The sequence below is a fragment of the Sphingomonas sp. CFBP 13714 genome, from assembly GCF_014842205.1.
Classification (GTDB): domain Bacteria; phylum Pseudomonadota; class Alphaproteobacteria; order Sphingomonadales; family Sphingomonadaceae; genus Sphingomonas; species Sphingomonas aerolata.
On sequence record NZ_JACYVG010000003.1, the window covers coordinates 230687 to 287560 of the forward strand.

The 56874-nt window shown below is 67.6% G+C and carries 53 protein-coding genes and 1 riboswitch (2 of these 54 only partly in view); of the genes, 28 read left to right on the forward strand and 25 right to left on the reverse strand.

From position 1 onward, the window contains the following. Together IFT54_RS08900 and IFT54_RS08905 are read right to left on the reverse strand one after the other, a co-directional pair. A protein-coding gene (locus IFT54_RS08900) for a hypothetical protein (RefSeq protein WP_192070359.1) crosses the window boundary here: on the reverse strand, positions 1-135 show its start. The gene continues 729 nt to the left of window position 1, outside the view; the window shows 135 of its 864 coding nt (coding positions 1-135); it begins with the start codon at positions 133-135; its stop codon lies off the left edge, out of view. A gap of 11 nt (positions 136-146) precedes the next feature. Next, on the reverse strand, positions 147-1343 hold the full coding sequence (locus IFT54_RS08905) for a TIGR04063 family PEP-CTERM/XrtA system glycosyltransferase (protein ID WP_192070360.1): 1197 nt from the start codon (positions 1341-1343) through the stop codon (positions 147-149). A 48-nt stretch (positions 1344-1391) separates the two neighbouring features. On the opposite strand from IFT54_RS08905, the gene IFT54_RS08910 reads away from it, so the two are divergent. The 3 genes from IFT54_RS08910 to IFT54_RS08920 are packed head-to-tail and all read left to right on the forward strand — an operon-like array spanning position 1392 to position 4040. Further along, positions 1392-1616, forward strand: coding sequence for a hypothetical protein (locus IFT54_RS08910; RefSeq protein ID WP_192070570.1), 225 nt, complete (start codon positions 1392-1394; stop codon positions 1614-1616). Beyond that, positions 1609-2952 carry a putative O-glycosylation ligase, exosortase A system-associated gene (locus IFT54_RS08915; RefSeq protein WP_192070361.1) on the forward strand — a complete coding sequence of 448 codons (1344 nt, stop codon included), beginning with the start codon at positions 1609-1611 and terminating at the stop codon, positions 2950-2952. The genes IFT54_RS08910 and IFT54_RS08915 overlap by 8 nt, the downstream gene beginning before the upstream one ends. Next, the gene (locus tag IFT54_RS08920) at positions 2949-4040 is read left to right on the forward strand and encodes an acyltransferase family protein (RefSeq protein ID WP_192070362.1); all 1092 of its coding nucleotides are present in this window, start codon (positions 2949-2951) and stop codon (positions 4038-4040) included. The genes IFT54_RS08915 and IFT54_RS08920 overlap by 4 nt, the downstream gene beginning before the upstream one ends. Positions 4041-4076: 36 nt before the next feature. Here the strand turns inward: IFT54_RS08920 and IFT54_RS08925 are convergent, their stop codons facing one another. Beyond that, on the reverse strand, positions 4077-4640 hold the full coding sequence (locus IFT54_RS08925; RefSeq protein ID WP_107933286.1) for a type 1 glutamine amidotransferase domain-containing protein: 564 nt from the start codon (positions 4638-4640) through the stop codon (positions 4077-4079). Between the two features lie 86 nt (positions 4641-4726). On the opposite strand from IFT54_RS08925, the gene IFT54_RS08930 reads away from it, so the two are divergent. Together IFT54_RS08930 and IFT54_RS08935 are read left to right on the forward strand one after the other, a co-directional pair. After that, the gene (locus IFT54_RS08930; RefSeq protein WP_244648748.1) at positions 4727-5758 is read left to right on the forward strand and encodes a DNA topoisomerase IB; all 1032 of its coding nucleotides are present in this window, start codon (positions 4727-4729) and stop codon (positions 5756-5758) included. 11 nt (positions 5759-5769) lie between these two features. Beyond that, complete coding sequence (locus IFT54_RS08935; RefSeq protein WP_192070363.1) at positions 5770-6945, forward strand: mechanosensitive ion channel family protein; 1176 nt, start codon at positions 5770-5772, stop codon at positions 6943-6945. Between the two features lie 320 nt (positions 6946-7265). On the opposite strand, the gene putA is transcribed toward IFT54_RS08935, so the two are convergent. Then, positions 7266-10316 (reverse strand): bifunctional proline dehydrogenase/L-glutamate gamma-semialdehyde dehydrogenase PutA, encoded by a 3051-nt coding sequence (putA, locus tag IFT54_RS08940; RefSeq protein WP_244648806.1) that lies wholly within the window; start codon positions 10314-10316, stop codon positions 7266-7268. Between the two features lie 133 nt (positions 10317-10449). Here putA and IFT54_RS08945 point away from each other — a divergent pair, with 133 nt between their 5' ends. From IFT54_RS08945 to IFT54_RS08955, 3 genes are all read left to right on the forward strand, one after another. After that, positions 10450-10908, forward strand: coding sequence for a MaoC family dehydratase (locus IFT54_RS08945; protein ID WP_342354795.1), 459 nt, complete (start codon positions 10450-10452; stop codon positions 10906-10908). Between the two features lie 53 nt (positions 10909-10961). Further along, a complete protein-coding gene (locus IFT54_RS08950; RefSeq protein WP_192070365.1) occupies positions 10962-12140 on the forward strand; it encodes an acetyl-CoA C-acyltransferase in 1179 nt (392 codons plus the stop codon). A 78-nt stretch (positions 12141-12218) separates the two neighbouring features. Continuing rightward, complete coding sequence (locus tag IFT54_RS08955) at positions 12219-12701, forward strand: pyridoxamine 5'-phosphate oxidase family protein (RefSeq protein WP_031394543.1); 483 nt, start codon at positions 12219-12221, stop codon at positions 12699-12701. Between the two features lie 69 nt (positions 12702-12770). On the opposite strand, the gene IFT54_RS08960 is transcribed toward IFT54_RS08955, so the two are convergent. Continuing rightward, positions 12771-14003: a polyhydroxyalkanoate depolymerase gene (locus IFT54_RS08960; RefSeq protein ID WP_192070366.1), complete on the reverse strand. Its 1233-nt coding sequence runs from the start codon at positions 14001-14003 to the stop codon at positions 12771-12773. Positions 14004-14188: 185 nt separating this feature from the next. On the opposite strand from IFT54_RS08960, the gene IFT54_RS08965 reads away from it, so the two are divergent. Beyond that, complete coding sequence (locus tag IFT54_RS08965; RefSeq protein ID WP_192070367.1) at positions 14189-15964, forward strand: ABC transporter transmembrane domain-containing protein; 1776 nt, start codon at positions 14189-14191, stop codon at positions 15962-15964. On the opposite strand, the gene IFT54_RS08970 is transcribed toward IFT54_RS08965, so the two are convergent. Then, positions 15961-16311: a TfoX/Sxy family protein gene (locus tag IFT54_RS08970; RefSeq protein WP_192070368.1), complete on the reverse strand. Its 351-nt coding sequence runs from the start codon at positions 16309-16311 to the stop codon at positions 15961-15963. The two genes, IFT54_RS08965 and IFT54_RS08970, sit on opposite strands and share 4 nt — an antisense overlap. 101 nt (positions 16312-16412) lie before the next feature. Between IFT54_RS08970 and IFT54_RS08975 the strand changes: the two genes are divergently transcribed. The 3 genes from IFT54_RS08975 (at position 16413) to trhO (ending at position 19387) form a co-directional block, all read left to right on the forward strand. Continuing rightward, entirely contained in the window at positions 16413-17570 is a 1158-nt protein-coding gene (locus IFT54_RS08975) for a saccharopine dehydrogenase family protein (RefSeq protein ID WP_192070369.1), read from the forward strand. 78 nt (positions 17571-17648) lie between these two features. Next, entirely contained in the window at positions 17649-18320 is a 672-nt protein-coding gene (locus IFT54_RS08980; protein ID WP_037529556.1) for a PAS domain-containing protein, read from the forward strand. A 38-nt stretch (positions 18321-18358) separates the two neighbouring features. After that, positions 18359-19387, forward strand: coding sequence for an oxygen-dependent tRNA uridine(34) hydroxylase TrhO (gene trhO / locus IFT54_RS08985; protein WP_192070370.1), 1029 nt, complete (start codon positions 18359-18361; stop codon positions 19385-19387). A gap of 112 nt (positions 19388-19499) precedes the next feature. On the opposite strand, the gene IFT54_RS08990 is transcribed toward trhO, so the two are convergent. The 4 genes from IFT54_RS08990 to IFT54_RS09005 are packed head-to-tail and all read right to left on the reverse strand — an operon-like array spanning position 19500 to position 22430. Beyond that, on the reverse strand, positions 19500-20039 hold the full coding sequence (locus tag IFT54_RS08990; RefSeq protein ID WP_192070371.1) for an ankyrin repeat domain-containing protein: 540 nt from the start codon (positions 20037-20039) through the stop codon (positions 19500-19502). Next, positions 20032-21219 (reverse strand): glutathionylspermidine synthase family protein, encoded by a 1188-nt coding sequence (locus IFT54_RS08995; RefSeq protein WP_192070372.1) that lies wholly within the window; start codon positions 21217-21219, stop codon positions 20032-20034. Before IFT54_RS08995 ends, IFT54_RS08990 begins: the two co-directional genes overlap by 8 nt. Continuing rightward, entirely contained in the window at positions 21219-21968 is a 750-nt protein-coding gene (locus tag IFT54_RS09000; protein ID WP_031440688.1) for a PspA/IM30 family protein, read from the reverse strand. The genes IFT54_RS08995 and IFT54_RS09000 overlap by 1 nt, the downstream gene beginning before the upstream one ends. 27 nt (positions 21969-21995) lie before the next feature. Beyond that, positions 21996-22430, reverse strand: a complete 435-nt coding sequence (locus tag IFT54_RS09005) for a YjfI family protein (protein WP_031393897.1) — start codon at positions 22428-22430, stop codon at positions 21996-21998. A 125-nt stretch (positions 22431-22555) separates the two neighbouring features. Between IFT54_RS09005 and IFT54_RS09010 the strand changes: the two genes are divergently transcribed. The 3 genes from IFT54_RS09010 to IFT54_RS09020 are packed head-to-tail and all read left to right on the forward strand — an operon-like array spanning position 22556 to position 24226. Next, positions 22556-23197, forward strand: coding sequence for a DUF2491 family protein (locus IFT54_RS09010; protein ID WP_031440687.1), 642 nt, complete (start codon positions 22556-22558; stop codon positions 23195-23197). A 31-nt stretch (positions 23198-23228) separates the two neighbouring features. Continuing rightward, on the forward strand, positions 23229-23642 hold the full coding sequence (locus tag IFT54_RS09015; protein ID WP_031440686.1) for a DUF350 domain-containing protein: 414 nt from the start codon (positions 23229-23231) through the stop codon (positions 23640-23642). A gap of 11 nt (positions 23643-23653) precedes the next feature. Further along, positions 23654-24226 (forward strand): DUF1190 domain-containing protein, encoded by a 573-nt coding sequence (locus IFT54_RS09020; RefSeq protein ID WP_037529576.1) that lies wholly within the window; start codon positions 23654-23656, stop codon positions 24224-24226. A 36-nt stretch (positions 24227-24262) separates the two neighbouring features. Here IFT54_RS09020 and IFT54_RS09025 read toward each other — a convergent pair whose 3' ends face one another. Both IFT54_RS09025 and IFT54_RS09030 read right to left on the reverse strand, forming a co-directional pair. Beyond that, positions 24263-25756: an MFS transporter gene (locus tag IFT54_RS09025; RefSeq protein ID WP_192070374.1), complete on the reverse strand. Its 1494-nt coding sequence runs from the start codon at positions 25754-25756 to the stop codon at positions 24263-24265. Then, positions 25753-26790, reverse strand: coding sequence for a LacI family DNA-binding transcriptional regulator (locus tag IFT54_RS09030; protein WP_056407841.1), 1038 nt, complete (start codon positions 26788-26790; stop codon positions 25753-25755). Before IFT54_RS09030 ends, IFT54_RS09025 begins: the two co-directional genes overlap by 4 nt. A 236-nt stretch (positions 26791-27026) precedes the next feature. On the opposite strand from IFT54_RS09030, the gene IFT54_RS09035 reads away from it, so the two are divergent. The 4 genes from IFT54_RS09035 to IFT54_RS09050 all read left to right on the forward strand — a co-directional run bounded on the left by IFT54_RS09035 (position 27027) and on the right by IFT54_RS09050 (position 35549). Next, the gene (locus tag IFT54_RS09035) at positions 27027-29897 is read left to right on the forward strand and encodes a TonB-dependent receptor (RefSeq protein WP_192070375.1); all 2871 of its coding nucleotides are present in this window, start codon (positions 27027-27029) and stop codon (positions 29895-29897) included. A 98-nt stretch (positions 29898-29995) separates the two neighbouring features. After that, entirely contained in the window at positions 29996-31834 is a 1839-nt protein-coding gene (locus tag IFT54_RS09040) for an alpha-amylase family glycosyl hydrolase (RefSeq protein WP_192070376.1), read from the forward strand. After that, complete coding sequence (locus tag IFT54_RS09045; protein ID WP_192070377.1) at positions 31834-33450, forward strand: alpha-glucosidase; 1617 nt, start codon at positions 31834-31836, stop codon at positions 33448-33450. Before IFT54_RS09040 ends, IFT54_RS09045 begins: the two co-directional genes overlap by 1 nt. Then, on the forward strand, positions 33447-35549 hold the full coding sequence (locus IFT54_RS09050; RefSeq protein ID WP_192070378.1) for a glycoside hydrolase family 97 protein: 2103 nt from the start codon (positions 33447-33449) through the stop codon (positions 35547-35549). The genes IFT54_RS09045 and IFT54_RS09050 overlap by 4 nt, the downstream gene beginning before the upstream one ends. Positions 35550-35597: 48 nt before the next feature. Here the strand turns inward: IFT54_RS09050 and IFT54_RS09055 are convergent, their stop codons facing one another. Continuing rightward, the gene (locus tag IFT54_RS09055) at positions 35598-36224 is read right to left on the reverse strand and encodes a glutathione S-transferase family protein (protein ID WP_192070379.1); all 627 of its coding nucleotides are present in this window, start codon (positions 36222-36224) and stop codon (positions 35598-35600) included. Positions 36225-36330: 106 nt separating this feature from the next. Here IFT54_RS09055 and IFT54_RS09060 point away from each other — a divergent pair, with 106 nt between their 5' ends. After that, on the forward strand, positions 36331-37788 hold the full coding sequence (locus IFT54_RS09060; RefSeq protein WP_192070380.1) for a dihydrolipoyl dehydrogenase: 1458 nt from the start codon (positions 36331-36333) through the stop codon (positions 37786-37788). A 3-nt stretch (positions 37789-37791) separates the two neighbouring features. On the opposite strand, the gene IFT54_RS09065 is transcribed toward IFT54_RS09060, so the two are convergent. Genes IFT54_RS09065 through IFT54_RS09075 form a run of 3 tightly spaced genes read right to left on the reverse strand, consistent with a single transcriptional unit; the run spans position 37792 to position 40133 of the window. Then, positions 37792-37992: a hypothetical protein gene (locus tag IFT54_RS09065; RefSeq protein WP_056407824.1), complete on the reverse strand. Its 201-nt coding sequence runs from the start codon at positions 37990-37992 to the stop codon at positions 37792-37794. Between the two features lie 57 nt (positions 37993-38049). Beyond that, positions 38050-38433, reverse strand: coding sequence for a MerR family transcriptional regulator (locus IFT54_RS09070; protein WP_031440676.1), 384 nt, complete (start codon positions 38431-38433; stop codon positions 38050-38052). Beyond that, complete coding sequence (locus IFT54_RS09075) at positions 38430-40133, reverse strand: long-chain-fatty-acid--CoA ligase (RefSeq protein ID WP_244648750.1); 1704 nt, start codon at positions 40131-40133, stop codon at positions 38430-38432. The genes IFT54_RS09070 and IFT54_RS09075 overlap by 4 nt, the downstream gene beginning before the upstream one ends. Positions 40134-40266: 133 nt before the next feature. On the opposite strand from IFT54_RS09075, the gene IFT54_RS09080 reads away from it, so the two are divergent. The 4 genes from IFT54_RS09080 (at position 40267) to IFT54_RS09095 (ending at position 45767) form a co-directional block, all read left to right on the forward strand. Beyond that, positions 40267-41403, forward strand: a complete 1137-nt coding sequence (locus IFT54_RS09080; RefSeq protein WP_031395136.1) for a thiolase family protein — start codon at positions 40267-40269, stop codon at positions 41401-41403. Continuing rightward, positions 41403-43721: a 3-hydroxyacyl-CoA dehydrogenase/enoyl-CoA hydratase family protein gene (locus IFT54_RS09085; protein WP_192070547.1), complete on the forward strand. Its 2319-nt coding sequence runs from the start codon at positions 41403-41405 to the stop codon at positions 43719-43721. Before IFT54_RS09080 ends, IFT54_RS09085 begins: the two co-directional genes overlap by 1 nt. 292 nt (positions 43722-44013) lie before the next feature. Continuing rightward, on the forward strand, positions 44014-44424 hold the full coding sequence (locus IFT54_RS09090; protein ID WP_031395134.1) for a DUF2147 domain-containing protein: 411 nt from the start codon (positions 44014-44016) through the stop codon (positions 44422-44424). 50 nt (positions 44425-44474) lie between these two features. Then, positions 44475-45767 (forward strand): OmpP1/FadL family transporter, encoded by a 1293-nt coding sequence (locus IFT54_RS09095; protein ID WP_192070381.1) that lies wholly within the window; start codon positions 44475-44477, stop codon positions 45765-45767. A gap of 36 nt (positions 45768-45803) precedes the next feature. On the opposite strand, the gene cobU is transcribed toward IFT54_RS09095, so the two are convergent. Beyond that, positions 45804-46355: a bifunctional adenosylcobinamide kinase/adenosylcobinamide-phosphate guanylyltransferase gene (gene cobU, locus IFT54_RS09100; RefSeq protein WP_192070382.1), complete on the reverse strand. Its 552-nt coding sequence runs from the start codon at positions 46353-46355 to the stop codon at positions 45804-45806. Positions 46356-46442: 87 nt separating this feature from the next. Between cobU and IFT54_RS09105 the strand changes: the two genes are divergently transcribed. The 3 genes from IFT54_RS09105 to IFT54_RS09115 are packed head-to-tail and all read left to right on the forward strand — an operon-like array spanning position 46443 to position 49826. Continuing rightward, complete coding sequence (locus tag IFT54_RS09105; RefSeq protein ID WP_192070548.1) at positions 46443-47417, forward strand: aminotransferase class I/II-fold pyridoxal phosphate-dependent enzyme; 975 nt, start codon at positions 46443-46445, stop codon at positions 47415-47417. After that, positions 47410-48348: an adenosylcobinamide-phosphate synthase CbiB gene (gene cbiB / locus IFT54_RS09110; RefSeq protein ID WP_192070383.1), complete on the forward strand. Its 939-nt coding sequence runs from the start codon at positions 47410-47412 to the stop codon at positions 48346-48348. The genes IFT54_RS09105 and cbiB overlap by 8 nt, the downstream gene beginning before the upstream one ends. Continuing rightward, a complete protein-coding gene (locus IFT54_RS09115) occupies positions 48348-49826 on the forward strand; it encodes a cobyric acid synthase (protein ID WP_197984625.1) in 1479 nt (492 codons plus the stop codon). The genes cbiB and IFT54_RS09115 overlap by 1 nt, the downstream gene beginning before the upstream one ends. Here the strand turns inward: IFT54_RS09115 and cobS are convergent. The 6 genes from cobS to IFT54_RS09145 form a co-directional block, all read right to left on the reverse strand. Next, positions 49794-50510, reverse strand: a complete 717-nt coding sequence (cobS, locus tag IFT54_RS09120) for an adenosylcobinamide-GDP ribazoletransferase (protein WP_192070385.1) — start codon at positions 50508-50510, stop codon at positions 49794-49796. The genes IFT54_RS09115 and cobS overlap by 33 nt on opposite strands. After that, the gene (locus tag IFT54_RS09125) at positions 50507-51085 is read right to left on the reverse strand and encodes a histidine phosphatase family protein (protein ID WP_192070386.1); all 579 of its coding nucleotides are present in this window, start codon (positions 51083-51085) and stop codon (positions 50507-50509) included. Before IFT54_RS09125 ends, cobS begins: the two co-directional genes overlap by 4 nt. Then, positions 51082-52095 (reverse strand): nicotinate-nucleotide--dimethylbenzimidazole phosphoribosyltransferase, encoded by a 1014-nt coding sequence (gene cobT / locus IFT54_RS09130; RefSeq protein ID WP_192070387.1) that lies wholly within the window; start codon positions 52093-52095, stop codon positions 51082-51084. The genes IFT54_RS09125 and cobT overlap by 4 nt, the downstream gene beginning before the upstream one ends. Then, a complete protein-coding gene (locus tag IFT54_RS09135; RefSeq protein WP_056407800.1) occupies positions 52092-52508 on the reverse strand; it encodes a DUF1636 domain-containing protein in 417 nt (138 codons plus the stop codon). Before IFT54_RS09135 ends, cobT begins: the two co-directional genes overlap by 4 nt. Positions 52509-52605: 97 nt before the next feature. Then, positions 52606-52792, reverse strand: a riboswitch (cobalamin riboswitch). Between the two features lie 21 nt (positions 52793-52813). Further along, a complete protein-coding gene (locus tag IFT54_RS09140; protein ID WP_107045877.1) occupies positions 52814-53599 on the reverse strand; it encodes an ABC transporter ATP-binding protein in 786 nt (261 codons plus the stop codon). Continuing rightward, positions 53593-54588, reverse strand: coding sequence for a FecCD family ABC transporter permease (locus IFT54_RS09145; protein WP_192070388.1), 996 nt, complete (start codon positions 54586-54588; stop codon positions 53593-53595). The genes IFT54_RS09140 and IFT54_RS09145 overlap by 7 nt, the downstream gene beginning before the upstream one ends. A gap of 67 nt (positions 54589-54655) precedes the next feature. Between IFT54_RS09145 and IFT54_RS09150 the strand changes: the two genes are divergently transcribed. Next, the gene (locus IFT54_RS09150; protein WP_446740665.1) at positions 54656-55504 is read left to right on the forward strand and encodes an ABC transporter substrate-binding protein; all 849 of its coding nucleotides are present in this window, start codon (positions 54656-54658) and stop codon (positions 55502-55504) included. On the opposite strand, the gene cobO is transcribed toward IFT54_RS09150, so the two are convergent. Both cobO and IFT54_RS09160 read right to left on the reverse strand, forming a co-directional pair. After that, entirely contained in the window at positions 55501-56100 is a 600-nt protein-coding gene (gene cobO, locus IFT54_RS09155; RefSeq protein WP_197977715.1) for a cob(I)yrinic acid a,c-diamide adenosyltransferase, read from the reverse strand. The two genes, IFT54_RS09150 and cobO, sit on opposite strands and share 4 nt — an antisense overlap. Then, a protein-coding gene (locus tag IFT54_RS09160; protein WP_192070389.1) for a TonB-dependent receptor plug domain-containing protein crosses the window boundary here: on the reverse strand, positions 56100-56874 show its end. Its footprint extends 1184 nt past the window's final position; only the last 775 of its 1959 coding nucleotides appear in the window; the start codon falls outside the window, past its right edge; the stop codon is at positions 56100-56102. The genes cobO and IFT54_RS09160 overlap by 1 nt, the downstream gene beginning before the upstream one ends.

Consider the following 56874-nt stretch of genomic DNA (forward strand, 5'->3'; position numbering starts at 1 on the left):
GCCGGTCCGCCAGACCAGCTCCTCGAGCATCGTCCCCGGCATCGCGACGAAGCCAAGGATCGCGGCGACCGCGACGAGCAATGCTGCGGCGACGGGAAGGTGGCGGATCGGGGACTGTCGATGGAATTCGGTCATGCCATGGTCCGTCATTCGGCCTGTATCAGCCGATGGTAAAGCGGTTCGTAACGCAAAATGTTTGACGACCAGTTACGGTCGCGCTCGACGAACGCCCGCGCGCGCTGGCGGCGCGACGGCCAGTCCGCGCGATCGTCGAACATCCCCGCCAGTGCCGCCGCGATCGCTGGCGGATCGTCGGGCGCGAACAGCGTGCCCGTATCCCCGTCACGAATCAACTCGCGGTGTCCGCCGACGTCCGACGCGGCCACCATCCGCCCCTGCGCCATCGCCTCGAGCGGCTTGAGCGGCGTCACCAGATCGGTCAGCCGCATCCGCTTGCGCGGATAGGCGAGGATGTCGATCAGCCCGTAATAGCGCTCGACCTCGGCATGCGGCACCCGGCCGACGAAATGGATCGCGTCCGCGACCGGCGAGGCCGCAGCCTGCGCCGCCAGCGCATCCGCCATCGGCCCGCCCCCGACCAGCAGCAGCCGCGCGTCCGGCCGTGCCGCGACCAGCGCGGGCATCGCCGCGATCAGGTCGTCCAGCCCTTCGTAGTCATAGAAGCTGCCGATGAAGCCGACCACGTCCTTGCCGTCGCACCCCAGCGTCGTCGCCAGCGCGTCGTCGCGCGGCGGCACCGCCCCGAACAGCGTCAGGTCGACGCCGTTGGGCGACACCATGATCTTGCCCCCGTCGATTCCCCGCGCGATCAGGTCGTCGCGCAGCCCCTCGCAGATCACCGCGACGCCGTCCGCACGGCCGACCGCCCAGGTCTCCAGCGCGCGCGTCGTGCGATAGGCGAGCGATCCCTCGGTCCCGGTGCCGTTGCCGACCGCGGCATCCTCCCAGAACGCCCGGATTTCGTAGACCAGCGGCAGTTTGCGCCGCCGCGCGACGATCAGCCCCGCCAGCGCATCGAGCACCGGCGAATGCGCGTGCAGGATATCGGGGCGAAAGGCATCGACCGCCGCCTCGATCCGCCGGGCAAAGGCGCGGATCCCGGCGATCTCGCCCAGCGGCCCCGACCGGCGCGTCGCCGGCGTCCGGTGGAAGGTCAGCCCGTCGACCGACTCCACCGCGGCGGCGGCCGGCCCATGACGCTGCCCGGTCACCGCCGCGACCGTCCAGCCGCGCGCCTCCTGCGCCTTGAGGATCGCCCGCGTGCGAAAGGTATAGCCGCTCTGCAGGGGCAGGCCGTGGTCGAGGATATGAAGAATGCGCATCGTGAGTAGCGTGTTGCCATGACAGCGCTTAACGGCGCGTCAACCGCCATGGCCTATGCCGCAGCGACGGACACAGGCGGCAACGGGACCGCGCAGACACGGAAAGGCCGGCCGATGATCGACAATTTCGCGCTGGGCCTGACGCACGGCCTGATGATGATCGCCGCGATCCTGCTCCTGCGCCGCCCCGATCTCGACTCTGAGCCGAAATCCGACGACGATCGCACGGGTACCGACACGCTCGACCGTGACGGACGCCGCCCGCGTGCGTGATCTCGCCTTCATCGCCTTTCTGGCTGCGATCTTCGCGCTCGGGTTCCGGCGTCCGTTCCTGCTCGTCCTCGCCTATGTCTATATCGACATCGTCTCGCCGCAGCGGCTGACCTATCTGCTGCTCAACACCGTCCCCATCTCGCTGATCGCGGTCGCGCTGGCGGTCGGCGGCTGGCTGATCGCGGACGACAAGCGCGACACGCGGGTCGCGCCGCGCCAGCTGCTGATCGTCGTGCTGCTGCTCTATTGCTGGGCGACCACGCTCGCCGCCGACTTCCCGATCGAGGCGAAGGACAAATGGGACTGGGTGTGGAAGGCGCTCGCCTTTGCCGCCTTCCTGCCGCTGACGCTGCGCACCCGGCTCCGGATCGAGGCGCTGCTGCTGTTCATGATTCTGTCGGCGGCCTCGATCATCATCGTCGGCGGGATCAAGACGATCGCCAGCGGCGGCGGCGGCTATGGCCAACTGAACCTGATGGTCGACAATAATTCGGGGCTTTACGAAGGCAGCACGATCAGCGCGGTCGCGGTCGCGATCATCCCGATCATTATCTGGTTCATGCGCTACGGGACGATCTTCAGACCCGACTGGCGCGTGCGCGGCTTCTGCGTCGCGCTCGTCTTCGCCTGCCTGCTGATCCCGGTCGGCACCTCGACGCGGACCGGCCTGCTCTGCATCGCGCTGCTCGCGGTCCTGTCGCTCCGCGTCGTCAAGCGCAAGGCCCTGTATCTGGCGGGGCTGGCCGCACTCGGGCTGATCGCGATCCCCTTCCTGCCATCGACCTTCACCGACCGCATGAACACGATCAAGACCTACCAGGCCGACGAATCCGCCTCGACCCGGATCGCGGTGTGGCAGTGGACGATCGACTATGCCAAATCGCATCCGTTCGGCGGCGGGTTCGAGGCCTATCGCGGCAACCGCATCCGCTACGACCTCGCCGGCACCGGTGCCGCGACGCCGGGCCGTGTCGAGGAAGACAAGGCGCGCGCCTATCACAGCGCCTATTTCGAAATGCTCGGCGAACAGGGCTATTTCGGGCTCGCGCTATGGCTGGTGCTCAACCTCGGCGGCCTCGTCCGGATGGAGATACTGCGCCAGCGCTACCGCGATCCGGAGGGGCGGTTCGCCTGGGCCGGCCCGCTCGCCGCCGCATTGCAGAGCGGTCATCTCGTCTATCTGCTCGGCGCGGCGTTCATCGCGATCGCGTTCCAGCCGTTCATCTACATGCTGATCGGCGCGCAGATCGGGCTCGACACCTATCTCGGGCGCAAGCGCCGTGACGCGAGCTTCCGCCCGATGCGCCGCCCTGCCTCCGGCCCCCTGCCGGCATGAGCGAACTGAGGGCGCTGACCGGCGCGCGCGGCGTCGCCGCCTGGTTCGTCGTGCTGTTCCATCTCCGCGCCGCGCTCGGCGTGTCCGACGGCGTGGAGCGCGTTCTCGCCAAGGGCTATCTCGCGGTCGACTTCTTTTTCCTGCTCTCGGGCTTCGTGATCTGGCTGAGCTATGCCGACCGGATCGCCGTGCAGCGCTGGCGCGCCATCCCCGGCTTCCTGCGCCGCCGGGTCGCGCGGATCTGGCCGCTCCATCTCGTCATGCTCGGCTTCGCGCTGCTGATCGTCGCCGCGCTCGCGCTGACCGGACGCCCCCCCGACCCGCGCTTCCCGCTCGACCGCTTGCCGGTGCATATCCTCCTGCTTCAGAACTGGCCGATGACGCGCGACTGGTTCGGCGTCACCGCGCTCGACTGGAATGATCCCGCCTGGTCGATCTCGAGCGAGATGTTCGCCTATCTCGTCTTCCCGCTGCTCCCGCTCGTCATCGACTGGCGCCGCGTCCCGACACTCGGCCTGATCGCGGCGATCGCCGTCGCGCTGGGCCTGCTCGCTTACGTGATGCGATCGAACGGCATGACGACGCTCGGCCAGGCGATCCCCTGGTTCGGCGTCCTGCGCTGCGTCACCGAATTCGCAGCAGGCACCGCGGTCGCGGCCCTGTGGCTGCGCCACCGCGAGCAGCCCCGGCGCGCGCTCGTCGCGGCCTTGTGCATCAGCAGCCTGGGTTTTGCGAGCGTCGCAACCGGCCTTCTGAACGAGATCGTCGCGATACCGGCCGCGCTCGCGGCGCTGCTGCTCGCGCTCGCGCTCACCTCCAACCGGCCCCGCAACCCGCTCGCCTCCTGGCCGCTGCACAATCTCGGCGAGATCAGCTTTTCGACCTATCTCAGCCATTCGCTGCTCTGGACCGCGTTCAAGATGGCGGTCGTCGCCAGCGCGGTCGCGGTCCCGCCGCTCCTGATCGGCGCGCTTCTCCTCGGGATCCTGCTGGCCTCCCTCGCGCTGTACCACGGCGTCGAGCGGCCCGCGCAGGCCTGGATCAACCGCTTTGGACACACAGCAAAAAGGGGCCAGCAAACGCGCTGACCCCCCCTGTATCTCGTCGCCTCTGGCCGTCGAGCGTCAGTCGACCGGCTCGTCCGCCAGTTCTTCCTCGAGCGCGGCGATGATCGCCTTGTTGAACGCGGGGATATCGTCGGGCTTGCGGCTGGTGATCAGATTGTCGTCGACCACGACCTCCTCGTCGACCACCTCCGCGCCGGCATTCTCCAGATCCGTGCGGATCGACGGAAAGCTCGTCAGCCGGCGCCCGTCGATCACGTCCGCCTCGGCCAGCAGCCAGGGCGCGTGGCAGATCGCGGCGACGATCTTGCCGTCCTCCATGAACTCGGTGATGATCTCGATCGCGCGCTCCTGAACGCGCATCGCGTCCGGGTTGGCCACGCCGCCGGGCAGCACCAGCGCGTCATAATCGTCGGTATCGACCTCATCGAGCGTCAGCTCGGGGGTGATCGTCTCCGCCTTGTTGATGTCGCCCTTCATGCCCTGGATCGGGTCGGTCTTGATCGACGCGAGCGTCACCTTCGCGCCCACCGCCTCGAGCGCCTTCTTGGGTTCGAACAGCTCGACGGTCTCGAAACCGTCGGTGGCGAGGATCAGAATGCGTGCCTGGGAAAGATCGGCCATGTCATGTCTCCAGTGAAATCCCGTGCCCCCTCAACCCCGCGCCGCGCGGGTCGTTCCGGAACGATGCGCCCGCCCGAACATTTCGAATGTCGGCCGGAAGGAACGACGCATTGCCCAGCAGACTCGTATATTCAGATGACAGCAAGCCCGGCATTTCCCGCCGCAAGATGCGCGCCGGCTGGGGCTATTGGGACGCATCGGGCACCCGCATCACCGACCGTGACGAGATCGACCGGCTCAACGCGGTCGGCCTGCCCCCCGCCTACAGCAACGCCTGGTTCTGCCCCAAGCCCAATGGTCACATCCAGGCGGTCGGCTGGGACGAGAAGGGTCGCAAGCAATATCGCTATCACGCCGGCTTCCGCGAGGCGCAGGACGCCGCGAAATATGAGCGTTGCGCCGATTTCGGCCTCGCCCTCCCAAAGCTGCGCAAGGCGGTCGAGGCCGATCTGCGCAAACGCTCGCTCAGCCGTGACCGCGCGGTAGCCGCGGTCCTCCGCCTGCTCGACGGCGGGCATATCCGCATCGGGAACGAGGCCTATGCCGCCGCGAACGAGAGCTTCGGCGCGACCACGCTCCGCAAGCGCCACGGCGCGGTGAAGGGCGCCACGCTCCGGCTCGAATATAAGGGCAAGTCGGGCAAGATGCGGACGCTCCGGATCACCGACCGCTCGCTCAGCAGCTTCGTGAAGAAATGCCAGGATCTCGACGAACAGCATCTCTTCGCCTGGCTCGACGATGACGGCGTGGCGCATCCCGTCACGTCGAGCGACGTCAACGCCTATATCCAGGCGGTCACCGGCACCGACTTCACCGCCAAGCACTTCCGCACCTGGGCCGCCAGCGTCGCCGCGTTCGAGGCGCTCGCCTCGGCCGAGCGCGATCTCAGCCTGAAGGCGATGCTCGAACCGGTCGTCGCGCGGCTCGGCAACACGCATGCCATCGCGCGGAAAAGCTATGTCCACCCCGCCCTGATCGACCTCGTCAAACAGGGCCAGTCGACCTTCCGCAAGGCGCTCCGCCTCCCGCGCGCCAAGCGCTATCTCAGCCGGGAGGAATGCGGCCTGATCGCCTTTCTCGAAGCCGGCACGCCCGCGACCATCGCCGTCGCGGCCTGACGAGTATCCAGATGTCCAATACGAACAGCGTCGCCAAGGCCCCGATCTTCAACGCGAGCGATGTCGGCAGCCAGGCACAGGGCTTCGTCACCGCCAGCCTCGCCTGGGTCCAGGCCTATTGGCTGCAGATCCTGATCGCGTTCGGCGCCGGCGCGCTGATCGTCCTCGCGCTCCACACCGCGCGCCGCTTCGGCAGCCGGTTGTGCGAACGGCCACGCGCGCTTAACGGCTGGGGGATCGTCGTCGGCAAGGCGGTCTCGCGGACCAGCAACTTCTTCATCGTCATGCTCGCCGCGAAGCTCGTCGACGGCTATTCCGCCGCACCGGGCGAGGTCGCGACCACGGTCAACTTCCTCTTCACCGTCGCTGCGGTGTTCCAGGTCGCGGTCTGGGTGCGCGAGATCATCCTCGGCGCGATCGAGCACCGCACCCAGTCCGAACATTATTCGGGTGAGGCGCTGCTGTCGGCGATGGGGCTGATCCGCCTGCTCGTCACCTTCGTCGTGTTCGCGGTTGCGATGGTCGTTGTGCTCGACAATCTCGGCGTCAACGTGACCGGCCTCGTCGCGGGCCTCGGCGTCGGCGGCATCGCGATCGGTCTGGCCGCGCAGGGCATCTTCGCCGACCTGTTCGCCGCGCTCGCGATCATCTTCGACCGTCCGTTCCGCCGCGGCGATTCGATCAGCTACGACACCGCCTCGGGCAGCGTCGAGGCGATCGGCCTGAAATCGACCCGCATCCGCGGCATCGACGGCGAGGAGCGCGTCATCTCGAACAAGAATCTCCTCAACAAGGAGATCCTCAACAACACGCAGCGCAATCACCGCCGCGCGAAATTCATCATCGGCGTCACCTATTTCACCCCCGCCGAAATCTGCGCGCGCATTCCCGACATGCTGAAGGACGTGGTCGAGGCGCAGGGCAAGATCTTCGTCCGCGCCGGCTTCACCGGCTTCGGCGCATCGAGCCTCGATTTCGAGGTCCAGTTCGACAGCGACGGCCCCGACTATGCCAGCTTCTACAACGGCCGCACCGCCGTTGGGATCGCCATCCTCCAGCGCTTCAACGACGAGAAGATCGAGATCGCCTTCCCCACCCAGGTCAACCTCACCGCCGCCCCGGACGGGTCGATGGTGATGCCGTACGGGGAAGCGCAACGGTCGCGCGCGGATACACCATCCACCTGACGAGGTCCCCGGGCCTGACGGAACTCGCCACATCAACCCATTACCCCTCCCCGGCGAAGGCCGGGGCCCAGTTGGTGAGGTCGCAGTAACGGAACGCACCCGTCGTCAATCACGTCCCCCAACTGGGCCCCGGCCTCCGCCGGGGAGGACGAAGAAAGCGCGGCAGGTTTCAAAAAAGGCGAAGCCCACCCCCCACCGTCATCCCCGCGAAGGCGGGGATCCATATACTCAACGGATCGCGATACCCCTCACCGCCAGCCAGTATGGATCCCCGCCTTCGCGAGGATGACGAGGCGAAGGAAAATAGGCGAAGCCCCCCCTCAGATCCCACCCTCATCCAGCGACAGCAACGTCGCATTCCCGCCCGCCGACGTCGTATCCACCGACACCGCGCGCTCCGCACAGAAGCGGTAGAGATAGCGCGGCCCGCCCGCCTTCGGCCCGGTCCCCGACAGCCCCTCGCCGCCGAACGGCTGCGATCCGACCACCGCACCGATCATCGACCGGTTGATGTACAGGTTCCCGACCGCCGCCTCGGCCTCGATCACCTCGGCCGCGCGCGCAATCCGGCTGTGCAGCCCCATCGTCAGGCCGTAGCCCTTGGCGTTGACCCGCGCGATCGTCTCGCTCAGCTTGCCCGCCTCCCACGTCGCGACGTGGAGGATCGGCCCGAACCACTCCTCGTTCAGATCCTCGATCGCGCCGATCCGCACCAGCGTCGGCGGCACGAACAGGCCGTCTGCGGGCACGTCGAGCGTCTTGACGACCTTCGATGCCACCCGCGCGCGATACGCCATCAGCCGGTCATAGGCGGCCTGGTCGATCACCGGCCCGACATCGGTCGCCGGATCGCCCGCACGGCCGATCCTCAGCGTGTCCATCGCCCCCGACAGCATCTCGATCACGCCGTCCGCGATATCCTCCTGCACCAGCAACAGCCGCAGCGCCGAGCAACGCTGCCCCGCCGAACGGAAGGACGAGGCGATCACGTCCGCCACCACCTGTTCGGGCAGCGCGGTCGAATCGACGATCATCGCGTTGATCCCGCCCGTCTCCGCGATCAGCGGCACGATCGGCCGGCTGTCGTCCTCGAGCAACGCGCGTGCGATCTCGCGCGCGGTCGCGGTCGAGCCGGTGAACGCGACGCCCTGAATGCGGGCGTCCGCGGTCAGCGCCGCGCCGACCTCGGGCCCGCCCGTGACCAGGACCAGCACGTCGGCCGGCACGCCCGCCTCGTGCGCGAGTTCGACCGCCCGCGCGGCGATCCGCGGCGTCTGCGGCGCGGGCTTGGCCACCACCGCATTGCCCGTGACGAGCGCCGCCACCGTCTGCCCCAGGAAGATGGCCAGCGGGAAGTTCCACGGCGCGATCGTCGCCCAGACGCCGCGCCCCTCGATATGCAGCATGTTGCGCTCGCCCGTCGGCCCCGGCAGCTCGATCGGCTGCAGCTTCGCGCGCGCCTGCTGCGCATAATAACGGCAGAAATCCACCGCCTCGCGCACCTCGCCGATCGCGTCGGGGATCGTCTTGAACGCCTCCTGCACACAGATCGCCATCAGCTCGTCGCGGTGCGTCTCGAGCAGATCGGCAAGCCGGTCGAGACACGCCGCGCGCGCCTCGACCGGCGACCGCGACCAGCCCGGAAACGCCGCATGCGCGCGGGTGATCGCGGCCGTGACCAGATCCCCGCCCAACCCTTCTGCTCCCCCCCGGCGAAGGCCGGGGTCCAGTTGGGAAGGCTGCCGTGACGACGCGCCGTCCTCAGCCACATCACCGCTCCCAGCTGGGCCCCGGCCGTCCCCGGGGTGGTGCCCTGACGAAGCAACCGGCGCATTCACCACCTTAACAGTCGCCGCCAGCGTATCCACGTCACTCAAATCGAGCCCCGCCGAATTCCGGTGCCCGCCCGCCCCGAACAGGTCGACCGGCAACGGTATGCTCGGATGCCGCTTGCCCCCGACCGCGGCGATCTTCGCCACCGGATCCGCGAGGATCTCCCCCTCGGTCAGTCGCTCATCCGCCAGCTGATGCACGAAGCTCGAATTCGCGCCATTCTCCAGCAGACGCCGGACGAGATAGGCGAGCAGGTCGCGGTGCCCGCCAACCGGCGCATAGACGCGGCAGTGATAGCCGTTCTCCTGTACCAGCCGCTCGTACAGCCCGTCGCCCATGCCGTGCAGCCGCTGGAACTCGAAATCGCGGCTGTTGCCCGCCCATTCCATGATCGTCGCGACCGTCAGCGCATTGTGGCTCGCAAAGGCCGGCCGGATATTCTCCGCCGCCAGCATGTCCTTGGCGACCGCCAGGTAGGACACGTCAGTCGCCGCCTTCCGCGTGAACAGCGGATAGTCCGCCAGCCCCTCGACCTGCGTCCGCTTGATCTCGCTGTCCCAGTACGCGCCCTTGACCAGCCGCACGTTCATCACCCGGTCGAGCCCGTTCGCCCATGCGATCACCGGCCGCGCGCGCTTGCCATACGCCTGCACCGCCATGCCGAACCCGTCCCAGCCCTTCAGCGACGGCAGCCCGGCGACCGTGCCGATGATGTCGAGACTCATCTCGAGCCGCTCGGATTCCTCCGCATCGACGGTCAGCGCGATGCCCTTCGACGCCGCCTGCACCGCCAGCGCCTCGAGCATCTCGGTCAGCGCGGGCACGCACTCGCTCCACCGCGCGACCTCGTAGCGCGGGTGGAGCGCCGACAGCTTGACCGAGATCGAATGCCCCGCCGCGGGATCGCGCCCGACCGCATCGACCGCACCGACATAGGCCTGGAAATAGCGCTGCGCATCGGCATGCGTCCGCGCCGCCTCGCCGAGCATGTCGAAGCTCGCGGTGAACCCCTTGTTCTCGGGCCGCCGCATCCGTTTCATCGCCTCGTCGATGGTCCGGCCCATCACGAAGATCTCGCCCATCATCTTCATCGCCGCCCCGACCGCCTGGCGCACGAACGGCTCGCCCGCGCGGCTGATCAGCCGGCGCAGCGGCCCGGTCGCGCCCTCGCCGACCAGCACGCGGCCGACCACCAGCCCCCAGGTCGCCGAATTGACGAGCTTCGAATTCGACTTGCCCGCATGCGCGCGCCAGTCGGCATCGCCCAGCTTGTCCGCGATCAGCAGGTCGGCGGTCTCGGGATCGGGCACGCGCAGGAATGCCTCGGCGAGGCTGAGCAACGCGACCCCTTCCGACGAATTCAGCCGATATTCCTGGAGGAACTGGTTCACCCACCCCTTGCTCTGCGCCGCGCGCAGATCGGCGAGCAGCCCGAGCGCGTGACCCATCACCCGCTCGCGCGAATCCGAATCGAGCGCGGCACGCTCCAGCAGCGGTTTTAGAACATCGGGTTCGCTTGCGCGGTACAGCTTTGCCATGGTGTTACGGGCATTGGACGTTACGGCAGTCGACATTTTCCAGCTTCCGGTTGGGTGAGGCTTGCGGTCGGCCAGCCTGTACGCCTAGAGACGTCGCTGCGCTTAGCGCCAAACAGGCTAGGAGGGGAATGCCGTGGCGACGATCACCACTGCCGAGATGCAGAACCGCGTCGGCACCGAGACGCTGTCCGACTGGGTCGAGGTCACGCAAGGCATGATCGACAAATTCGCCGACGCCACCGGCGACCATCAATTCATTCATGTCGACCCCGCCCGCGCGGCGCAGACTCCGTTCGGCGGGACGATCGCGCACGGCTTCCTCACGCTCTCGCTGATGCCGCTCCTGTCGTCGAAGATCCCCGACGCGCCGACGATCGAGGGCGCGAAGATGGGCGTCAATTACGGCGGCAACTCGGTCCGCTTCCTCTCGCCGGTCCGCTCGGGATCGAAGGTCCGCGGCCGCTTCAAGCTGCTGTCGTTCGACGAGAAGCGCCCCGGCCAGTGGCAGCAGACCAACAGCTTCGCGGTCGAGATCGAGGGCAAGGACAAGCCCGCCCTGATCGCCGAATGGATCAGCCAGGTTTTCGTTTGACCATTTCTTCCCGCCCGCCCGCGGGAGGGGACTTCAGAAAAAAGGATAGCATCATGCGTTCAGCCGTCATCGTCTCCACCGCCCGCACCCCGATCGGCCGCGCCTATCGCGGTGCATTCAACAACACCCCCGCGCCGACGCTGGCCAGCCACGCGATCAAGGCCGCGGTCGGACGCGCCGGCATCGACGGGGGCGAAGTCGACGACGTCGTCTTCGGCTGCGCGCTCCAGCAGGGTCACCAGGCGGGCAATATCGCGCGCACCTCGCTGCTCCGCGCCGGGCTGCCGACGACGGTCAGCGGCATGTCGCTCGACCGCCAGTGCGCCAGCGGGCTGATGGCGATCGCCACCGCCGCCAAGCAGATCATCACCGACCAGATGGACATCACCATCGGTGGCGGGGTCGAGAGCATCAGCCTCGTCCAGACGCCGCAGATGCGCGTCGCACCCGATCCCGAACTGCTTGCGATGCACCGCGACGTCTATATGCCGATGCTCCAGACCGCCGAGGTCGTCGCCAAGCGCTACGGCATCACGCGCGACGCGATGGACGCCTATGCGCTCCAGTCGCAGCAGCGCACCGCCGCCGCGCAGGCCGCGGGCTATTACGATGCCGAGATCGTCCCCGTCACCGCGAACATGGCGATCGTCAACAAGGAGACCAAGGACGTCACCTACAAGGAGGTGACGATCGCCCGCGACGAGGGCAACCGCGCCGACACCACGCTCGAAGGGCTCCAGTCGCTGAAACCCGTGATGGGCCCCGAGATGACGATCACCGCGGGCAATGCCAGCCAGCTGTCCGATGGGTCGTCCGCCTCGGTGCTGATGGAGGAAAAGATCGCGTCGCAGCGCGGGCTCCAGCCGCTCGGCCGCTATATCGGCATGGCGGTCGGCGGCACCGAACCCGACGAGATGGGGATTGGCCCGGTCGTCGCGATTCCCAAGCTGCTCAAGCGCTTCGGTCTCAAGATGGACGATATCGGCCTGTGGGAGCTGAACGAGGCGTTCGCGGTCCAGGTCCTCTATTGCCGCGACACGCTCGGCATTCCCGACGAGCTGCTCAACGTCAGCGGCGGCGCGATCTCGATCGGCCATCCCTACGGCATGACCGGCGCGCGCGCGACCGGCCATGCGCTGATCGAGGGCAAGCGTCGCGGCGCAAAGCATGTCGTCGTGACGATGTGCGTCGGCGGCGGCATGGGCGCGGCGGGCCTGTTCGAAGTCCTGTGATGCTCGCGGGGCGGCGGTGGCAACCATCCTCCGCCCCGCCCGTTCTCTGTGGCAATCCAAGCCAATAGGAGAACGACGATGGCCGACAAGGATACCCCGCAGGAAGTCGCGAACACCTTCCTCGACAAGTTGAAGTCCAGCCCGTTCGTGATGATCGGCCTCGACGATGGTCAGCATTCCGAGCCGATGACCGCACAGCTCGACGACGATCAGCCCAACGTGCTGTTCTTCTTCGCCGGTCGCGACAACCGCATCGCCAAGGGCGGCGCGGCAATGGCGCAGTTCGTCGGCAAGGGGCATGATTTCTTCGCGTGCATGGCCGGCACCGTCTCGCAGATGAACGACCGCACGCAGATCGACAAGCTGTGGAACAACCAGGTCGAGGCCTGGTTTCCGGGCGGCAAGGAAGACCCCAACCTCACACTGCTGCGCTTCGACATCAACAGCGCGGAACTCTGGGAAACCGACATTTCGCTGACCGGACGCGTCAAGATGCTGTTCGGCGGCACGATCACGTCGAGCGAGTCGAGCAGCCACGCAGTCGTCGACTCGGTCGGCTGACCCAGATACCGATCGCGACCGCCGGTTTCAGGACCGGCGGTCGCGATCGACCTTTATACTGGCGGATAGTTATCCGTTCGCGGTGATGAACTCCTCGACCACCGGCGCGATCGTGTTGCGCCAGCGCGAGCCGTTGAAGATACCGTAATGGCCGGCCCCCTCGGCGATCAGATACCGCTTCTTTGCCTCGGGAAGAGCGGTCGCCAGCGACAGCGCCGCCTTTGTCTGCCCCAGCCCAGAAATATCGTCGCGCTCACCCTCGATCGCCAGCAGGCCGATATCGGTGATCGCCGCCGGATCGACCGGCCGCCCGCGGTGCGTCAGCAACCCGCGCGGCAGCGCGTGGGTCTGGAACACCACGTCGATCGTCTGCAGATAGAATTCGGCGGTCATGTCGCAGACCGAACGATATTCCTCGTAGAAGCCCTTGCTCGCCATCGCGCTTTCGCCGTCGCCCTGGACGAGATGCTTATACATCTCCCAGTGCGAGACCATGTGGTTGCCGAGGTTCATCGACATGAAGCCGGCCAGCTGCAGGAAGCCCGGATAGACCTTGCGCCCGGCGCCCGGATAATTCGCCGGCACCGTCGCGATGACATTCTGTTCGAACCACGTATGCGGACGCTCGGTCGCCAGCGTGTTGACCGCGGTCGGCGCCTCGCGCGTGTCGACCGGCCCGCCCATCAGCGTCAGCGTCTTCGGCCGGCACGGATTGCCGTCCGCGCTCATCAGCGCCGCCGCGGCATAGCAGGGGACCGAAGGCTGGCAGACCGCCAGCATATGCGTGCCGCCCTGCCCCTCGTTCGGACCGATCGCCTCGAGGAACGCGATCACGTAATCAATATAATCGTCGAGATCGAACCGTCCGGCGGACAGCGGCACGCTGCGCGCGTCGCGCCAGTCGGTGATGTACACGTCGGCGAACGGCAGCATCCGCTCGACCGTGCCGCGCAGCAGCGTCGCATAATGCCCCGACATCGGCGCGACGATCAGCAGCTTGGGTCCGTCCTCGACGCCCTCCCGCACGAACCGCTTCAGCTGGCCGAAATCCTTGCGCAGCACGATCTCCTCACGGACCGCGACTTCGCGCCCGTCGATGATCGTGTGGTCGAGGCCGAACGCCGGCTTTCCGCGAGTCGCATTGACGTGCGCGAACACCTCGAGCGCCGATCCGACGACCGCACCGCCGCCCAAATAGGCGAATGGGTTTGCTGGATTGTTCAGCATTCCCGCCCCGAAACTGGCCATTCTGCTGGCGCCTGCCATCATCGATCGCTGAAATTCATAGGCATCGTAGAGCATTCGGTATCCTCTACCCCAAAAGGGGTTAACATTTCCGTAACGCAATTATGCTGCCGCGCAACAGAGCATTGCCGGGACGCGGGCGCGCGCGTGTCCCAATCCCGTGCGCGTCCAGCTCGTCCAACGTCCCGGCCGTCATGCGGTTGCCGTTGAGCGTGACCCCCGCCGCTGCTAGGCGATCCGCCATGGCCAAGCCGATACTCGACGAAAAGACGCCCCGCCGGATCGGCGACCTTGCAATGGTGTGGCGACACGCCGCGAACTACCCGCGCCAGATCACCTTTGCGGGACTCGCGCTGGTAACCACCTCGGCCGCGACGATCGGCATACCCTATGGCTTCAAGCGCGTGATCGACCGCGGCTTCGGCCCGGGCGCGAGCGGATCGGTCGGAACCTCGTTCCACTATCTGCTGATGATCGTCGTCGTGCTCGCGGTCGCGACCGCGGTGCGCTTCTACTACGTGTCGTGGCTCGGCGAACGAGTCGTCGCGGACATCCGCACCACGGTGCAGCGTCACCTGCTCACCCTGACGCCGCGCTTCTTCGAGGAGAATCGCCCGTCGGAGATCGCCTCGCGGCTGACCTCGGACACCGCGCTTATCGACCAGGTCGTCGGCAGCACCGTCTCGATCGCGCTGCGCAACACCTTCACCGGGGTCGGCGGGCTGATCTATCTTTTCGCGATCTCGCCCAAGCTCGCCGGGCTGCTGATGATCGGCATCCCCCTGATCGTCCTGCCGATCGCGCTGCTCGGCAAACGCGTCCGCAACTATTCGCGCACCTCGCAGGACCGCGTCGCCGATGTCGGCTCGATCGCCACCGAGACGCTCGGCGCGATGAAGGTCGTGCAGGCGTTCGGGCAGGAAGAGCGCGAGGCGACCCGCTTCGGCGACGCGGTGCGCGCGACCTTCGCCGCAGCCCGTGCGCGGATCCTGTTGCGCGCGATCATGACCGCGATCGTCATCGGCCTGCTGTTCGGCTCGATCACGCTGGTGCTGTGGGAAGGCGCGGTCGACGTCGCCGCCGGGCGGATCAGCGGCGGCGCGATCGCCGCCTTCGTCCTGACCGGCGGGATCGTCGCGGGCGCCTTCGGAGCGCTGACCGAGGTCTATGGCGATCTGCTGCGCGGCGCGGGTGCCGCGGGGCGGCTGTCCGAACTGCTGCGCGAACGCCCCGAGATCGCGCCGCCCGCCACGCCCGTCGCGCTGCCGCAGCCCTCGCGCGGTGCGCTCGCCTTCGAGGGCGTCCGGTTCCATTACCCGACCCGTCGCGACGTCGCCGCGCTCAACGGCTTCTCGCTCGACATCAAACCGGGCGAGACGGTCGCGGTCGTCGGCCCCTCGGGCGCGGGCAAGACCACTTTGTTCCAGCTCGTCCAGCGCTTCTACGATCCCGATGCGGGCCGCGTGACGCTCGACGGCGTCGACCTGCGCGATGCCGATCCCGCCGCGGTCCGCGCCCGGATCGCGATGGTGCCGCAGGAAACGGTGATCTTCGGCGCCTCGGCGCGCGACAATCTCCGCTATGGCGACTGGACCGCGACCGACGACCAGCTCTGGGCCGCCGCCGAGGCCGCCAACGCCGCCGAATTCCTCCGCAAGCTGCCTGAAGGACTCGACACCTTCCTCGGCGAAGGCGGCGCGCGGCTGTCGGGGGGCCAGCGTCAGCGCGTGACGATCGCGCGCGCGCTGCTGCGCGACGCCCCGATCCTGCTGCTCGACGAGGCGACCAGCGCGCTCGACGCGGAGAGCGAACGACTCGTCCAGGAGGCGCTCGAACGGCTCATGGCGAACCGCACCACGCTCGTCATCGCGCACCGCCTCGCAACCGTCCGCGCCGCCGAACGGATCATCGTGATGAACGACGGCCAGATCGTCGAGGAGGGCTCACACGGAGCGCTGATGACCAACAGCGGCCTCTATGCCCGGCTCGCCAGCCTGCAGTTCAACGACGCGGCCTAGCCCTTCGGCGGTTTCGCGCGCTTTGGCTTGGGCAGCGGCAGCTCGGCGGCCGAGATCCGGACTATCTCGGCCATCCAGTCGGCATCGTCCCAGCGATCCGCGTCGATCACCAGACAGGGTTTCGCCCCCGGATAGGGCGCTGCTTCCTCGATCGCCGCGCCGTCGCTGCCCGCGAACGCGCGCCCGCCCGGGGTCGGCTTGAGGAACAGCCGGTCGTCGCAGATCAGCGCGACCATCCGCCCGTCGCAATAGACGCCATATTCGCCGAACATCGGCCGCGCGGCGACATCGCCCGCGGCGGCGATCTGCTCGACGATGAACGCGACGATGCTCGGATCGGAGGCCATTGCGCGGTCCTGGCAGATCCGCCCCGCCTTGACGAGACGCGGCGTTTCGCTTGCGGGGCGGCGCCGGTCGGGGCAGACTTGCGGCAAAACGGGAGATGGACATGCGCGACTTCGACATCGTCATCTATGGCGCGACCGGCTTCACCGGCCGGCTGGTCGCCGAATATCTGGTCCAGACCTATCCGACCGGCCTCAGCTGGGCGATGGCCGGGCGATCGCGCGCCAAGCTTGAGGAGGTTCGCGACCTGATCGGCGCCCCCGCCGACACGCCGCTCATCACCGCCGACTCGGACGATCCGGCAAGCCTGCGCGCAATGGTCGAGCGCGCCACCGTCGTGATCTCGACCGTCGGGCCCTACCAGCTCTACGGCTCCGACCTCGTCGCCGCCTGCGCCGCATCGGGCACCGCCTATGTCGATCTGTGCGGCGAACCCGCCTGGATGCTCCACATGATCGACGCGCACGAGGGGGAGGCCACGCGCACCGGCGCCCGGATCGTCTTCTCCTGCGGCTTCGACAGCATCCCGTTCGATCTCGGGGTGCTCACGCTCCAGGAGGCGGCCAGGGCGCGCTACGGCAGTCCTGCGCCGCGCGTGAAGGGCCGCGTCCGGACGATGAAGGGCACCTTTTCCGGCGGCACCGCGGCCAGCCTCAAGGCGACGCTCGCCGCCGCCGCGCGCGATCCCGGCCTCGTCAAGCTGCTGACCAGCCCGTTCGCGCTTACCCCCGGCTTCACCGGGCCGCATCAGCCGACCGGGCTGCTCCCCGAATATGACTCGACGCTCCAGACCTGGGTCGCGCCGTTCGTGATGGCGCCGATCAACACCAAGAACGTCCACCGCACCAACTTCCTGCTCGGCGAGGCCTATGGCGCGGACTTCGTCTATGACGAGATGACCGTCGCGGGGCTCGGCGACATGGGCAAGGCCGCGGCCGAGGCGATCGCGAAGTTCAATCCGTTCGCCGGCGACAAGGGCCCGAAGCCCGGCGAAGGCCCCTCCAAGGCCGAACGCGATGAAGGCCATTACGACCTGCTGTTCGCAGGGATCATGCCCGATGGCAGCCGCATCGACACGGTCGTGACGGGCGACCGCGACCCGGGCTATGGATCGACTAGCAAGATGATCGCGGAATCGGCGATCTGCCTCGTCCGCGATGTCGCGGGCGATGGCGGCATCTGGACGCCGGGCGCGCTGATGGGCGCCAAACTGCGCGACCGGCTGATCGCGCATGCCGGGCTGACCTTCGTCACTAGCTGAGCGATCACGGCGTAAACATTTGATATAAGGGTGATCGCGCCCTATCTGAACGGGGGATTACAAAGGACTCCCGCCTCGATGCTCGTCGGCCATTCCCTGTCGGACCCGAACGGTCTGCTACTGACGATGGATCAGACCGTCGAGGACCTGCTGCAACGGCCGCTTAGCGAACTCGTCGGGCGCTCCTATGCCGACGTCACCCACCCGGACGACCGCGTCCGCAACATCGATCGGGTCACCATGCTCGCCCCCGGCGCGGGACCGGTCTGCATCCGCAAGCGCTATCTCCAGCCCGGCGGTGCCGCGGTGTGGGTCGACGTCCATGTCTCGCGGCTCGACCGCGGGCTCGAGGCCGGCCGGCTCGTCGGCACGCTCTACCTTCCGCAAGCCAAGGCGCTCACCGCGGTGCCCGACGTCGTCATGCCCGAACGGCTCTGGCAGGTCGCGCTGAAGGTCGACCGGAGCCTGCACCGACGACGCGAACAGCTGGGCGACGACCTGTTCGGCGACCATGCCTGGCTCGTGCTGGTGCAGATCTATCTCGCCGAGGCCGAGGGTCGGGTGATCGACGCGGCGACGCTCGGCGCGCTGTCGCTGCTCGATCTGCCGCGCACGCACCGCTGGATCGGCGCGCTCGCCGAAAAGGGCCTGGTCGAACGCCCCGACTGCAGCGCGGGCGTGATCCAGCTCACCGCGACGGGCCTTGCGAGGACCGAAACCCTGCTCGCCACCTACTCCGACTTGGCGTAACAGCGGCGGCGCCATCTTCGATCCGGACCGTCCTGCCCATGCCTGCCGCCCCCTTACCCGCCGCCGATCTTCTGGCGAGCCACCCTGAGTCCCTCGGACCGGTCCGCGTCGCCGCGCTCTATCGCTTCACGCCCTTTGCCGACATCGCCGCGATCAAGCCGCCGCTCGCCGCATTGTGCTGTGTGCAAGGCGTGAAGGGCACGCTGCTGCTCGCAGCCGAGGGGATCAACGGCACGATCGCGGGGACCGACGCGGCGATCGACACCGTCCTCGCGCATATCCGCGCGCTGCCCGGCTGTGCCGCGCTCGACGTCAAGGATTCGCGCGCCGGGACGATGCCGTTCCACCGCATGAAGGTCCGGCTGAAGCGCGAGATCGTGACGATGGGCGAACCCGATATCGACCCGCTCGGCGATGTCGGCCGCTATGTCGAGCCTGGCGACTGGAACGCGCTGATCGCCGATCCGGGCACGATCGTGATCGACACGCGCAACGATTATGAGGTCGCGGTCGGCAGCTTTGCAGGCGCGATCGACCCGAAGACGCGCAGCTTCCGCGACTTCCCCGCCTGGTTCCGCGAGCACCGCGACCAACTCGTCGGCGACGGCCCGCCGCCAAGAATCGCGATGTTCTGCACCGGCGGGATCCGCTGCGAGAAGTCGACCGCGTTCCTGAAAGCGGAAGGGTTGGACGAGGTCTATCACCTGAAGGGCGGCATCCTCAAATATCTCGAAACCGTGCCCGAGGCGGAGAGCCTTTGGGAAGGCGAATGCTTCGTCTTCGATCAGCGCGTCGCGGTCGGCCACGGCCTCGCCCCCGGCACGCACGGCCTGTGCCATGCCTGCCGCATGCCCGTCAGCCCCGCCGACCGCGCCTCGCCGCTCTATGTCGAGGGGATCAGCTGCCCCGCCTGCCACGACGCCCGCGACGCGACCCAGCGCGCTGGCTATGCCGAACGCGAACGCCAGATGCGCCTCGCCGAAGCCCGCGGCCAGACGCATGTCGGCGCGGTCCTCCCGCAGACGCACGCGGATGACGACGGGCAAACCCCTTCTCCGTCATCCTGACGAACGTCCGGAAGTACACTTCCTTCCCGTCATCCTGACGAAAGTCGGGATCCAGAGCCAAGAAGGTACCGCCCGTTACTCTGGATCCTGACTTTCGTCAGGATGACGACGTTCAGGCCGCGGATCCCAACCCGTGCGAACCCTCAGCAAACCGCGCCGCGAGCGCCGCATTCCCCTGAGACATCGCCAACGACGCCACACTGTTCCCCGCCGCATCGACCACCGCCGGATCCGCGCCCTGCTCGATCAGCAGGTCGATGATCGCCCCCTGATTGAACAACGCCGCCATCATCAGCGCGGTCTGCCCGACGCCGTTGCGCCGGTTCACGTCCGCCCCTGCCTCGATCAGCATCCGAGCGATCGGCGTATAGCCCTTGAAGCACACCCCCATCAGCGCGGTATTGGCGGTGCTCGCCGGATCGCCATCGACCCGCGCGCCCGCGTCGAGCAGCAGCCGCGTCGTCGATTCCTGCGCATTGTAGCTCGCCAGCACGAGCGGGGTGTACCCCCGCGCATCGGTCACCTCGATATCGACCCCAGCCTGCAACAGCGCCGGGATCATCTCGTCCCGCCCCATCCGCGCGGCATCGAACATCAGCTCGACCAGCCGCTCGATCGGCGGCAATGGCGGCAGTTCGCGTATGTCAGTCATTATCCGCCTCGATGATATGCGGGACGAAGCGCGCCATGTTGCGCGTCACCACCGTCTCATCCTCCCGAACGCCGATCCCCGCGGCTTCGTTGCCGACGATCCACGCCCCGATCACCGGATGCCGCCCGTCGAACACCGGCGGCGGCGCATAGGCCTGGAGGATCGCCCCCTCCGCACCATAGCCCTGGTCGAGAATGGCGGGCGTGCCGCCCTCCCCGCCAACGATCTCGACATTGGCGCCCTCGCGCGAGAATAGCGGCTTGCGGACATGGCGCGGCCCCAGGATCTTCGCCGCCGGATCGCCGTCGAAATACGCGGGCAACAGGTTCGGATGCCCGGGATGCCGCTCCCACAGCAGCGGCAGGATGCCCTTGTTCGACAGGATCGATTTCCACGCCGGCTCGATCCAGCGCACGTCCGCGCGCGACAGGTTCGGCGCATAGGGTTCGCGCAGCATGAACTCCCACGGATAGAGCTTGAACGCCGCCTGCACCTCGAAGCCTTCAGGATCGACGAACCGGCCATCGGCGGCAAGGCCGATATCCTTCATCTCGACGAACTTCGGCTCGATCCCGACCTGGCTCGCCAGATCCTCGAAAAACCGCACGGTCTGGCGGTCCTCGATCGCGGTCGCGTCGGCTGCGAAATGGACGAAGCCACCGCTCGGGAACAGCGCGCGGAAGCGTTCACGCAGCTTGTCGAACAGGCTGTTGAACTGGTCGGTCCCCGCCGGCATCGCCCCGCTCGCGAGCAGGTCCTCCAGCCACATCCACTGGAAGGTCGCGCATTCGAACACCGATGTCGGCGTGTCGGCGTTATATTCGTAGAGCTTGGCCGGCCCCGTCCCGTCATAGGCGAAGTCGAACCGGCCATAGAGCGAGGGCTGGCGCGTCCGCCACGTCTCCGCGACATAGTTCCACTGCTCGCGCGGGATGGCGAGCCGCTCCATCAGCTGCTGGTCGCGCACCACCTCGTCGACCAGCTCGAGGCACATCGCGTGCATCTGTTCGGCGGCGGGTTCGAGATCCTCCTCGATCTCCGCCAGCGTGAAGGCATAGGCGGCGCTCTCGTCCCAATAGGGTTCGATTCCGTCGCCCACCGCCGTGCCGTGATAGACGAACCCGATCGCGTCGGCCCGTTCGCGCCAGTCGCCGCGCGGGTCGACCGCGATCCGGCGCATCAGTTGTCCTGCGTCTTGCTGTCGTCGCGCTGCTCGATCCGCAGCGTCTGGCCGAGCTGGTCGGTCTTGGGCGCGGTCAGCCGGGCGAGCACGTCGTCCGCGGACGACTGACCCGGCAGGATCCCCGCCTGGCGCAGCTTCTCGTCGAGATCCGCGCCGGTGCGCCGGTCCTCCAGCTCGCCGGCCGCCTTGATCCGCTCGCCGCGGATCGCCTGCCGCTCGCGGATCCGCGCGAGGCTGTCCGCCGCGGAGCCCAGCTTGTTGCCCGCGCCGATGCTGCCCGATGCGACCGTCGCCTGCGCCTTCTGCACCGACTCGTTGACCTTGACGACCTCGACCTCGCGGCGGAGCTGCTCGATCTTGCGGTCGGTCTGCGCGACCGCGGTGTGGATCTGCTCCTCGGCGGCGCGCATGTCCTCGACCTGCGGGCTCTTCAGCGCGATGTCCTGTTCGAGATCGGCGATCCGCTGCGCGACCTGCCGTGCAAGGTCCATATTGCCCTTCTCGACCGCGATCCGCGCCGAGGCCTCGTATTTCGCGGCCTGCGCGCGGAAGCTCTCGACCTCGGTCTCGAGGATCCGGCGGCGGGCGACCAGCCCGGCCAGGTCGTCGCGCGCTTTCCCTTGCGCCTTGTCCGCGTCGCGGATCTCCTGGTCGAGGATCCGCAGGGCGTTCGCGTCGACGACCGCCGCGCCGGCTTCATGCGCGCCCGCCCGGCCGAGGGTGAAAATCTTGCTCCAGATGGCCATGCCAGTCTCTCCGTATGATGCTTTGGGTCAGGCGGCGGGGATCTGCGCGTTGCGCAGGTCGGTGGCCGCATCGATCGCGTTCTCGGCCAGCGTGCGCAGCTCGATCACTATCGTGTCGAGCCGGCTCGACGTCGCGAGTTCGCCGAACAGTTCATAATAATCGCGCCCCTCGACGCTGCCGATCCCGAAGTTCGACAGCGGCACCAGCTTCTGCGTCTTCAGCAGGAACGCGTTGAACGCCGCCTGGTCCTCCTGCTCGTCACACGGCCAGAGCAGGGTCGAGGCCGAGATCTGCGCCTCGCTGACATTGACGAACAGTTCGAGGTCGCCATGCTCGTGCATCGTGACGAGAAGGATGGGATCCGCCCCCTCGACGATACGGACGCTCAGCTCCCCCGTTTTCGCAGGCTCGGACGTATCGAGCGCGGCCTTGAGGCTGCGGACGGTCCAGATGTCGGTCAATGCAAGAACTCCCGTGCTTGTCGCGTGCCCGCACACATAGGCGTCGGCGAAGGGCGCGCCAATGGCGCTTTGCGAGCATCGCCGCTTTCGCCTATGCACGGCACGAACCATAACGTGAGGATTGCATGTTCGATCGCCTGTTCGGCCGCAAGCAACCGCTTGAAGGCTCCGGACTTCCCGTCATCCGCAACGTCACGCTCGGCCGCACGGTGATCGTCGACCCGCTCGCCTGGCGCCGGTTCGGGTCGGAGCTGCTCTTCCCGTTCGACCGCGACACGCTGGTGATCGTCGCGCAGGGTCTGGTCGACCTCAACGAGGGCGGGTTCGTCCACCGGTTCTACACCGATGACGACATCATGTTCCAGGCGGTCTCGAACGACCGCGCCGGGCAGGACGTCACCGACGTCACGATCTTCGCGCCCTGGGACAGCGCCTACCCCTCCTCCGCCGCCGAACGCCCGGCGTGGAAGTCGCGGCTCAAGGCGCGCAGCTTCACCGCGGAGGGCCTGCCCGACTATGACCGCGTCTGGTTCGGCCCCGAGGCGAGCGAGCAGGAGCCGGTGACCTTCTGGGAGGATCTCCACGACGACCGCGACGGCATCGTCGACCGCCGCATCTTCCAGACCTGCATGCTGTTCGGCCGCGACCTGCCGGGCGACGACGGCCGCGAGCTGCTGCTCGCGATCGACCAGGAGAATGAGGCGGGCGAGGTCTCGTTCGAGATCATGCTCGGCGTAGCACTGGAACTCGGCGAGTTCCGCGCCTAGCATCGTCGCATCAGCGTTCCGGGGGATTCAGATGATCGACTATTACAGCTTCGGCGCCAGCGCGGCGGCCTTCCTGATCGCGTTCGTCGCGGCCGGGCTCTTCACCATCGCGTTCAAGATCATCTTCCAGGCGACCACGCCCTATAACGAGAAGGCGCTGATCCGCGACGGCAATACCGCCGCGGCGATCACGCTGGGCGCGGCGCTGCTCGGCTATGTCCTCCCACTCGCCTCCGCGCTGACGCACACCGTCACGCTCGTCGAGTTCGCGGTGTGGGCGGTGCTCGCGGGCGTGATCCAGATCGTCGCCGCGCTCGTCGTCCGCCGCCTCGTGATGCGTGACATTCACGACCGGATCGTGCGGGGCGATATCGCCGCCGCCACCTATATGGGCAGCATCTCGCTCTGCGTCGGCATCCTCAATGCCGCGTGCATGACGAACTGAGAGGCAAAGACATGAAGCGTTCCAGCTCGATCGTCCTCACCGGCCTGATCGCGGGCTCGGGCATCTCGCTGACCGCCTGCGACGGCGATGTCGGCGGCAAGCCCGTCGACGCGCAGAGCTATGCCTCGGTCGCCGAATGCCGCTCGGCGGGGGCGATCCCCGCCGCGCAGTGCGACACCGCCTATGAACAGGCCAAGACCGACGCCGCCAAGACCGCACCACGGTTCGAGGACAAGCAGACCTGCGAGGAGCAGTTCGGCGCCGCACAGTGCGAGCCGCGCAACAATGGCAGCGGCGGCAGCTTCTTCACGCCGTTGCTCACCGGGTTCATCATCGGCCAGGCGCTCAACGGCGGCTATGGCTATCGCGGCGCGCCGATGTACCGCGACCGTCAGGGCAATTATTATGGCGGCGCCGGCGGCCGCATCAGCCGCGATTACGTCACCGGCCGCACCCGCGTCGGCTCGGACGCCTTCACCCCCACCACGGCGCGCGCGCCCGCGCGGGTCCAGACCCGCAGCTCGGTGATCTCGCGCGGCGGGTTCGGCGGCGGCTTCGGTGGCCGCGGCGGCTTCGGCGGCTGACCCCTCGTCCTCCCCCGCCAGGGGGAGGACAGTATCTCAGGCGTCCCGCGGCACGCGGAGCATCGCCAGCGCCGCGACGCCCATCACCCCCGCCGCGATCAGCATCGCCCAGACCGGATCGCCCGGGAACACCGTCCGCATCACCTGCCCCATCACCGACGACACGATCAGCTGCGGCAGCACGATGAAGATGTTGAACAGCCCCATGTAAACGCCCAGCTTGGCCTGCGGCAGCGCGTTGGACAGCATTGCATAGGGCATCGTCAGAATCGACGACCAGGCGATCCCGATCAGCACCATCGACCCGATCAGCGCATGCGGATCGCGCAGGAGCAGGAACGACCCGAACCCCGCCGCCCCGCTCAGCAACCCCAGGATATGCGCATTGCGCCGCCCGATCCGGCCCGCGAGCCACGGCATCACGAACGCCCAGACCGTCGCCACGCCGTTATACACCGCGAACAGCACCCCGACCCAGTTCGCGCCGTCATTATACGCCGCACTCGCCGTGTCGGTCGTCCCGAACGCGCGCTGCGTGACGATCGGCGTGGTGTAGATCCACATGATGAACAGCGCCGACCAGGTGAAGAACTGGACGAGCGCGAGCCGCTTCATCGTCTGCGGCATGGTCGCAAGATCGCCGACGATCTGGCTGAGAACATTGGACTCTCTGCCCGACCGGACCAGCGCGGCGCTGACCAGCAGTGCGACACCGAACGCGATCAGCCCGCCACCCAGCAGATAGACCGGCTTGTCGAGCCCGAACCGCGCCACCGCCGCGATCACGATCGCCCCCAGCGCGATCCAGACCGGGGCCAGCCGCGCGCCCGATCCGGCCGGTGCCGCTATCGCCGGCGCCGCCTCGACTGCGCCGTCATCCTGCTCGAACGCGGCCAACTCGTCGGGCGAATATTCCTTCGTCGTCAGCACCGTCCACAGCACCGCGCAGAACAAGGCCGCCGCACCCAGATAGAAGCCATAGCGCACCGATGGCGGGATCCCGCCGCCCGCCGCGGTATTGGCGACGTGGAAGACGTCGGTCAGGATCAGCGGCGCGAGGCTGCCGATCACCGCGCCGGCGCCGATGAAGCCGGTCTGGAACGCATAGCCCGCGGTCCGCTGCCGGCTGCCCAGCATGTCGCCGACGAACGCACGGAACGGCTCCATCGCGACGTTGAGCGACCCGTCGAGCATCCACAGCAGCGCCGCCGCTACCCACAAAACGGGCGCGTTCGGCATCCCCAGCAACGCGATCGTCGCCAGCACCGCACCGCCCAGGAAATAGGGTCGCCGGCGCCCGAGCCGCCCCCAGGTCCGGTCGCTGTAATGCCCGATCACCGGCTGGACGAGCAGCCCGGTCAGCGGCGCGGCGATCCACAGAAAGGCGAGATCGTCGACGCTGGTACCAAGCGACTGGAAGATCCGGCTGACATTCGCGTTCTGGAGCGCGAAACCGATCTGGATCCCGAAGAACCCGAACGAGATATTCCACAGACCCCAGAAACCCTGACGCGGCTTTTCGCGCGTCACGCTGCGGCCTCGCCCGACGAACGCCGTACGACCAGTTGAGTCGGCAGCACGATGCTCGTCACCGGGCGATCGTCGATCCGCGCGAGCAGCATCTCGACCAGCCGCCGGCCGCCCAGCACCGTGTCCTGCGCCACCGTCGTCAGCGGCGGGTTGGCGAGGCTGGCGGCAGGAATGTCGTCGAAGCCGACGATCGCGACGTCGTCGGGCACGATCCGCCCCGCCCCCGCCAGCACCCGCATCGCCGACAGCGCGATCAGGTCGCTCGCCGCGACGATCGCATCGAACGCAACCCCGCGCGCGAGCAACGCCTGCGCCGCGCGCGTGCCGTCCTCCTCGGTCGTGATCGCATCGACCTGCAAGTGCGGATCGGCATGCAGGCCATGTTCCTCGAGCGCCGCGAGATAGCCGCGGTGCCGGTCGTAAAACTCCGGATAATGATCGGTCGCATCCCCCAGGAACGCGATCCGCCTCCGCCCCTGCGCGATCAGGTGCCGCGTCGCCTCCGCACCGCCCGCGACATTGTCGCACCCCACGGTCAGCCCAGGCTGGTCGTGCCGGACCGATCCCCAGCGGATGAAATGCGTCCCCTGCGCCACGAGATGATCCAGCCGCGCGCGATAATCCGCATAATCGCCATAGCCGAGCAGGATCAGCCCGTCGGCGCGGTGGCTGTCCTCGTAATCGGTATGCCAGTCGGACGAGAAATTCTGGAACGAGACGAGCAGGTCATAGCCGTGATCGGCACACGCCCCCATCATCGCGCCCAGCATGCCCAGGAAGAACGGATTGACCTCGGTCTCGTCGGGCGTCGGATCGCGGAACAGCAGCAACGCGATCGTCCGCGTCTTGCCGCTGCGCAGGTTCGAGGCACTCCGGTCGACGGTATAGTTGAGCTGCTTTGCGATCGCCTCGATCCGCTGCCGCGTCGCCGGGCTGACCGTCGGGCTGCCGCGCAGCGCGCGCGACACGGTCGGCTGCGATACGCCCGCGGCCTGCGCGATGTCGAACGACGTGGATTTGCGCTGGGCACTCAAGATAGGGATCCTCTCGGGGGCGCTCGGACGGCGTCGCCGTCGCAATCATCACTCCAGTTTCGGCACAACGTCAACGCATTGGCCCCCGCGATCCGTGGCAAATCGGCAACACGGCCGGAACGGCCGCACTGAATACGTATGTCGATTGATTGGCTTTCGTGAGGCGGAATTCCATTGGAACGCCACACACGGCCCACGGCGCGAAAGATGCAGCGGGGCTTTCAGGGGAGTTGAACATGACGACGTCCAAGCGTTTCCCGGCATCTGCCGCGCATCACCTTTTCACCCTATCGGCCAGCGGCACCGCGCTTGCCGTGGCGCTCTTCGCCGCGTCGGTCGCCGACGCGCAGGTCGCGACCGATCCCGCCCCGGCCTCCGCCGACAACACCGTGTCGAGCGCACCCTCGACGCCCGCCCCGACCGTCGCGACGCAGGACGCCACCGCCCCGAGCAGCGGCCCCGCAGCCGAGTCCAGCGACGACATCGTCGTCACCGGCTTCCGCGCCAGCCTGCGCTCGTCGATCGCGGTCAAGCGCAACCTCGACGTCGTCGCCGAGATCGTCTCGGCCGAGGATATCGGCCGCTTACCCGACGTCTCGATCGCCGAGTCGCTCGCCCGCCTGCCCGGCGTCACCTCGCAGCGTACCGGCGGCCAGGCCTCCGCGATCAACATCCGCGGGCTCAGCCAGGATCTCGTCTCCGCGACGCTCAACGGCCGCGAACAGGTCGCGACCTCGGGCAACCGCGTCATCGAATTCGACCAGTATCCGTCCGAACTCATCAACCAGGCCGCGGTCTACAAGAGCCCCAAGGCCTCGCAGATCGAGGGCGGTGTCGCCGGCAAGGTCGAGCTCAGCACCGCGCGCCCGCTCAGCATCCCCGGCAAGACGCTCGTCAGCGTCAACGTCCGCGGCGTCTATAACGACCGCGCCGGCCAGAACCCCGACGCCAGCGAATTCGGCTATCGCGGCAGCGCCTCGATCCAGACCAAGCTGCTCGACGACACGCTCGGCCTCGCGGTCGGCTATGCGCGGCTGAAGCAGGCGAACGTCGCGACGCGCTTCGTCGGCTATGATTACACCGCGACCGGTCAGAACGGCAGCCCGGCGATCCGCGACCTTGACGGCAACGGCCGCGCCGACGCGATCGGCTATGGCTTCGAGGCGGTCCAGTCGGGCGGCAACGAGACCCGTGACGGCGTCCTCGGCAGCATCCAGTATGAGCCGACCGACACGTTCCGCGTCCTGCTCGACGGCTATTATTCGCGCTTCAAGTCGGACGTGTTCCGCCGCGGCATCCGCGTCGAGAACCTGCAGCAGACCAGCAGCAACCTGACCGACCCGACCGTCATCGGCAACACGATCGTCGGCGGCACCACGTCGGGGATCCGGACGCGCACCATTCAGCAGAACGAGAACCGGCTCGATCGACTCTACACCTTCGGCGGCAACGTCGCCAAGGACATCGGTCAGCTCACGCTGAGTGTCGACGGCTCCTATTCGCGTGCCTCGAGCTTCTTCAACGACTCGGGTCTCGACGATAACGGCAACACGACGACGACGCCGACCACGCTGAGCTACAAGCTCGACGGGCTGAACGTCGGCTCGTTCGCCACCAGCGCAGACTACACCAATCCGGCGCAGAACAATTTTGAGGGGTTCTACATCACCCCGACCAAGGACACCGATCGCCTCTACGCCTTTGCCGGGACCGCGCTCTACAAGATCGACGGCTCGTTCCTGAAGTCGCTCGAACTCGGCGGCCGCTATGGCAATCGCCGGGCGGAGCGGGTGAAGACGACGTTTGACGGATTCACCTTCGCTGCGCCGGTGACGGTCGATTCGAGCAATTCGTCGATTGCCGGGTTCAAGGGCAAGTTCGCGTCCTTCCCCGACTTCCTCGTCGCCGACATCGGCAGCATCCTCGATGCGCAGCTGGGCCCCGATCGTGTCGTAGGCCAGCCCGCCAGCCAGCCCTTCACGCGCGATCAGAGCTTCACGATCGACGAGAAGACCTATGCGGGCTATGCCCAGCTCAACTTCGACACGATCGCCGGGTCGCTACCGTTCAAGGGCAATATCGGCCTGCGCGTCGTGCACACCGACCAGTCGTCGTCGTCGACCATCGCATTCGTCGACGATCCCGCAACGGCGGTGAACGAGGGGCTGAACCGTTACGACAATACGCGTGGTCGCAAGTTCACCGACTGGCTGCCCCAGGCGAACTTCATCCTCGGCCTGACCGAGAACGACCAGGCCCGCCTGTCGCTCTCGCGCCAGATCTCCCGCCCGCGCTTCTTCGATTTCCGCAACGCGGTATCGACTAATCTCGTGGCGATCGGCGGCACCACGGCGCGGCTCGACGGCAGCGGCGGCAACCCCGCGCTCCAGCCGTTCCGCGCCAACCAGTTCGACGCCACCTATGAGCATTATTTCGGCAACAGCGGCTCGTTCGTCCTCGGCGCCTTCTACAAGGACATTCGCAGCTTCGTGATCGGCGGCGTCATCCCCAATTACGACTTCGCCGCGAACGGCATCTCCGCACCGCCGCTCACCGGAACGCCGTATACCAGCGTCGTCACGACCGGCAATCTGTTCGCACCGATCAACGGCAATGGCGGCTATGTCTATGGTTTCGAAGGCGCCATCACCAAGACGTTCGACTTCCTGCCGGCGCCGTTCGACGGCCTCGGCGCGGTGCTCAACATCTCGTACAACCAGTCCGACGTCAGCATCACAAACGCGATCAGCGGCAACACGCTCTCGCTGTCGCTGCCCGGCCTGTCGAAGATCGTCTCCAACCCGACGCTCTTCTACGAGAAGAACGGCTTCCAGACGCGCGTCTCGATGCGCTACCGCTCGAAGTTCGTCGCACCGCAGTTCGGCCTCAGCGAGCAGATCGTGACCAATGCCGCAGAGACCGTGTTCGACGCGCAGATGAGCTATGAATTCCCGCAGGGCAGCCCGCTCGCCGGGATGACGCTGCTCGCGCAGGCGAACAACCTGACCGACCAGCCGACCCGCTCCTATTTCGGCCAGACCGCACAGACCGGCACGCTGCAATATTTCGGGCGCCAGTTCTATCTGGGTGCAAGCTTCCGCTTCTAAGTGCCTGCAATACCGCCGTCCGCCCGGGGTCATCCCGGCGGACGGCAACCCGGCGCCGGTGGCGCCGTCACCGAGTTCCGGTGCGAAAAGGACATCCGATGATCAAGAGCGTCGCCACCATCCTGGCAGGGTTGCTCGCGCTCTCGCCCGCCATCGCAGACCCCGGCCCTGCACCGAAGCCCGCACCGGCCACCGACTACCGCGCGCGACTGCCGCAGGACGAGGTCATCTATTTCGTCCTCCCCGACCGGTTCGAGAATGCCGATCCCGCCAATGACCGCGGCGGCCTCACCGGCGATCGCCGCGTCACCGGCTTCGATCCGACCGCCAAGGGCTTCTACCATGGCGGCGACCTCAAGGGCCTGACCAAGCGCCTCGGCTATCTCCAGCAGCTCGGCGCGACCGCGATCTGGCTCGGTCCGATCTTCAAGAACAAACCCGTCCAGGGCGCGCCGGGCAAGGAATCCGCTGGCTATCACGGCTACTGGATCACCGACTTCACGCAGGTCGATCCGCATCTCGGCACCAATGCCGACATGAGCGCGCTCGTCACCGCGGCGCATGCGCGCGGGATGAAGGTCTATATGGACATCATCATCAACCATACCGCCGACGTGATCCAGTACCGCGAATGCACCGAGGGCACCCCCTGCGCCTATCGCGACCGCGCGAACTATCCCTATCAGCGCAAGCTCGGCCTGCGCGGCAAGCCGATCAATCCCGGTTTCGCGGGCGACGCCGTCCGCACGCCTGAAAACTTCGCGCGGCTGACCGACCCCGGCTTCGCCTACACGCCCTATGTGCCTGTGAAGGAACGGGCCGTGAAGGTCCCCGCCTGGCTCAACGACCCGATCTATTACCACAACCGCGGCGACTCGACCTTCACCGACGAGAGCTCGACGATGGGCGACTTCTCCGGCCTCGACGATCTCGCGACCGAGAATCCGCGCGTCGTGTCGGGGATGATCGACATCTTCGGCGGCTGGATCGACCGGTTCAAGGTCGACGGCTTCCGCATCGACACCGCGCGCCACGTGAACCCCGAATTCTGGCAGGCCTTCACGCCCGCGATGCTCGACCGCGCCAAGGCGAACGGCATCCCCAATTTCCACATCTTCGGCGAGGTCGCCTATGGAACGATGGATCCGGGCTATCTCGCGCGCTTCACCCGCGTCGACAAGCTGCCCGCGGTGCTCGACTTCGGCTTCCGCTGGGGCGTGACCGACGTCGTCGCGGGCAACAAGGGCACGAACGAACTCGCCGCCTTGTTCGACGGCGACGCGCTCTACGAACATGGCGCCGACACCGCGATGATCCTGCCGACCTTCCTCGGCAATCACGACCAGGGCCGCTTCGCGCGCGACGTCCGCCGCCTCAATCCGAATGCGAGCGAGGCCGAGGTGCTCGCCCGCGTCAAGCTCGGCCATGCGATGCTGCTGACGCTGCGCGGCGTGCCGACCATCTATTCGGGCGACGAGCAGGGCTTTGCCGGCGACGGCGACGACCAGGACGCGCGCGAGGACATGTTCGCCTCGAGGGTCGCGGTCTATAACGACAACCGCCTCGTCGGCACCGACGCCACCACCGCGACCGCCAGTTTCGGCACGACCCACCCGCTGTTCCGCCAGATCGCCCAGCTCGCGCGCCTCCGCGTCGCGCACCCGGCGCTGACCCGCGGCCGCACGCTCGTCCGCGCGCGGGGCGATACGCCCGGCCTGTTCGCGGTCTCGCGCTTCGATCCCGTGACCGGCGCCGAGATGCTTCTTGCGTACAACACCAGCGCCAACCCGCTGACCAGCGCGATCCAGGTCGAGACTCGCTCGACCCGCTTCGATACGCTCGCCGGCGCTTGCGCCGCGCGCGCGACCGCCCCCGGCAGCGTCACGCTGACCATCCCCGCCTTTGGCTATGCGGTCTGCGCCGCGGAGACCCGCTGATGCCCGACGATACGAGCCTGCCCGTGCACCGACCCTGGTGGAAGGGCGCGGTCATCTACCAGATCTATCCGCGCAGCTTTGCGGATTCCAACGGCGACGGCATCGGCGACCTGCCCGGCATCACCCGCCATCTCGACTATGTCGCGAGCCTCGGCGTCGATGCGGTCTGGCTTTCGCCCTTCTTTACATCGCCGATGAAGGACTTCGGCTATGACGTTGCGAACTACCGCGATGTCGACCCGATCTTCGGCACGCTCGCCGATTTCGACACGCTGATCGCGCGCGCCCACGCGCTCGGGCTGAAGATCATCATCGACCAGGTCTACAGCCATACCTCGGACAAGCATCCCTGGTTCGTCGAGAGCCGCTCGTCGCGCACCAACCCCAAGGCGAACTGGTATGTCTGGGCCGACGCCAAGCCCGACGGCAGCCCGCCGTCCAACTGGCAGTCGGTCTTTGGCGGCCCCGCCTGGACCTGGGACGCGCGCCGTCGCCAATATTATCTGCACAATTTCCTGAAGGAACAGCCCCAGCTCCACCTCCACGACGCGGACGTGCAGGACGAGATCGTCGACACCGCAAAATTCTGGCTCGACCGCGGCGTCGACGGCTTCCGTCTCGACGCGATCAACTTCGCGATGCACGACCCCGCGCTGACCGACAATCCGCCGGTCACCGACAACAGCCTGAAGACGCGCCCCTTCGACTTTCAGGCGCATGTCCACAACCAGAGCCATCCCGACATCCCCGCCTTCCTCGAACGGCTACGGCGGCTGATCGACGGCTATGGCGACCGCTTCACCGTGGCAGAGGTCGGCGGCGCCGACAGCGACCGCGAGATGAAGCTGTTCACCCGCGGCCAGACTCGGCTCAACAGCGCCTATGGCTTCGACTTCCTCTACGCGTCGGACCTCCGCCCGAGCACCGTCGCCGACGCGATCACGCTCTGGCCGTCGGACGCGGAGATGGGCTGGCCGAGCTGGGCGTTCGAGAATCACGACGCCCCCCGCGCCGTCTCGCGCTGGATCGGCCCCGATGACCGCGACGCCTTCGCGCGGATGAAGATCGCGCTGCTCGTCTGCCTGCGCGGCAACATCTTCCTCTATTATGGCGAGGAACTGGGCCTGACCCAGGTCGAGGTGCCGTTCGACCAGCTCCAGGATCCCGAGGCGATCGCCAACTGGCCGCTGACGCTGTCGCGCGACGGCGCCCGCACGCCGATGCCGTGGCGGGCCGATGCGCCGCATGCGGGCTTCACCGATGCGTCGCCGTGGCTCCCGGTCGGCGACGACCATCCCGAGCTCGCGGTCGACCGGCAGGAGGGCGATCCCGACTCGCTGCTCGCGCTCACCCGCCGCCTGCTCGCGCTCCGCCGCGAAATCCCCGCGCTCGCGATCGGCGATCTGGTCCTGACCGAGGTCACCGACACGCTGCTCGCCTTCGAACGCCGTGACGGCGACCAGATCCTGCTCTGCGTCTTCAACATGGCCGCGACACCCGTCGCGTGGAGCCCCGCTACCCCCGAACACTGGCGCGTCCGCGACAGCATCAACGACGCAACGATAGGACGACTGGGTGGCTATGCCGCGCTGATCGTCGAAAGGACCGGATCATGAAGACCCTCTCGCTCACGCTGGCGACCCTGCTCGCGACCACCGCACCCGTGATCGCGCAGGATCAGGCCGCCCCCGCCGCCACCACCCCCGCCGTCACCACGAACGAGACGATCAAGCCGCAGCCCGTCCCGACGATCCCCTCGGCGATCGCGACCTCCCCCGACGGCAGCATCGCGGTCACCGTCGCGACCGACGGCGAAGGCCATGCGACCTACAGCGTCACGCGCAAGGGCACGCTGATCGTCAAGCCGTCGCGGCTCGGCTTCCTCTTCACCGACGCCCCCAAGTTCGACCGCCACCTGAAGATCGAGACCGTCACCCGCGACAAGGCGGACTCGACCTGGACGCAGCCCTGGGGCGAGTGGAAGACGATCCGCGACAACCACACCGAGATGCGCGTCCGCCTGCGCGAGACCGACCGGCTGCAGCGCGCGATCGACGTCGTCTTCCGTCTTCAGGACGACGGCATCGGCTTTCGCTACGTCTTTCCCGACCAGCCCAATTTCAAGACGGTCAACATCGCCGAGGAGCTGACGCAGTTCGCCTTCGCCGAGGACGCGACCGCCTGGTGGAAGCCCGGCTTCGAATGGAATCGCGAGGAATATCTCTACAACCGCACGCCGCTCGCCGATGTCGGCACCGCCGCGACGCCGATCACGCTGAAGCTCGCGGGCGGCACGCATGTCGCGCTGCACGAGGCCGCGCTGGTCGACTATGCCGGCATGAACGTCGCCAAGGTCGAGGGCAACACGCTGAAGGCGGTGCTGACCCCCGGCGCCGGCGCGCCCAAGGTCACGCGGACCGGCCCGTTCGCGACGCCCTGGCGCACGCTGATCCTCTCGGACGACGCACCCGGCCTCTACATGAGCCATATCGAGCTCAATCTGAACGAGCCGAACAAGCTCGGCGACGTCAGCTGGGTCAAGCCCGGCAAGTTCGTCGGCGTCTGGTGGAACATGATCACCGGCAAATGGAGCTGGGCGACCGGCCCCAATCACGGCGCCACGACCGCGCATGTGAAGACCTATATCGACTTCGCCAGCGCGAACAAAATCCCCGGCGTCCTCGTCGAGGGCTGGAATGTCGGCTGGGACGGCGACTGGTTCGGTGACGGCACCGCGATGCAGTTCGACACGCCGACCTCCGATTTCGATGCCGGCTATCTCGCCAAATACGCGAAATCGAAGGGCGTCTACCTGATCGGGCATAACGAGACCGGCGGTTCGGCCAGCCATTATGACGGCCAGCTCGACCGCGCCTTCGCCTTTGCGCGCGATCACGGCATCCCCGCGATCAAGACCGGCTATGTCACCGATGCGGGCCAGATCGAACGCGTCGATCCCGACGGGTCGCAGCACCGCGAATGGCATGAGGGCCAGTGGATGGTGAACCATTATACCCGCGTCGTCACCACCGCCGCCAAGTACAAGGTGTCGATCGACAGCCACGAGCCCGTCAAGGACACCGGCCTGCGCCGCACCTATCCCAACTGGATCGCGCGCGAGGGCTCGCGCGGCATGGAATATAACAGCTGGGCTGGCAAGAACCCGCCCGAGCACGAGGCGAACCTCGCCTTCACGCGCATGCTGGAGGGGCCGATGGACTTCACCCCCGGCGTGCTCAGCCTCAAGGGCACCGACGACAGCGACCTCCTATCGACGATCGCCAAGCAGCTCGCGCTCTATGTCGTGCTCTATTCGCCCGTCGTGATGGCCGCGGACACGCCCGAGAACTACGCGAAATACCCCGCCGCGTTCCAGTTCATCAAGGACGTGCCGACCGACTGGTCCGACACCCGTGTGCTCAACGGCGAGGTCGGCGATTTCGTCACCTTCGCGCGCAAGGACCGCAAGTCGAACGACTGGTATGTCGGCAGCGTCACCGACGAGAATGCCCGGACGCTCACCGTCGCGCTCGACTTCCTCGACGCTGGCCGGACCTACACCGCGCAGATCTACCGCGACGGCCCCGGCGCGGACTACAAGACGACCGCACGCCACGCGATCACGATCGAGACCAAGCGCGTCCGCAAGGGCGACACGCTGACGCTCGCGCTCGCGCCCGGCGGCGGTCAGGCGATCCGCTTCAAGGCGCGCTGAGCCGGCAGGACCGGCGCTGCGGTATCGCAGCGCCGGTCCCCTTACCCGTCAGCGCCGCGGTGGCGAGAGCGGCCCGCCAATCTCGATCGCCTTCTGATAGCCCGGCACCGCCTTCAGCCGCTCGAAATACGCGCTCACCACCGGCTGGTCCCTGAGCAGCCCCGCGCTCTCCGCGGTCGCGAGCAAATATGACATCTGGATATCCGCCAGCGTCAGCTTCGCCCCCATCAGATACGGCCCCTCGCCGACCCCGTCGGCGATATACGCAAACGTCTTGGCGACCTCGGGCTCGGAAAATTTGCCGAGCCCCTCGGGAAGCCCGCCCATCATCTTGCCGATCACCGTCATCATGATCGGGAACGCCGCCGAACTCTCGACATAGTGTAGCCATTCGTCATGGATCGCCGCCTCGGGCGTACCTTCGGGCGGGCTCAGCCGCGCGCCGCCGTACTTGCGATCGAGATAGGAGAGGATCGACGCGCTCTCGGCGAGCGTCAGCTCGTCGTCCTGCACGATCGGCGCCTTGCCCAGCGGATGCACCGCCTTCAGCGACGCAGGCGCACGGAAGCTCGCATCGCGCTCGTACCGGACCAGCTCATAGGGCAGCTGCAGTTCCTCCAGCAGCCACAAGATGCGGAAAGACCGGGAGAAATTCAGGTGATGGACGGTCAGCATGGCGGGTCCTCGGATCGTGGTGATTATCGGATCGGCATGCGGAACGGGTCAGGCGGTTGGAAGGTTTCGCTGCCATGACCGGAATGCTCCGGAGACGGAGTCGATCATGCCGAACACCAGCCCAGATCTCAACGGCCCCGATCTCATCTGTCCCGATCTCACCTGCGACGTCGCGATCATCGGCGCGGGCACCGCGGGGCTCGCCGCCGAACGCAACGCGCGACGCAACGGCGCGCGCACGCTGCTGATCGACGAGACCTTCTCGGGCACCACCTGCGCCAGCGTCGGCTGCATGCCCTCCAAGCTGCTGATCGCCGCCGCCCACGCCGCGCACGCGGTCCGCCAGGCATCGGTCTTCGGCATCACCGCCGAGCCGCGGATCGACGGGGCCGCAGTCATGGCGCGCGTCCAGCGCGAGCGCGACGCGTTCGTCGCGGGCGTCTGCGACTCGCTCGACAAGCTTCCCGACGGCGTGAAGGTCCAGGCCCGCGCGCGTTTCGTCGACGCGACCACGCTCCGCCTCGACGACGGCCGCACCGTGACCGCCAAGGCAATCGTGATCGCCACCGGCTCCTACCCGAACATCCCCGACAGTTTCGACGCGGTCCGCGACCGCGTGCTGACCAACGAGACGATCTTCGAACTGCCGACCCTGCCCGGCTCGGTCGGTGTGATCGGCGCCGGCCCGATCGGCCTCGAACTCGCCCAGGCTCTCGTCCGGCTTGGGGTCGAGACGATGGTGTTCGACCAGTCGCCCGGCCTCGCCGCGCTGAAGGACGAGATGGTCTCGGCGGTGCTGCACGGTATCCTCGACAAGGAACTGCCGATCCATCTCGAAATGGAACTGAAGGCGGAACCCGACAGCGGCGGCGTCCGCCTGTCCTGGTCGGGCGAGCAATCGGGATCCCGCCGCTTCGACTATCTGCTCGTCGCGACCGGCCGGCCGCCGCGGCTCAAGGGCCTCGGGCTAGAGACCACCGGGATCGCGCTCGACGATCACGGCACGCCGGTCTTCGACAGGACGACGATGCAGTGCGGCGACGCGCCGATCTTCATCGCGGGCGACGCGGATCACGACCGTACCGTGCTCGGCGAGGCGTCTGCCGAGGGGATGATCGCCGGCCGCAACGCCGTGCAGTTCCCCGACGTCACCCCCGGCCCGCGGATGGTCCCGCTCGCGATCATGTTCACCGACCCGACCGTCGCGGTGATCGGCGACATCACCCCCGACGACCAGGACGGCATCGTCATCGGCGAAGCCTCCTACGAGGATCAGGGTCGCGCGAAGGTCATGGCGCGCAACGCCGGGCTGATCCGCTTCTATGCGGAGGCGGGCACCGGCCGGCTCACCGGCGCGACGATGGCCGCCCCCGGGGTCGAGCACAGCGCGCACCTGATCGCCTGGGCGATCCAGCAGGGCCGCACCGCGACCGACCTGCTCGACATGCCCTTCTATCACCCTACCCTCGAGGAAGGCCTCAAACCCGCGCTCCGGGCGATCTGCAAGGCGGTCAGCGCGCCCGTTCCCGCCGACCGCGACGACGGCTTCACCGCGGGCGCCTGAGCCTCACTCGTCGAGGTCGAGATAGGCGACGACGTCGTTCTCGGTCGCGATGTACAGCCCCGCCTGGACCTCCTCGCTCTGCTGCGCGGCAATCGCCAGCGCCTCGCCGAGCGGGCCGTAGAAAAGCGTCGTCGCCGCCCCGCCCTCGAGCGCATCGTCGAGATGATAGAGACGAACGCCGACGGCGGAGGAGATGGTACGCATCACGCGTCCGTGCCGCGACGCGCGAGCCGGCGCAACCGCTCGCTCGCTACCGGCCGATCAGGACGCGATCCGCTCGAGCGCCTGCGCCTCGATCTTCTCCAGTTCCTCCAGCGTCTGCGCGATCGCCGCCTGCTGCTGCTGCAGGTCGTCGATCCGCTGGCGACAGCGTTCGGCGAGCGCGCGCATCTGTTCGACATGCTGCGGATCCGCGTCGTACAGGACGAGAAACTCCTCGATGTCGCGCAACGAGAATCCCAGCCGCTTGCCGCGCAGGATCAGCTGCATCCGCGCGACGTCGCGCCGCGTATAGACCCGCGTCGTGCCGATCCGGCACGGCTCGATCAGCCCCTTGTCCTCATAGAAACGCAGCGTCCGCGCGCTGACCCCCAGCGCCTGCGACACGTCCTGAATCCCGGTAAGATCGTCCTGCCGCTCGTTCACGGTGTCGCTCCCCTCTCCCCCGACGCCGCCCCGGCCGGCATCGCGCGTGCCAGCCTGGCCTCTTCCTCCGCGACAAGTTCCTTTTTGGATAGCTTGCCGATCAACGTCTTGGGCAGAGTGTCGCGGATTTCGACCTCGCGGGGAAGCTCGATCTTGCTGATCTTGTCGAGCAGAAAATAACGCAATTCCACAGGGGTTGCGACCGCACCTTCGACCAGCGTGACGAACGCCTTGGGCGCCTGTCCGCGATAGGCGTCGGCGACCCCGATCACCACCACCTCGGCGACCGCGGGATGCTCGTACAGCGCCTCCTCGATCACGCGCGGATAGACATTGTAGCCGCCGCACAGGATCAGGTCCTTGATCCGGTCGACGATGAACAGATAGCCGTCCGCGTCGAGATGCCCGACGTCGCCGGTGCGCAGCGCCCCGTCCGCGAACAGCGCCGCGCTCGCTTCCGGCTTATGCCAATATCCTTGCGTAACCTGCGGGCCACGCGCGCAAATCTCGCCATTCTCACCGACCGGCAGCAGCCGGGTCGGGTCCTCGCGGTCGCGGATCTCGATGATCGTGCCGGGAAAGGGCAGCCCCGCCGATCCCGGCTTGTTCAGCCCCTCGATCGGATTGCAGGTGATGATCGGCGACGCCTCCGACAGGCCATAGCCCTCGACCAGCTTCGACCCCGTCGCCGCCTCGAACGCGGTACGCACCTCGGCGGGCAGCGGCGCGCCGCCCGAGATGCACGCATGGATCGACGACAGGTCGATCGGCTGCGTCTCCGCCGCCTTGGTGATCGCGGCATAGATGGTCGGCACCGCGGGGAAATAGGTCGGCTTGGTCCGCACGATCGTCTTGAGCAGCTGCTGCAGCTCGAAACGCGGCAACAGGATCATCTGCGCCCCCGCGCGGATCGAATAGGTCAGCACCGTCGTCAGCGCGAAGACGTGGAACAGCGGCAGCGCCCCCATCACCCGGTCCTGCTCGGGCGTCTCGCCACCGACGAACGTCATCATCGCATCCGCGTTCGACACCAGATTGGCGTGGCTCAACATCGCCGCCTTGGGCTCGCCGGTCGTCCCCCCGGTATATTGCAGCACCGCGACCTCGTCCGGCGTCACCGCGACCGGCGTGGGCGCGCCCTTCGCATGCACCAGCGAGTCGAAGCTACGATGCCGCGCGTCGTTCGGCGCGCGGGCGATCTCGGCGCGCTTGAAGATCCGGTAGGCGATCGACTTCAGCGTCGGCAGCGCACCCGCGATCGGGCAGGTGATGACATGCCGCAGCCCCGTCTCGCCCGCGACCTTCAGCACGCGCGCATGGATCTCGGTAATGTCGCAGGTCGCGATGATCTCCGCGCCCGAACCCTTCAGCAGGTGGCACAGCTCGCGCTCGACATAGAGCGGGTTGACGTTGACGACGATCCCGCCCGCCTTCAGCACCGCGAAGAACAGCACCGGATAATAAGGCGTGTTGGGCAGGCACAGCGCGACCCGCGTCCCCTTCACCACGCCCAGATCCTGCAGCCCCCGCGCCGCATGCGAGACCGCATCGCCAAGCTCGGCATAGGTCATCGTCGACCCGAGGAAATCCAGCACCGTCCGCGACCCGAATCGGCGGACCGCCGTGTCGAGCATGTCGCCCAGCAAACGCGCTTCGCCTTCTAGCGGTACGCCGATCGCACGGCCGTCGGTGTCCAGCATCTCTCTCTCCTTTTCGGCGTGCGCTCTCGACTGATATTGTAGGCCGCATCACCTTGACGTATAGGAGAGGTATCGCACCTTAAGGGTAGCCCGCAAGTCTTAAGCGGACCGATTGCAATTGGAGAGGATCATCGTGACCAACGTCGTCATCGCCGGGTACGCCCGCTCGCCGTTCCACCTTGCCGGCAAGGGCGACCTCGCCCGCGTCCGCCCCGACGATCTCGCCGCGCAGACGATCCGCGGGCTGCTCGACAAGACCGGCGTCGATCCTGCCGCGATCGAGGACATCATCCTCGGCTGCGCCTTCCCCGAGGGGGAGCAGGGCCTGAACGTCGCGCGGATGATCGGCCTGCTCGCCGACCTGCCGCTGTCGGTTGGCGGCATGACGGTCAACCGCTTCTGCGGGTCGTCGATGAGTGCGATCCACATCGCGGTCGGCCAGATCAACATCGGGGCTGGCGACGCGTTCATCTGCGCCGGGCTCGAATCGATGAGCCGCGTGCCGATGGGCGGCTACAACCCGCTCCCCAACCCCGATCTCTTCAAGAAGAACGCCGGCGCCTATATGGGCATGGGCGAGACCGCCGAGAATGTCGCGCGCGACTACCAGATCACGCGCGCCGAACAGGATGCGTTCGCGGTGAAGAGCCAGGACAAGGCCGCCGCCGCGCGCGCCGATGGCCGTCTCTCCGACGAGATCGTGACGATCCAGACCAAGGCGGGCCCGGTCAGCCAGGACGGCACGATCCGCGCCGGCACCACCACCGAAGCGCTCGCCGGCCTGAAGCCTGCATTCAGCGCGGACGGTTCGGTTACCGCCGGCACCTCCTCGCCGCTGACCGACGGCGCCTCCGCCGTCCTCGTCACCTCGGAAGAGTTCGCGACGAAGCACGGCCTGACCATCCTCGCGCGCATCAAGTCGGTCGCGGTCTCGGGCAACGAGCCGTCGACGATGGGCCTCGGTCCGATCTACGCCTCGCAAAAGGCGATGGAGCGCGCCGGCATCACGGTTGCCGACCTCGACGTGGTCGAGATCAACGAGGCCTTCGCCAGCCAGGCGATCGCCTGCATCCGCGACCTTGGGCTCAAGGACGAGACGATCAACCTCGATGGTGGCGCGATCGCGATCGGCCATCCGCTCGGCGCGACCGGCGCGCGGATCGTCGGCAAGGCCGCAGCCCTGCTCGCGCGCGAAGGCGGCCGCTACGCGCTCGCCACCCAGTGCATCGGCGGCGGTCAGGGCATCGCAACGGTGCTGGAGCGCGCATGATGGACAACGCCGTAAAGAAAGTCTGCGTCATCGGCGCAGGCGTGATGGGCGCAGGGATTGCGGCACAGGTCGCCAATGCCGGCATCCCGGTCTTGCTGCTCGACATCGTCCCCCGCGAGGGTGGCGATCGCGACGCGGTCGCCAAGGGCGCGGTCGCGAAGATGCTCAAGACCGACCCCGCCCCCTTCATGTCGAAGCGCGCGGCCAAGCTGGTCGAGACGGGCAACATCGACGATCATCTCGACCGCGTCGCCGAATGCGACTGGATCGTCGAGGCGATCGTCGAGCGGCTCGACATCAAGCAGGCGCTCTATGCAAAGCTCGAGGCGCTGAAGCGTCCGGGCACCGCGGTCTCGTCGAACACCTCGACGATCCCGCTCGGCCATCTCGTCGACGGCCGCTCGGACCAGTTCAAGGCCGACTTCCTCATCACGCACTTCTTCAACCCGCCGCGCTACATGCGGCTGGTCGAGATCGTTCGCGGTGAGCATACCGACGTCGCGGTCGCCGGGAAGGTCGAGGATTTCGTCGATCGCTTCATGGGCAAGCGCATCGTCCGCGCGAAGGACACGCCGGGCTTCATCGCCAACCGCATCGGCACCTACTGGCTGGCGATCGCGATCAACGCCGCGATGGACCAGGGGCTGACCGTCGAGGAGGCCGACCAGATCGGCGGCCGGCCGATGGGCGTGCCCAAGACCGGGATCTTCGGCCTCGTCGACCTCGTCGGCGTCGACCTGATGCCGCTGCTGTCGAAGAGCCTCTCGTCGACGCTCCCCGCGGGCGATCCCTATTTCGACACCGTCCGCGACATGCCGCTCGTCGACAAGATGATCGCGGAGGGCTTTACCGGCCGCAAGGGCAAGGGCGGCTTCTACCGCTTCGACAAGGCGACGCGCACCAAGCTGTCGCTCGACCTCGCGACCGGCGACTATCGCCCCGAGGCGAAGCCCGCCGAACTGCCCGGCAAGACCGGCAAGGATCTCGCCGCGCTGATCGCCGAGCCCGGCAAGATCGGCACCTATGCCTGGACGATCCTCGGCAACACGCTGTCCTACGCCGCGATGCTCGTCGGCGCGGCGGCGGACGATATCGTCGCGATCGATGACGCGATGAAGCTTGGGTACAACTGGAAATACGGGCCGTTCGAGCTGATCGACCGGATGGGGCCGGGCCTGCTCGCCCAGCGTCTCGCCGCCGAGGGCCGCGACGTGCCGGCGATCCTGACGACCGCGGGCGACCGCCCCTTCTACCGCGTCGAGAACGGCAATCGCCAGTATCTGACCACCGCGGGCGACTATGTCGACGTGCCGCGCGCCGACGGCGTCGAACTGCTCGAGGACATCAAGCTGCGGTCGCAGCCCGTCCTGACCAACGCTTCGGCGTCGCTTTGGGACGTCGGCGACGGTGTCGCCGCGCTCGAATTCCACACCAAGATGAACGCGCTCGACGATCAGGTCATCGCGCTCATCGAGGAGGCGATCCCGGTCGTGCGCGAGCGCTTCAAGGCGCTGGTCGTCTATAACGAGGGCAGCAACTTCTCGGCCGGCGCCAATCTCGGCGCGGCGATGTTCGCGGTCGGTGCGGGCCTGTGGGACATGGTCGAGGCCAGCGTTGCGCGCGGGCAGCAGGCGTACAAGGCGCTCAAATACGCGCCCTTCCCCGTCGTCAGCGCGCCAGCCGGGCTCGCGCTCGGCGGCGGCTGCGAGATGCTGCTCCACTCGGACGCGGTCCAGGCGCATGCCGAAACCTATGCCGGCCTCGTCGAATGCGGCGTCGGGCTGGTGCCCGGCTGGGGCGGCAATGGCGAGATGCTCGATCGCTGGACCAAGTCGCGGACGTTGCCGAACGGGCCGATGCCCGCGCTGACCAAGGTGTTCCAGGCGGTCTCCACCGCGCAGGTCGCCAAGTCGGCGGCGGAGGCGAAGGAGATGATGATCCTGCGCAAGGACGACGGCATCACCATGAACCGCGATCGCCTGCTCGCCGACGCCAAGGCGAAGGCACTGGCGCTGGTCGAGGGCTATGTCGCCCCCGAGCCGCCGACCTTCCGTCTGGCGGGCGCGAGCGGTCGTACCGGTCTGTCGATGGCGGTGTCCGACTTCCACAAGAAGGGCATGGCGACCGACTATGACGTCGTCGTCGCCGACCGCCTCGCCGAGGTGCTGACCGGCGGCGAAGCCGACATCGTCGACACCGTCACCGAAGCGCAGCTCCTCGACCTCGAACGCGCCGCCTTCATGACGAGCGTCAAGGACCAGCGCACCCAAGCGCGCGTCGTCCACATGCTCCAGACCGGTAAGCCACTGCGCAACTGAACACCCGTCATCCCCGCGAAGGCGGGGACCCATAAGGGCTGACCTGCGTGCGTGATCGCGCCGTCAGCCCTTATGGGTTCCCGCCTCCGCGGGAATGACGGCCGTGACCCCGATGACCATGTTTTTAACCGCCCCGGATCCGTAAGAAGACTTGACTTGTCTTTGTACAAAACTAAGGGCGGAACGATTACTGCCGTATACGGCAACAAGGTCGCGCTTACGTCGCTGATCTTGCGAGATATTCACGATCGTACACATACGACGACCCCGGAACCTTAGGAGAGGATAGACGATGTCCCTGATGATGATCGCCGCGCTGCTCGCCGGCGCGCCCGCGACCGCCGACACCGTGGTCGGCCGCTGGCGGACCGAGACGCACAACGCCATCGTCGAGATCGCGCGCTGCGGCCCCTCGATCTGCGGCAAGATCCTGACCTCCGACGCGCTGCGTGCCAACCCGTCGATGAAGGACGCCAACAACAGCAACACCGCGCTGCGCAGCCGCCCGATCCAGGGCATGCAGATGCTCAGCGGCTTCAAGTCCGACAAGGACGGCGTCTGGAGCAGCGGCCAGGTCTACAATGCCGAGGACGGCAAGACCTATAGCGGCAAGATCACCCCGGTCGGCGCGAACCAGCTCAAGCTGCGCGGCTGCGTCTTCTTCCCGCTCTGCAAGACCCAGACCTGGACGCGCGTCCGCTGATCCCAGGTCCCTTTCATCTCCCCAAAAGTTAGCGTTCAGGAATTTTGTAAATGTCGTTTCGTACCAAGGCCCCGTTGCTGGCCGTGACCGCGCTCGTCTCCGCTTTCGGATGCGCCAGCACCGCCTATGCCGACGCCTTCTATCTCCAGGCGCAGTCGGCGCGCGGCGCGGGCCGTGCGTTTTCGGGTGAGGCCGCCGATACCGGCGCTGCGTCGCTCTGGTGGAACCCCGCCGCGATCGCCGGCATCCGCGACGGCAGCGCGACGCTCAGCGCCAGCGCGATCATCCCGCGCGGCGACGTGGTCGACACCGGCTCGCAGATCTGCCGTCCGGGCGGCCAGCCCTGCACCGCGATCAGCGGCCAGTCGAACTCGAGCGACCCGGTCAACAAGGGCGTCGTCCCCTCGGGCGCGGTCGCCTATCCGCTGACCGACCGGATCGCGGTCGGCCTCGTCGTCACCTCGCCGTTCAGCTTCACGACCAACTATGACGCCGACAGCTGGGCCCGCTACAGCGCGGACAAGACCCGCCTGCGCACGATCGACATCCAGCCCTCGATCGGCGTCGAGCTGACCGACTGGCTCCGCGTCGGCGGTGCGCTCAACGTCGAATATACCGACGCGATCCTCAGCAACGCGCTCCCCAACGTGTCCGCAGCACAGCCCGACGGCCGCCAGGAACTCAGCGGCGACGGCTGGGATCTCGGCTGGACCGCGGGCGTCCAGCTCCACAACGATTTCGCCACCGTCGGCGTCACCTACAAGTCGAGCATCCGCCACAAGCTGAAGGGCGACCTCGTCGTCACAGGCCTGCTCGGCCCGCTCGCCGGCGGCAATACCGAAGTCTCCGGCGCGACCGCCGAGTTCAACACCCCCGGCCAGGTCATCGTCGCGGGCCGCGTCCGCGCCACCGACCAGCTGACGCTCAACGCTCAGGTCATCGCGTTCAACTGGAGCAAGTTCGACACGATCGATCTCGGCGCGCCGCTCAACACGTCGATCCCGGAGAACTACCGCGACAGCTGGAGCCTCGCGGGCGGTCTCGACTATGACGTCACGCCCAAGCTGACGGTGCGTGGCGGTGTCCAGCGCACCAAGACGCCGACGCAGGACGGCCAGCGCGACGCGCGCGTTCCCGACGCCGATCGCTGGACCTATGCCGCCGGCGCCTCCTACCAGGTGACGCCGCGCATCGCGGTCGACGCCGCGGCACAATATGTCGACTTCGAGAACACGACGATCGACCGCGCCACTTTGGTCGCGGGCAGCATCATCCGCACCAACGGCGCGCTCCGCGACGCCAGCGCGATCGTCACCTCGCTCGGCGCCCGCGTCTCGTTCTGACGCGCCCAGCCCCTCCCCATATCGGGGAGGGGCACCCTATCCCTTCATCCGGATCGTCAGCCCGGACACCGCGAGATCGACCGTGTCGACCGCAGCCGCGACCCGCTGGTTGAGCATCCCGGCCAGATCGCGGAACCGCCGCGCCATCGCATTGTCGGGCACGATCCCCATCCCGACCTCGTTGGTGACCAGCACCAGCCGCCCCTCGACGCGACCGATCGCATCCAGCATTGCGGCGATCGCCGTCTCCGCATCCGCCTCCGCCAGCATCAAATTCGACGCCCACAAGGTCAGGCAGTCGACCAGTATCACCCCGTCCGGCGCATCCGCCTCGACGATCGCCGCCGCCAGCGCGCGCGGTGCCTCGACCGTCCGCCACCGTTCGTCCCGCTCGGAGCGATGCCGCGCGATCCGCTCGGTCATCTCGCCGTCGAACGCCTGCGCGGTCGCGATATAAACGAGCGCGTGGCCACCTGCCGCCTCTGCCCCCGCCTCTGCTAAAGCCTGCGCATGGCGGCTCTTGCCCGAGCGCGCACCGCCGGTCACCAACACCGTCTTTCCAAACCCCTGCACGACCGTCTCCTCCATCGCCCCTTGCGCTATCCCCGGCGAATGGCGAAGGCCAGCAGCAACGCCGCGGCATCGCCGGCGCAGGGGACGCATGTGCACGCGCTGATGGAACATGGCGGCCGGATCGACAGCGCGCAGGCGCTGTACCCGCACGCGCCGCGTCCCTGGCTCGACCTGTCGACCGGAATCAACCCCTGCGCGTGGGAGCCGCCCGCCGATCTCGCGGTCGACCTGCGCAGCCTCCCCTCGCCCGCCGCGCTCGCCGCGCTCGAGGCGGTCGCCGCGCGCCATTTCGGCGCCGAGCCCGCGCGCGTCGTCGCGCTGCCCGGCACCGAGATCGGCCTCCGCCTGCTCGGCGCGCTCGGCCTGCCTTCCCCCGCCCGCCATGTCGGCCCCAGCTACGCGACGCACGAAGCGGTCTTCCCCGCGCGCATCTCGATCGACAGCCTCGCCGACGAAGCGGCCTGCGGCGGCACCATCCTGCTCGCCAACCCGAACAACCCCGACGGCCGACTGGTAAGTCCGGACAAGCTCAGGCCAGTGATCGACCGGCTCCACGAAAGTGCAGGCTGGCTGGTCGTCGACGAGGCGTTCGCCGACACGCTCTCCGACGCCGGCCTCGCCTCGCAGCTTTCCGCAGAAGATCCCGCCATCCTGTTCCGATCATTCGGAAAATTCTTCGGCCTCGCCGGCGTGAGGCTCGGCTTCATGATCGCACCGCCCGGCATCGTCGCGCGGGTCCGCGACCGCCTGGGCAGCTGGCCGATCTCCGCCACCGCGCTCGCGATCGGCACCGCCGCCTATGCCGACCGCAACTGGATCGAGACGACGCGAACGCAGCTCGTCACTCGCGCGGCCGCGCTCGACGCGGTGCTTCTCCGCCATGGGCTGACTGCAAAAGGCGCCTGCCCACTCTTCCGCCTCGTCGTAACAGACGACGCCAAGTCCCTGTTCGAGCGCCTGAACATGGCGGGCATCCTGACGCGTCCCTTCACCTATGACCCCCGCTGGCTCCGTCTCGGCGTCCCGGCCGACGCGGCCGCGCTGGCGCGTCTCGACGCGGCGCTCGCGCATGGCTGATCCCGTCGCGCTCATCGCCCTCGCTCTCGACGCCGCGTTCGGCTGGCCGGAACGGCTCTACCGCCGGATCGGTCACCCCGTCGGCGCGATCGCCGCAATCATCGGCAGCCTCGAAAAGGCGCTCAACCGTCCGGCATGGCCCGACGCAACACGCCGCATCGCCGGGGTCGCGACGCTCGTGATCACGCTCGCGGTGACGGGCGGGATCGCCTGGGGCGCGACCTGGCTGCTGACGACCTATCTCGGCGGCTATGCCTGGATCGGCATTGGCCTCCTCGCCGCCCCCGGTCTCGCACAGCGCAGCCTCAACGATCACGTCGCGCCGATCGCCGCCGCGCTCGGCAAGGGTGACGTGCAGGGCGCGCGGATCGCGGTCGGCAAGATCGTCGGTCGCGACACCGACCGGCTCGATTCCGCCGGCATCGCCCGCGCCGGAATCGAAAGCCTTGCCGAAAGCTTCTGCGACGGCATCGTCGCGCCGCTCTTCTGGGTGCTTATCGGCGGGCTTCCCGGGCTGTGGATTTACAAGGCGATCAACACCGCCGACAGCCTGATCGGCCACCGCGAGCCACGCTGGCGCGCGTTCGGCTGGGCCTCGGCGCGGATCGACGATCTCGCCAACTGGATCCCCGCGCGGATCAGCGGCGCCTTGCTGTGCCTCGCCGGTCCCGGCGGCTGGCGCGTGATGCGGCGCGACGCGCGCAAGCACGCCTCGCCCAATGCCGGCTGGCCCGAGGCAGCGATGGCGGGCGTGCTCGACCTGCGGCTCGTCGGGCCGGTCAGCTATGACGGCGTCACCCAGCTGAAGCCCTGGATCGGCAGCGGCCGCCCCGCCGCCACCGCCGCCGACATCGCCCGCGCGCTTCAGGTCTATCGCCGCGCCTGCCTGCTGCTCTGGCTCGTCACGGGGGCGCTGCTGTGGGTGCGGTGATGCTCCAGGGCACCGGCTCCGACGTCGGCAAGTCGGTGCTCGTCGCCGGCCTCTGCCGCGCGCTCGCCAATCGCGGGCTCTCCGTCCGCCCCTTCAAGCCGCAGAACATGTCGAACAACGCCGCCGTCACCGCCGATGGCGGCGAGATCGGCCGCGCGCAGGCGACCCAGGCGATCGCTGCGCGCACCGCTGCGACCACCGACATGAACCCCGTTTTGCTGAAACCGCAGGGCGACCGCAGTTCGCAGCTCGTCGTCCACGGCAAGGTCCGCGGCATCCTCCGCGCGAGCCGCTGGCGCGAGGGGCGCGAGGGGCTGATGGACGACGTGCTCGCCAGCTATCACCGGCTTCGTGCGCAGGCGGACATCGTCGTCGTCGAGGGCGCGGGCAGCCCCGCCGAGATCAATCTGCGTGCCGCCGACATCGCAAATATGGGCTTTGCGCGCGCCGCCGGCGTCCCCGTCATCCTGATTGGCGATATCGACCGGGGCGGCGTCATCGCCTCGCTCGTCGGCACGCGCGCGGTGATCGATCCCGCCGATGCCGCGATGATCCACGGCTTCCTCGTCAACAAGTTTCGAGGCGACCCCGCGCTGTTCGACGACGGCTATCGCGCGATCGAGGCGCGGTCGGGCTGGCGCGGCTATGGCGTCATCCCCTGGCTGCCCGAGGCCGCCCGCCTGCCGAGCGAGGACGCGGTCATCCTCGAACGCCAGACCGGTCACGGCCGGCAAGACGGCCAGATCGTCATCGCCTGTCCGATCACCCCGCGCATCGCCAATTTCGACGATCTCGACCCGCTCCGGCTCGACCCCGGCGTCACGCTCGTCATGGTCCCGCCCGGCGAACCGATCCCCGACGCCGACATGATCATCCTCGCCGGCTCCAAGGCGACGATCCCCGACCTCGCCTTTCTGCGCGCGCAGGGCTGGGACATCGATATCCATGCGCATCGCCGCCGCGGCCGCCCCGTGCTCGGGCTTTGCGGCGGTTATCAGATGCTCGGCCGCAGCATCGCCGATCCGGACGGGCTGGAGGGTTCCGCCGGTATCGCCCCCGGGCTCGGCCTGCTCGACGTCGCGACGATCCTGTCCCCCGCCAAGACGCTCGAACGCGTCGCCGGCACCGCGATCGGCGCACGGTTCGACGGCTATGAGATCCATATCGGCAAAACCACCGGCCCCGACACCGCGCGCGCGCTCACGACCCGCGACGATGGTCGCCGCGACGGCGCGGTCAGTCCCGACGGGCTCGTCGCGGGCAGCTATGTCCACGGCCTGCTCGGCCTCGCGGAACAGCGTTGCGCCTGGCTAAGCCGGCTCGGGGTGGACGCGGTCGGGCCCGACCATGGCGCGTCGATCGACGCCGCGCTCGATGCGATTGCGGAAACGCTCGAACGCCATCTCGATATCGACGCGCTGATCGCGCTGTCGGAGTTGGCGGGCTCAGACGCGGCCGGCAATGGCGAGCGCGACTAGCATCCCGGTCTCGACGAATTCGATCCCCGCGCCGTGGCAATCCCCCGATACGCCGCCGACCCGCCGGATCAGCCACCAGCCGAATACCGCGATCAGTGCAGGGGCCCCTGCAACGGCAGGCACAGGCACCCCTAAACACCCTGTTACGCACCCCCAAAAGACCAGATCGTGCACCCTGATCTTCCCTGCGACCATCCCTCCCAGCCCGCCCTCCCGGAGCAGCGGCACCCACCGCGCCCAGCACAACGGCCCGATCCGCGCGAGCATCGGGACGACGATCACGACCGCCCATCCCTGCGCGGAGACAGCATGCAATAAGACAAGTTTTGCAAGGAGTTGCAGGGCGATCATCACAACGCCGAAGCTGCCGATATGCGGATCCGCCATCACCGCGATCAGCCGGTCGCGATCGCCATGCGCGGCACCCAGCCCGTCCGCCAGATCTGCCAGTCCATCCAGGTGCAAAGCCCCTGTAATCGCTACCCAAATTACCAGCGCGGCGAGCGCACCGGTCCAAGGATCGATCAGCGCGCCGACCCACCCCGCGCCCGCGACGACCACCCCGATGCACGCCCCGACGACCGGATACCACCGGATCGCGGCGGCAAAGTCCTCAGCGTCCGCAGTGACTTGCGGCATCGACACGCGCGTCAGGAAGCCGAAGGCGACGAACAGCCGCTTCACGAAACCGGATCCGTCTGGAGCGCCATGATCTGCGCCGTCCGGTCCGGCCAGATCCGTAGCGTAAGCAACGCCGTATAGGGCAAATCGAACGCCCAAAGCTCGCGCAACCCGAACCCGCACAGCGATTTCAGCGCAGCCCGGATCGCCCCGCCATGTGTCACGATCAATGAGGTTTCTGGGGTAAGGTCTTCTATCGCATCGGTAATTCTCGCGACCAGATCGCTCCACCGTTCCCCACCCGGTGGCGGTGCGCCATCCGGATCGTCCCAGAACCGCTGCAACGAGGCAGCGTCGATCTCCGCCGCAGCCAGCCCGTCCCAATCCCCAAAATCCAGCTCCCGCCACCGCGCATCGGTCGTTGGAGCCAGCCCCCGCTCCCGCCCGATCGCATCCGCGATAGCCTGCGATCGCATGAGATCAGAACAGACGATCTGCTTGAAATTCAGCGGTTTTACCCGCGCTACACAGGCCGCCAAACCTCCCGCCGTAACCGGACTATCGGTCCGCCCCAGCATCCGCCCGGTCAGTTCAGGCGCACCATGCCGCAACAGGTGGAGCAGGAACGGCGCACTCACGCCACCGACACCCCCGCCTCGGCAAACGTCGCCATCCCGTCATGCGCCGCCACCGCCGACCGGATCACCCCGACCGCAACCGCCGCCCCGCTTCCCTCCCCCAACCGCATCCCAAGCCGCAGTAAAGGCTCGAGTTTCAGCGCAGCGAGCAGTCGCTCATGCCCCGGTTCGGCCGAACAATGTCCGGCAATGCAATGCTCTGTGATGCCAGGATACGCCGCCGCAATCGGCGCGATCGCCGCCGACGAAATAAATCCGTCGAGCACAACCGGCACCCCCGCCAGCCGCGCCGCCACCACCGCGCCAGCGATCGCGACGATTTCACGCCCCCCCACCCGCCGCAATGTCTCGAACGGTGTACGAGGGGAATCAGCATGCCGCCCAATCCCCGCCTCGACCACCGCGATTTTCCGCGCGATTCCCGCCACATCAACCCCCGTCCCCGGCCCAACCCAGTCCGCGGCGGTTCCGCCGTAACTGCGCAGACACAGTGCTGCGGCCGACGTAGAATTCCCGATCCCCATCTCACCCACGACGAGCATGTCGAGACCCGGCACGATGACGTCGGCGCCGATGTTGAGTGCGGCGAGACACGCTGCTTCGTCCATCGCCGGTGCCGTCGTGAAATCCGCCGTAGGGGTTTCCAGATCGATGTCGGCGATGATCAGCTCGAGCCCGACGGCATCCGCCAGCGCATTGATGGCCGCGCCCCCATGGCGGAAATTCTCGACCATCTGTGCGGTCACGGAAACCGGGAAAGCGCTGACCCCGTGCACCGCAACGCCGTGATTTCCCGCGAAAATTGCCACCCTCGCGCGCTCGAACCGCGGCCGCTCGCGCCCCTGCCAGCCCGCCATGAAGACTGCGAGGTCCTCAAGTCGACCAAGCGATCCGGGCGGCTTGGTCAATTGCCCCTGCCGCAGCGATGCCGCAGCCCGCGCGGCTTCGTTTGCCGTGGGAAGGGCCTCCAGCGCCGCCTCGAACGCTGCGACCGAGGGGAACAGCGTCACTGCGCGACATAGCCCGCGGGGGGCGTCCGGGTGATGAAATGCCCCTTGATCCCGGCCGGCCACTGCCGAAACGGAACCTGCCCCTCCGCACTCTCCGCATGCAGCACGGCATAATCGAGGATCGCGCGCGCAGCCTCTTCATCCGGGGTAAAGCGCCCCAGAACATAGCCGATTTTCGCCGGGCCGCGGACATGGATAGTGCAGAAATCCTGACAGGCGAACAGGCACGGCATCGCCTGGACCGCAATCCCGGCATAGCGCGGATCACTCGCCTGGACCGCCTGCAACGCCGCGACGAGTCTCGCACCGCCCCGCATGCCCTCGGCATCGTCCTTCGCATCGGTGGACGCGCGGCAGGTGCTGCAGGCGACGACGGCCGCACCGTCTTCGGCGGGAACCAGTAGATTCGGCATTGAAACCCCATGACATACGCGCCCACGGCACAGGCCGCAGGCTGGTTATGTCGTCGCGCGGGTTTACCCCCGTCCGCTCGGCGCACCCTGGCCGGACGAAAGACGACCGCGACGGGCAGGTCTCCTGGCTCACGGGTCACAGCCCTTCGCGCCGCCTTCTCGGGACCGGGATCCCAATGGCATGATGGCACGATGGCTCGCCGCTTACAGTTGCAGGGGCAGCCGGGGTTCTCCCGTTCCCTTTTCATCCCCGTCGCCGGGGAACCTGTCGCGGTCAGAGGGATAGGCCGGGCGAGCGGCCCGGGTCAATCGCCCTGCGCGCTGTCACGCGTCAGCGGTACCACGACCGGTACGCCCTCGATCGATCCGAACCACGCCCGAACACCATAGGTCTCACGCAGCCGCGCCGGCGTCAGCACTGCCGACGGCGCGCCGTCGGCGACGAGCCGGCCCGCGTCTAGCACGAGGATGCGATCGCAATAGCGTGCGGCGAGCCCCAGATCATGCAGGACGGCGATCACCAGGACACCCCGCGCGGCCTGCGCCCGCAGGATCTCCATGACTGCGATCTGATGCGCGGGATCGAGCGACGCGAGTGGCTCGTCGACGATCAGCGCCGGCGCCTCCACCGCGAGCGCCCTTGCCAGCAGGACGCGGGCCCGCTCGCCCCCCGAAATCTCGGTCGCGACACGCGCCGCAAGCATGGTCACGTCCGCCGCTGCCATCGCACGGGCAATCGCATCACGATCCTGCTGAGAAATGCGCGACAGCGGTGCGAGATGGGGCAAGCGGCCCAGCGCGACGAGACGTTCGACGCTCAGCGGCCAATGAAGACTTTGACCCTGCGGCAGATACGCGACCGTCCGCGCGATCTCACGTCGCGAGCGCTCCGCCAGCGGAACCCCGTCGAGCAGGATATCTCCAGTAGCGGGAACCAGCCCGAGAAGCGCCTGGACCAGCGTCGATTTGCCCGCCCCATTGGGGCCGACGATCCCGATGAGCGCGCCGCCCTCTGCCGAGAAACTGACATCGTCGACCACGACCCGCCCTGCACGGCGGACGCTGAGGCGGTCCGCGGAGAGGGCTACCATAGCCGCCGCTCGCGCATGAGGTGCACGAGGAACACCGGCACGCCGAGAAACGCAGTAACGACCCCCAGCTTGAGTTCGTTCGACGTCGGGATCACGCGTACCAGCACGTCCGCAAAGGTCAGCAATGCAGCACCGCCCAATGCGGAGGGGAGCAGAATCGTCGATGGCGAACGATCGGTCATCGGCCGGACGAGATGCGGAACGATCAGGCCGATGAACCCGATCGCGCCCGATACCGCGACCGCCCCGCCAACCCCGATCGCCACCCCGACCAGCATCCGCATGCGCGTCCGACGCAGATCGACGCCGAGCGCGCGCGCACCGTCTTCGCCGAGCGTCAGCGCGTCGAGCGCATGGCCGTCCCAGGCGACCAGCACCATGCCGAGCGCGATACAGGGCAGCGCCAGCGCGACATGGCTGAACGACCGGTCTTCGAGCGACCCGAGCAACCAGGTCATAATCTCCATCGCTGCAAACGGGTTGGGGGACAGGTTCAGCGCCAGACTGACCCCCGCGACGGCCAGCGTTCCAACCGCAATCCCCGCGAGGATCAGTGACAAGGCGCTTTGCGACCCGGCCGCCAGCACGAACAGCAACCCCAGCGCCGCGAACGCCCCGGCGATCGCCACGATCGGCAGCATCGCCGGATGAAGCTCCGCCAGCCCGAAATACAGCGCGATCACCGCGCCCAGCGATGCGCCGTTCGACGCGCCCAGCACCGATGGCTCGGCCAGCGGATTGCGCAGGAATCCCTGCAGCGCAGCACCCGACAGCCCCAGCATCGCGCCGACCGCGAGCCCTAGGATCGCGCGCGGCAGCCGAAGTTCGAACAGGATCGCGCGTTCGATCGGATCGCCCTGCCCGCTGAGCGCCCGCACGACATGCGCCAGCGGGATCGCCGCGCTACCCACCGCGACCGACGCGGCGCCGGCCAGCACCGCAAGCAGCGCGAGGCCACCGACCAATCGCGCACGCGTCACGCGTCCCATAGTGCCAGATCCCACCGCATCGATTTCCGCCTAGCGCATAAGCGCCCGCTGCGGCAGGGTTTTGCGCATGCGCGGCCGCCGTCTCCTGACCATCCTGATGATCGCTGCCGCCGGCGCACCTGCCGAGGCGGCGGCGCCTCGACCGCCGGCGCGTATCGTTTCGCTCAACCTGTGCGCTGACCAGTATCTTCTGGCGCTGGCCGACCCCGCGCAGATCGTCGCACTGACCCGGTTCGCGCGTGATCCGAACATGTCCGCGGCCGCCAACGCCGCGCGTACCATCCCAGTCAGCCGTGGCAGCGCCGAAGACGTCCTGATGCTCCGCCCCGATCTCGTGATCTCCTCGCCGTTCCGACGCCAGACGGTCGCCGCAGTTCTCGCCGGCCGGAACGTCGCGACGCTCGATCTGCCCCCCGCTGACAGCTATACCGCGATCGTGACGCAAGTCCGGCAGGTCGCCGCAGCCATCGGGCACCCCGATCGCGGCGAAACGCTGATCCGCCGGATGGACACCGCGCTCGCACGATTGCCGCGCGCCCCGGGAGGTGGTCGTACGGCGGCCTATTATCAGCGTCGGGGTTTCCTGACCGGTACCGGCACGCTCGTCGACGAACTGATGCAGCGTCTCGGGCTGGCCAATCTCGCGACCCGGCTCGGCAAGCCGGCACTTTCGCAACTGTCGCTCGAACAAATGGCGCTGGCACGCCCGGACTATCTCGTCGTTGCGAGCGCCACCGACCGCGTGACCGATCAGGGCACCGAAATGCTGCATCATCCGATTCTCGACGGGATTCCCCGTCTGCGCATCCCCGAGGCGTGGACCGTCTGCGGAGGTCCCGCCTATGTGCTGGCCGCGCAAAGCCTCGCGGCGCAGTTGCGCACGCAGCGTCCAGCTAGTCCTCGCCGCGACCGTTAGAACTCAACGCCGGCCTGGGCCTTGACCCCGCCCCGGAACGGATGCTTGACCTGCCCCATCTCGGTGACGAGATCCGCCGCGGCAATCAACGCCTCGGGCGCGTTGCGTCCCGTCGCCACGACATGCGTCATCGCCGGTCGCGCCGCGAACCCCGCAAGCACCTCGTCGAGTGGCAGATAGTCATAGCGCAGGACGATGTTGATCTCGTCGGCGATGACCATCGCATAGCTCGGGTCGAGGATCATTCGGCGGACCTCGTCCCACCCTTCGCGCGCCACCGCGATATCGCGGGCCCGATCCTGCGTATCCCAGGTAAAGCCCTCGCCCATCGGCTTGAATTCGACCAGATCGGGAAAGGCGTCAAAGATGACCTTCTCGCCGGTCGTCATCGCACCCTTGACGAACTGTACGATCCCGACCTTTCGCCCATGCCCCATCATCCGCACCGCCATGCCAAGCGCCGCGGTGGTCTTGCCCTTGCCCGGTCCGGTGTGGACCATCAGCAGGCCCTTCTCGATCGTCTTGGCCGCGACGATCTTGTCCTGGACGACCTTCTTCTTGGCCATCCGCGCCGTGTGCTCCGCCTCGCTCCGCATCAGAATGCTGCCTTCACGCCGACATAGGCGCCGCGCCCCTGGCCAACATAGCTGAACACCTCCTCGTACCGCTCGTCGAACAGGTTTTCGACCCGACCGAAAACCGACAGCCCGGGCGTCAACTTGTACGCCGCGTTCAGGTTGACGAGGACATATTCCTGGAGCGAGACGCGGACCGGGACATAGCTCGGATCGGTATAGGCGTCGTCCTGCTGCCGGCCATTATACCGAACGGTGAGCGTTGCCGAGGCGCGCTGGTCGCGGCTGAACGCAGTCATGTTGACGCTGCCGATATGGTTGGGTCGCCGGATCTCCACGCCCCCGTCCTCGCGCGCCTTCAGATAGGTATAGGCGAGGTCGAAGCGCAGCTGCGGAATTGGCTGGGCTGTAGCAAACACCTCGACGCCATGCTGCGTCGATCGCGTATTGCGGTTGCCGGGCGTCGCGACGAAGTCGGGGGCAGGATAGGTGGTAAAGATCTCGTTCGTCAGCCGACTGTCGAAATAGGTCGCGCCGATCGTCGCACGATCCCCCCCGAAAGCCTGTTCGACCCCGGCTTCCCACCCCTTTGACTTTTCGGGCTTGAGGTTCGGATTGCCGATGTAACGACCGTCGGAATAGCCGAAGAGATCGAAGTAGCCGGGGTTCTTCACGCCGGTACCGTAGGCACCGCGCACCCGCGTTCCGGTCGCAAAACGATAGCTCGCCTGCGCGCGGTAGGTGGTGGTGTCGTCGAACCGGTTATTCTCGTCGCGCCGCACCGATCCGCCGATC

Coding starts and splice junctions, on each gene's coding strand:
- IFT54_RS08905 (WP_192070360.1), bottom strand. CDS start 1,343: ATGCGCATTCTTCATATCCTCGACCACGGCCTGCCCCTGCAGAGCGGC.
- IFT54_RS08910 (WP_192070570.1), top strand. CDS start 1,392: ATGGCCTATGCCGCAGCGACGGACACAGGCGGCAACGGGACCGCGCAG.
- IFT54_RS08920 (WP_192070362.1), top strand. CDS start 2,949: ATGAGCGAACTGAGGGCGCTGACCGGCGCGCGCGGCGTCGCCGCCTGG.
- IFT54_RS08925 (WP_107933286.1), bottom strand. CDS start 4,640: ATGGCCGATCTTTCCCAGGCACGCATTCTGATCCTCGCCACCGACGGT.
- IFT54_RS08930 (WP_244648748.1), top strand. CDS start 4,727: ATGTCGGCCGGAAGGAACGACGCATTGCCCAGCAGACTCGTATATTCA.
- IFT54_RS08935 (WP_192070363.1), top strand. CDS start 5,770: ATGTCCAATACGAACAGCGTCGCCAAGGCCCCGATCTTCAACGCGAGC.
- putA (WP_244648806.1), bottom strand. CDS start 10,316: ATGGCAAAGCTGTACCGCGCAAGCGAACCCGATGTTCTAAAACCGCTG.
- IFT54_RS08950 (WP_192070365.1), top strand. CDS start 10,962: ATGCGTTCAGCCGTCATCGTCTCCACCGCCCGCACCCCGATCGGCCGC.
- IFT54_RS08955 (WP_031394543.1), top strand. CDS start 12,219: ATGGCCGACAAGGATACCCCGCAGGAAGTCGCGAACACCTTCCTCGAC.
- IFT54_RS08960 (WP_192070366.1), bottom strand. CDS start 14,003: ATGCTCTACGATGCCTATGAATTTCAGCGATCGATGATGGCAGGCGCC.
- IFT54_RS08965 (WP_192070367.1), top strand. CDS start 14,189: ATGGCCAAGCCGATACTCGACGAAAAGACGCCCCGCCGGATCGGCGAC.
- IFT54_RS08970 (WP_192070368.1), bottom strand. CDS start 16,311: ATGGCCTCCGATCCGAGCATCGTCGCGTTCATCGTCGAGCAGATCGCC.
- IFT54_RS08975 (WP_192070369.1), top strand. CDS start 16,413: ATGCGCGACTTCGACATCGTCATCTATGGCGCGACCGGCTTCACCGGC.
- IFT54_RS08980 (WP_037529556.1), top strand. CDS start 17,649: ATGCTCGTCGGCCATTCCCTGTCGGACCCGAACGGTCTGCTACTGACG.
- trhO (WP_192070370.1), top strand. CDS start 18,359: ATGCCTGCCGCCCCCTTACCCGCCGCCGATCTTCTGGCGAGCCACCCT.
- IFT54_RS08990 (WP_192070371.1), bottom strand. CDS start 20,039: ATGACTGACATACGCGAACTGCCGCCATTGCCGCCGATCGAGCGGCTG.
- IFT54_RS08995 (WP_192070372.1), bottom strand. CDS start 21,219: ATGCGCCGGATCGCGGTCGACCCGCGCGGCGACTGGCGCGAACGGGCC.
- IFT54_RS09000 (WP_031440688.1), bottom strand. CDS start 21,968: ATGGCCATCTGGAGCAAGATTTTCACCCTCGGCCGGGCGGGCGCGCAT.
- IFT54_RS09010 (WP_031440687.1), top strand. CDS start 22,556: ATGTTCGATCGCCTGTTCGGCCGCAAGCAACCGCTTGAAGGCTCCGGA.
- IFT54_RS09015 (WP_031440686.1), top strand. CDS start 23,229: ATGATCGACTATTACAGCTTCGGCGCCAGCGCGGCGGCCTTCCTGATC.
- IFT54_RS09020 (WP_037529576.1), top strand. CDS start 23,654: ATGAAGCGTTCCAGCTCGATCGTCCTCACCGGCCTGATCGCGGGCTCG.
- IFT54_RS09035 (WP_192070375.1), top strand. CDS start 27,027: ATGACGACGTCCAAGCGTTTCCCGGCATCTGCCGCGCATCACCTTTTC.
- IFT54_RS09040 (WP_192070376.1), top strand. CDS start 29,996: ATGATCAAGAGCGTCGCCACCATCCTGGCAGGGTTGCTCGCGCTCTCG.
- IFT54_RS09045 (WP_192070377.1), top strand. CDS start 31,834: ATGCCCGACGATACGAGCCTGCCCGTGCACCGACCCTGGTGGAAGGGC.
- IFT54_RS09050 (WP_192070378.1), top strand. CDS start 33,447: ATGAAGACCCTCTCGCTCACGCTGGCGACCCTGCTCGCGACCACCGCA.
- IFT54_RS09055 (WP_192070379.1), bottom strand. CDS start 36,224: ATGCTGACCGTCCATCACCTGAATTTCTCCCGGTCTTTCCGCATCTTG.
- IFT54_RS09060 (WP_192070380.1), top strand. CDS start 36,331: ATGCCGAACACCAGCCCAGATCTCAACGGCCCCGATCTCATCTGTCCC.
- IFT54_RS09065 (WP_056407824.1), bottom strand. CDS start 37,992: ATGCGTACCATCTCCTCCGCCGTCGGCGTTCGTCTCTATCATCTCGAC.
- IFT54_RS09075 (WP_244648750.1), bottom strand. CDS start 40,133: ATGCTGGACACCGACGGCCGTGCGATCGGCGTACCGCTAGAAGGCGAA.
- IFT54_RS09085 (WP_192070547.1), top strand. CDS start 41,403: ATGGACAACGCCGTAAAGAAAGTCTGCGTCATCGGCGCAGGCGTGATG.
- IFT54_RS09090 (WP_031395134.1), top strand. CDS start 44,014: ATGTCCCTGATGATGATCGCCGCGCTGCTCGCCGGCGCGCCCGCGACC.
- IFT54_RS09095 (WP_192070381.1), top strand. CDS start 44,475: ATGTCGTTTCGTACCAAGGCCCCGTTGCTGGCCGTGACCGCGCTCGTC.
- cobU (WP_192070382.1), bottom strand. CDS start 46,355: ATGGAGGAGACGGTCGTGCAGGGGTTTGGAAAGACGGTGTTGGTGACC.
- IFT54_RS09105 (WP_192070548.1), top strand. CDS start 46,443: ATGGAACATGGCGGCCGGATCGACAGCGCGCAGGCGCTGTACCCGCAC.
- cbiB (WP_192070383.1), top strand. CDS start 47,410: ATGGCTGATCCCGTCGCGCTCATCGCCCTCGCTCTCGACGCCGCGTTC.
- IFT54_RS09115 (WP_197984625.1), top strand. CDS start 48,348: ATGCTCCAGGGCACCGGCTCCGACGTCGGCAAGTCGGTGCTCGTCGCC.
- IFT54_RS09135 (WP_056407800.1), bottom strand. CDS start 52,508: ATGCCGAATCTACTGGTTCCCGCCGAAGACGGTGCGGCCGTCGTCGCC.
- IFT54_RS09140 (WP_107045877.1), bottom strand. CDS start 53,599: ATGGTAGCCCTCTCCGCGGACCGCCTCAGCGTCCGCCGTGCAGGGCGG.
- IFT54_RS09145 (WP_192070388.1), bottom strand. CDS start 54,588: ATGGGACGCGTGACGCGTGCGCGATTGGTCGGTGGCCTCGCGCTGCTT.
- IFT54_RS09150 (WP_446740665.1), top strand. CDS start 54,656: ATGCGCGGCCGCCGTCTCCTGACCATCCTGATGATCGCTGCCGCCGGC.
- cobO (WP_197977715.1), bottom strand. CDS start 56,100: ATGCGGAGCGAGGCGGAGCACACGGCGCGGATGGCCAAGAAGAAGGTC.